Genomic DNA, 56,053 nt, shown 5'->3' on the forward strand with positions numbered 1-56,053 from the left:
TTGCAGGGAGGGGAGCAAGGACGCCAAACATCAGCCGATCGGCTTGGTCCGAATGTTCAGCTGACCCGCCAAACCGGCAACGCGATGCTTCTCGATCGCCTGATATTCGGGCGACTGGACCATCGCCATCATCGCGGCGCGGGACGGATATTGCGCCAAGGCGACCATGTCCCAGAGCTCGTCCACCTCGCCCAGCATCAGCTCGGTGACGGCGCCCGCATAGAGTTGCTTGCCGCCGACTGCGGCCAAGCACGCCTGGACGCCGGCGCCATAACGGGCATAGGCCTCGCGTCCCGACAGGCCGGCGTCGCTGCCGTCGGGGTAATCGGCGCGCTCCTTGAACTTGAGCAAATTGACCATCACGAACGGGCCGTCTTCGGTGCCGCCGAAGAACGCCGCCGCCTGTTCCGCCGGCGGGAATACCGCGTTGACGACGTTCATGCCGCGACGCCCGTATCAGCGCGGATCAGGTCGTCGATCAGGCCGCACAATTCCTCCGGCGCGTCCTCCTGAATGAAGTGCCCACCACCGGCGATAATCCGGTGCGGCTGCCCTCTGGCGCCCGGAATGCGATCGATGAAGGCTCGTTCCCCGCCCTTGGTAATGGCATCCTTGTCGCCGAACGCGGTCAGCACCGGGCGATCGAAATGTTCGAGCACCGTCCAGGCGGAGCGATTCTCCGCGACCGACGCATGATCGGGCGTGATAGGTACCAACGCCGGAAACTGGCGCGCGCCCTCCTTGTAGGTCTCATCGGGAAACGGCGCGTCATAGGCCGCGATCTCGGCGGCGGTCAGGTCGCGGGTGGTGCCGCCGTTGACGATGAAGCCGACCGGGAATTGCGGCACGTTCTGGCTGAATGCGAGCCAGGCATCGAACCCTTCGGACGATCCGGTCCCGACCGGCAGCCCCGTATTGGACACGACCAGCCGCGCGAAACGGTCGGGAAAGGCCGCGACCAGCCGCAGGCCGATCAGCCCGCCCCAATCCTGACAGAACAAGGTGATGTTGGTGAGGTCGAGCGCGGTGAGCCAGTCGCTCATCCAGGCGACATGGCGTTCAAAGGTGTAATCGCTTCGTGCCGCCGGCTTGTCCGACTTGCCGAAGCCGATCAGGTCTGGCGCGATCACCCGGTGCCCGCGCGCGACGAGGATGGGGACGAACTTGCGGTAGAGGTACGACCAGCTCGGCTCGCCGTGCATCAGGAGGATCGGCGCGGCGTCGCGCGGGCCTTCATCGACATAGTGAATGCGCAGCGCGGTCCCATCGGCATCGGTCACCGTCAGATAATGCGGCGCGAACGGATAATCGGCCAGCCCGGCGAAGCGCTCGTCCGGCGTTCGCAATACTTCCATCGCCATCTCCCCTCGCTGCACTTATTGGCACTATGCGTGCCATAATAGCCGCAAAGGGTCAACGCGTGCTCGAGAGGCGATTCAGTTCGCGCCGCCGCGCCCCACGCATTGGTGATCCTGCAGGTCCTCGCCCGATCCATCATATCCGCTGGCCGGATCCGCGCGCGCCGCGAGCAACACGAAGCCCCGGCCGTCCTTGAATGTCGCCCCGGCAAGGACGAGCGTCCAGGCACCCATCTCGGCGGGCGGCACTTTCAGTCCATCGGCCAGCGCGGCGAACGGATCGATCGGCACACGGTCGTCGCCGTCGATGCGCAGCGCATAATAGCCGTGACCGGCGAGCGTCATCGGCGCCGACCAGCGGCGCCCGATCGCGGCTAGCTGGCGATGAAGGTCATCGCGGACGTCGATCCGCAGACAATCGACATGGAGATGCAGAAGGTCCTGGCTGCGGCCGTAGATCGAATTGACCGCGATCCCGACATCGTCGCGCGTCAATGTCGTGCCGAGCCGCTGGTCGACCAGCCGGCGCACGCGCCAGGCGGGATCGAAATAGTTGGTCGCGCCCGGCGCTAGGAGCTGCGGATCCTCGATGCCGGTGATGAGCCGCGTCGGCATGACGAGATACTGGCTGACACCGACGCGGTCCTTGAGCACGGCATAACCCTTGTCGACACCACCGCCGATCGCGACTTCGGCGCAGGGATCGGGCTTGGCGTTCGCCTGCTGGTCGGGAACGCATTTGCCGTTGACGATGCCCCACAGCACTTGCCCATTGGCATGGACCGGCGGCGGCGGCAGGATCATCGCCGAGCGCGGCGCGCTCAACGGCGCGGCGCAACCGGCCAGCATCGAACTACCGGCAAGCGCAACCATCAAACTGAAAGCTCTCGCCAATGTCATCCGCTGTTCCCTCAAGTTCGATCGAGCCCTCGCCACTCTAAAGCCGGCCAGTCCGGGCAGCTAGTGGATCGGGCAGATTCGGCTGCGACACCGGCGATAGCAGTCTCGCGAGCCAAGCCGCAGAGCCGTCCGGCACAGTGCGCGGGCTCGCACGGTCGACGAGCCCGCGATATGTCGATGCATATGGATAATCCCGTCATCTCCCTGCCTGCGGGCACCGTTCGCGGCGTAAGCGACGGCGTCGTGGAGCGCTTCGTCGGCATTCCCTATGCCGCGCCTCCGGTCGGCGAACGCCGGTTCCTCGAGCCGCAACCGGCCGAGCGCTGGCAAGGCGAGCGCGACTGCACCGTGCCTGGGCCGAACGCACCGCAGCGCGTCCGCGACTTCCCTGGGCTCGACGTCCATGTCCTGGTCGGCAACGGCTGGATCGAGGGCGACGATTATCTGACGCTCAACGTCTGGCGTCCGATCGGCGCGGCCACCGAACTGCCGGTGATGGTGTTCATCCATGGCGGTGGCTTCGTCGTCGGCAGCAAGGATGCGCCGGTGCAGGACGGCAGCACCTTCGCGCGTGACGGCGTGATCTGCGTCGCGATCAACTATCGCATGGGGATCGACGGTTTCCTGCCGATCCCCGGCGTGCCGACCAATCTCGGCCTGCGCGACCAGATCGCGGCTTTGGCCTGGGTACGCGACAATATCGCGGCATTCGGCGGCAATCCCGCCAATGTCACCGTGTTCGGCGAAAGTGCGGGTGCAATGTCGATCGCCAACCTGATCGCCTCGCCGCTTGCCGAGGGCCTTTTCCGCCGCGCCATCATCGAAAGCGGCCATGGCGCGATGACGCGCGACATTCCGGTCGCGCGCCGACTGGTCGACAAGCTGGCCAAGCTGCTCGGCGTCAGCGCCGACAAAGCGGGGTTCGCCAGCGTTCCACCGGGCGAGCGGATGATCGACGCGCTCGAGAAAGTGAACATGCCGACCACCCGGATCGACTTGCGCGATGCCGCAGGAATGGAGCCGGTGTTCGGGATCAGCCGCTTCGTGCCCGTTCATGGCGATGATGTGTTGCCGCACCGCCCGCTCGATGCGCTAAAGGATGGCGCCGGTGCAGATGTCGATGTGCTGATCGGGACCAATGCCGAGGAGATGAACCTCTATCTGGTGCCGACCGGCGTGCGCGCCAAAGTGGGCAAGTTCCTTTCCTGGTTCGTGCTGCGGCGCTCGATTCCCAGGGCATGGGCGATCCTGAAGGCATACGGCATGGGCGCGGGCAAGCCACCGGGCCAGGCACTGACCGACGCGATGAACGATTTGGTGTTCCGCTGGCCGGCGCGGCGCTTTGCCGAGGAGCATCGCGGGCGGACCCATTTCTACGAATTCGACTGGCGATCGCCGATGTTCGGCGGTGAGCTGGGCGCGGCGCACGGCATGGAGCTCCCATTCGTGTTCGACACGCTGGCAACCGCGACCGGCAATCAGGGGCTGTGCGGCATCAACCCGCCGCAAGACCTGGCGACACGGATTCACGCGCTGTGGGTACGATATGCGACCGACGGTACCCTGCCCTGGCCCGAATTCGACCGCGAGACGCGCCAGGTCCATCGTCTATCGGCCGATGAGACGATCAGCGAACCGGTGATGCCGGCCGCCGCTTTCCTGCCCTGATTTTTCCGAGGAGTTTTCCGATGTATCTCGAGCGCCTACGCCTCGACGGCAAGGTCGCGTTCGTCACCGGCGGCGCCCAGGGAATCGGCTATTGCTGCGCCGAGGCGCTGGCTGAAGCCGGGGCGCGCGTGACGATCGGCGACCGCGATGCCGACGCAATCGGTAAAGCGATTGAGACGCTGGCAGCGAAGAGTTATGCGCTCGACGGCGTCGTGCTCGACGTGACGAAATCCGCCGACGTCACGCGCGTCGCCGATCAACTCGCGGCGCGCGCCGGACGCATCGACATCCTGGTCAATAATGCCGGGATCGCGCGTAGCGAGACGGCAGCCGAGGACGTCGCCGACGAGCATTGGCTCAACGTCCTCGACGTCAATCTCAACGGCACTTTCTGGTGCGCGCGCGCTTTTGGCCGGCACATGCTCGCGCAAGGATCGGGCAGCATCGTCAATGTCGGGTCGATGTCTGGCTTCATCGTCAACCGGCCGCAGCCGCAAAGTTATTACAATGCGTCCAAGGCGGCGGTGCACCAACTGACCAAAAGCCTTGCTGCCGAATGGGCGGATCGCGGCGTACGGGTCAATGCGGTCGCACCGACCTATATCGCGACCCCGCTCAATGCTTTCGCCGACCAGCAAGGCGAAATGTACAAGCGCTGGATCGACGGCACGCCGCAAAGCCGGCTCGGCGAACCCGAGGAAGTCGCCTCGGTCGTGCATTTCCTGGCTTCCGACGCGGCCAGCCTGATGACCGGCAGCATCGTGCTGGCGGACGGCGGCTATACGTGCTGGTGAGTCCCGAACGGCGAAGTGCGCGGTCCGATCGGCATAGAAACAGACCTTTCATATAGGTCAGCTGTCAGATAGGTCGGCTGGGGATAAGGGTACGTTGTGTATCCACCCCGAGGGGAGACCTGATGCGTTACAAGAACCTGCTTGCCGCCGGCGTGGCAGTCACCGCGATCGCGGCGATGCCGGCCTTTGCCCAGGATGCCGGCAAGGCGCCCAACGTCGCCGTGGCGGCGGCGGCTGACGATCAGACCGGCGACGCACCGGCCGCGACGGCCGGGCAGGACGATCCCAACGACATCATCATCACCGCGCGCCAGCGCAGCGAATCGCTGAAGAACGTGCCGATCGCGGTAACCGCGCTGACCGGGGAAGAGCTCAAGGATCGCCAGGTCAATACGGTCAAGGACATTGCTGCCTATACGCCGGGCCTGAACATCAACTCCGACTCGGTCGGACGCGCCTTCGTGTCGATCCGCGGCATCGGCACCACGCTGATCGATACCGTCCAGCCAGGCGTCGGCATCTTCATCGATGGAATCTATCAGCCCAATACCAGCTACCTCAACTCGCCGATCGTCGACGTCGCGCGGATCGAGGTGTTGCGCGGGCCGCAAGGCACCCTGTTCGGCAACAACACGCTGGGCGGCGCGATCAACGTCATCACGCGCCAGCCGGGCAATGACTGGGAAGGCCGGCTCGATGCCACCGCGGCGGGTCCCGACAGCTATTATTCGGTGTCAGGCAGCGTCAGCGGCCCGATCGCCCCGGACCTGCTCTCGTTCCGCATCGGCGCGTCGTACCACGTACAGGACGGCTTCCAATACAACACGCTGGCGCACGGCGACATGAACCCCCTCGACCAGCGTTCGATCGGCGGCACGCTGCGCTTCACGCCCGCTCCCTGGGCAGTGATCACTGCCAACGCCAATTACGACCGGGTTGAGGGCGGCAGCACCGCCTATGTCCATGTTGCGGGCCCGACCGACTATCGGCTCGACGGCGCGACCAACGTGCTCAATCGTACCGCGATCAAATATCAGGGCTACAATCTGAAGGGTGAATTCGACCTCGACGCGATCCACACCAAGATTACCGCGGTCGCGGCGTACAATCAGAAGGACCTGAGCGGCGTCAGCGACGGCGATTTCGGTCCGGTCGACCTGCTGCGCTCGAACGGGGGCTCGCGCCTGATCACCAAGACCGGCGAACTGCGCTTCGACACCAAGTGGAACGACAATATCTCCACGCTGATCGGCGTGTTCGCGGACCGCTACACCCAACGCGGCACGAACATCAGCCATCTCGATCTGAGCCCGTTGCTGGGCCTGCCGGCCGGCACGATCACCCGCCAGTCGACATCGAGCACTTTCGTCGAGAACAAGCAGCAGGCGGTGTTCGGCACCGTCTTCCTGACCTTCGGCAAGACCGACATCGCCATCGGCGGTCGCTATGACCATCAGAAGCTGACCGGTCGCCAGGTCGACATCGCCGCGGTAGGTGCACCCGCCGCCACCTACATTCCGCCGGTTTATTCGAAGGATCAGTTCCAACCGCGCGTGACCCTGACCGAACGCTGGACGCCCAATTTCATGACCTACGCCTCGGTCGCCAAGGGCATTCGCGGCGGTGGGCAGAACGGCCCCGGCACGCGTCCGCAGGACGCTCTGTACAAGGGCGACAGCGTCTGGACCTATGAAGTCGGCACCAAGGTTTCGAGCGGCGGACTGTCGATCAACGCCGACATCTTCTACAACGATTATCGCGACTTCATCGGCCAGAACTCGCTCGCGCCCAATTCGACCGGCGCCGGGTTCGTCGCGATCAATCTGAATACGGGCAAGGTCGAGAGCTATGGCGCGGAGGTCGAGGCGCATTGGCGAGTCACGCCCAACTGGCGGTTCGACGGCAGCTTTGCCTATGTCCATGCGCGGATCACCGACGACAGCCAGTATTTCGCCACCACCGGCCAGCATGTGTCGACCGATCGGATCATCTTCACGCCGGACTACAATTACAGCCTGAACACCACCTACACGCTGCCGATCGACAGCAAATCGCTGGTGTTCGACGCCGGCGTGGTCGGCAAGGGCAGCCGGATCGGGTCGACGCTCGACCCAGCGGTGGCGCCGCGCCTCGCGCCCTATTCGCTAGTCAACGGATCGATCACGATGAAGTTCGCCAGCGGCTTCTCGATCGGCGTGTTCGGCACCAATTTGTTCAACCAGAAATATATCGAGAGCTACATCGACAAGTCGGCGCTGGTGAAGGCCGGCCTGGCCGCGATCGCGTCGGACCTCGCGATTCAGGGCGACCGCCGCCGCTACGGCGTTCGCGCCAGCCTCAAGTTTTGAGGCGGAGATGACGGCGATCGCCGAAACGGTCAGCCGTGCGCCGGTCGACCCGAGCTTCATCCTTACCCTGGGGGGGAGGTTTGGTGATCGGGTGCAGACCGGCGAGGCGGTGCGCCGGCAGCATGGGACGAGCGAAGCGCATTTCGATCCCATGCTGCCCGACGCGGTGGTGTACGCACGGAGCACGGCCGACGTCGTCGACCTGGTCCGCCTGTGCACCACCGCGGGCGTCCCGATCGTGCCGTTCGGCGCCGGGACCTCGATCGAAGGCAATGCCTTGCCGATCCGCGGCGGGGTCAGCCTGGATCTGTCGGAGATGACCGAGATCGTCGCCGTCAACGCCGAGGATTTCGACTGCACGGTCCAGGCCGGCGTTCGACGCGAGGAACTCAACGCGCATCTGCGCGACACCGGTTTGTTCTTCCCGATCGATCCCGGCGCCAATGCGACGATCGGCGGCATGGCGTCGACGCGGGCGAGCGGCACCAATGCTGTCCGCTATGGCACGATGCGCGAGGCGGTGCTGGCGCTGACCGTCGTCACGCCGCAAGGCGACGTGATCCGCACCAGCCGTCGGGCGCGCAAATCGGCGGCCGGATATGATCTGACCCGGCTCTATGTCGGGTCCGAAGGCACGCTCGGCATCATCACCGAAGTGACGCTGAGGCTGCACCCGATCCCGGAGACGATCAGTTCGGCGGTGTGCGGGTTCGATACGCTGCAAGGCGCGGTCGATACCGTGGTGCAGGCGATCCAATTGGGCGTGCCGCTGGCGCGGGTCGAGATCCTCGACGACATGCAGATCCGCGCGGTCAATCTGTGGTCGAAGATGGACCTGCCCGAAGTCACTACCCTGTTCTTCGAATTCCACGGTTCTGCCCAAGGCGTCGCCGAACAGGTCGAGACGGTGAGCCAGCTGGCGCAGGCCAATGGCGGCGGCAATTTCCAATGGGCATCGACGGCGGAAGAACGCTCGAAGCTGTGGAAAGCGCGGCACGAGGCCTATTATGCCGCGGTCAATCTGCGCCCCGGCGCGATCGGCTGGGCAACCGATGTCTGCGTGCCGATCAGCCGGTTGCCCGAATGCATCACCGAGACCAAGGCCGATCTCGAGCAGGCCAGCCTGCCCGCTACCATCCTGGGACATGTCGGCGACGGCAATTTCCACGTGATCTTCTCGATCGATCCCGACGACCCCGCCGAGATGGCGGAAGTAGAAGCGATCAATGCCCGCCTGATCCAGCGCGCGCTGGCGATGGACGGCACCTGCACCGGCGAGCACGGCATCGGCATCGGCAAGCAGCGCTGGCTGGTCGAGGAACTCGGCGATGGCGCGGTCGAGGTCATGCGCATGATCAAGCGCGCGATGGATCCGCTCGACCTCTTCAATCCGGGCAAGATTTTCGCCCTTTGACGGCAACCTGATACGTCACGGAACGCTGTTCCCGAACCGTCAACAGGAGGAATCCATGTCCCGTTCCCTGCATCTGGTCGACCCCGCGCTGCGCCCCTTGCTGGAGGCATGGCCGACCTTTTCCCTGAGCGCGGAGACGCTGGTCCAGATGCGCGAGCGTGAGCAACTACTGCCGTTCGAGGTCGATCGCGACGGCACCAGCCTGGAGATCAGGACCGTGCCCGGTCCCGCGGGCGCTCCCGATATCGCGCTCCATATTTACAAGCCGGAAGGCCTCGCGGGGCCATTGCCGACAATCTATCACATCCATGGCGGCGGCTATGTCGGCGGCAGCGCGGCGCAGATGGAATTCCTGGTCCGTCCGCTGGTCAAGGCGCTGGGCTGCGCGCTGGTCTCGGTCGATTACCGGCTGGCGCCCGAGCACGTTTTCCCGGCCGCGATCGAGGATTGCTATGCCGGATTGCGCTGGACGGTGGACAATGCCGAGGCGCTGGGCCTCGACACCGCGCGCCTGGGCGTGATGGGCGAAAGCGCCGGCGGTGGACTAGCGGCGGCGCTCGCGTTGCTGGCGCGCGATCGCGGCGAATATAGCCTCGCCTTCCAGCATCTGACTTATCCGATGATCGACGATCGCACTGCCACGGCCAGCGATCCGCATCCCTATACGGGCGAGTTCATCTGGACGGCCGCCAGCAACCATTTCGGTTGGTCGTCGCTGCTCGGCCAAGCGCCGGGCGGGCCCGATGTGTCGCCTTATGCGGCGGCTGCGCGCGCCACCGACCTGAGCGGTCTGCCGCCGGCCTATATCATGACCGGGACGCTCGACCTCTTCCTCGAGGAGGATATCGATTATGCGCGCCGACTGATCCGCGCCGGGGTTCCGACCGAGCTCCATGTCTATCCCGGCGGGATGCACGGGTTCGACATCATGCCGGTCGGGGACGTCGCGACCGCTGCGCAGGCGGCGCGCCTAGCCGCGCTCAAGCGGGCGCTCGCCTGATGGCGACATTATCCCCAGCGGCACCGCACGCCCCGGCGCGAGGCTTCGCCAGCGCGCTCGGGCCGTTGCTGCTGCTCGCCTTGCTGATGGTGATCGGCTTCGCGGTGATGGGATCGTTCGGCGTGGTGCAGGAAGGCGCCAAGGCCGAACTGGGGTTGAGCGACAATATGCTCGGCATGATCCAGGGGCTCGGCGCCGCGGTGCCGTTGGTGCTCTTCTCGATCCCGATCGGGATCCTGGTGGATCGCTTCAATCGCGTGCGGCTGATGCTGATTCTCGCGGCGGTCTGGACCCTGGGCACCGCGCTGACCGCCTTCGCGCCCAATGTCGCGACCTTGGTCGTCGCGCGGATGCTGACGGGGATCGGCACCACCGGCGCGCTGACCGCGGCGCTGTCGCTGTCCGCGGATCTGTGCGCGCCGGATCAGCGCGGCCGCGCGCTGCTGATCGTCAATCTCGGCAAGGCGCTGGGCGTCGCCGCGGCCTTCGCGCTGACGGGCTGGTTGTTCGGCCGGTTCCTCGGTCATGCGCTTCCCGATCTGCTGGCCGGCGCACCACCCTGGCGCAGCACGCACGCCGCGCTCGCCTTGCTCAGCGCCGTTCTGCTCGTGCCGCTGCTGCTGATGCGCGAGCCCGCGCGGCAAGAGGTCGAGGCCGGGCCCGACGCGCCGTTCCGCACGGTGGTGCATGAATTATGGTCGCGGCGCGCGTTCCTGATCCCGCTGTTCGTCGGGCAGGTCGCGGTCGTGATGGCCGACGCCGCTGCCGGCATCTGGGCGTCACCGATCCTGTCGCGGATCTACGGATTGCAGCCGCAAGACTTCGGCGCCTGGATGGGGGCGATCCTGTTCGGCACCGGCGTAGTGGGCGCGATCCTCGGCGGGTTCGCTGCCGACCTCGGGCAGAAGAGCGGCCGGCGTGGCGGGCTGTTAATCGGCGCGGTCATCGCTGCAGCAGTCGGCATTCCGGCGGCATTGTTCTCGATCAGCCCGACGGTCCCGATCTTCGCGGTGGCGTTCGGCACGCTGGCCTTGTGCGGGACGATCACCGGGTTGATCACCTCAGTCGCCCTGACCGTGCTGATCCCCAACGAATTGCGCGGACTGTGCATCGGCGCGTTCATCGCGATTGCCGGACTGATCGGCTTCGGCCTCGCCCCCTCGCTCGTTGCCGGCGTCAGTACGATGCTGGGCGGCGAACATCATATCGGCCAGGCCCAGGCGATCGTCGGTGTGACCGTCAGCCTGTTGTCGTTTGTGGGATTCCTCGTCGCGATGCGCCGTGCCCCTCGTTCCGCGACCGAAGAACCTATCTGATAGCTATTGCATTAGCTGTCCGATAGGTTATGAAGGCTGGGACGATGAGTCGGGAAGAGGGTGTCGCCATGCAGATCAAACAGCGTGTCGAGGTGTCGCATGAAATGCTGTCGTTCGTCGGCTCCGGAATAGTACCGATGGGCGGCTGGCCGGAGGGATCGGTCGGGATGAGTTTTCGGCTCAACGACGCCAGCCTGGGCTTTCATGCGCAGCCGACCGGGGTCGAGATGATCGACAGCGACCTCGCGTTCGTGGTCACCGCCGAAGCCTGCCGCCGCATCTTCGGCTTCGTGCCGCTCGACGATGCGCGCTGGCATATGCCGACCGACCTGCGCGCGATCGTCATCGCCCTGGTCGATTGCCGCCTGCCCGGCCCGGCGCGCGACACGCTGCGGCTGGCCAAGAGCATCGAATTGCTGTGCGCGACCTTCGAAAAGCTCGCCGCCGACGATCTCGTCGCGGCCGACGCGACGGGGGAACTCAAGGAAGTGGATGCCCGCCGCATCGTCGCGGCGCGCCGGTTGATCGACGAGCGCTGGAACGAAAAGCTCACGCTCGATTCGATCGCGCGCGCCTGCGGCCTCAATCGCGCCAAGCTGACGCGCGGGTTCCGCAGCATGTTCGACATGACGGTGGCCGACGCGATCGCCGAGATGCGGCTCGGGGGCGCCAGCGAGATGCTGCGATCGACCGACTTGCCGGTGTCGTCGATCGGTTACCGCTGCGGCTATCTCAACAATGCCAGCTTCACCCGCGCTTTCTCGCGCCGCTACGGGGTTGCGCCTACGCGCTATCGTGCGCATCGTCTCGCCGCATGAGCGAGGGGGTTCGCGCCATCGAAGGCGGCTCGTTGGTCGATCGCGCGGTCCGCTGCGTGCGCGACCATATCCGCGACAACGACCTGAAGGTCGGCGACACGTTGCCCGGTGAGGGCGCGTTCGCCGAGCAATTGGGCGTCAGCCGCGCGGTGATGCGCGAGGCGTTCTCGACCCTGGCCGCGTTGCACCAGATCGATGTCGGCAACGGCCGCAAGGCGCGTGTCGCGGCGATCGACGGGTCGGTGCTGTCGACATCGCTCGACCATGCCGTCGCCACCGCGCAAGTCACGGTCAACGAAATCTGGGACGTCCGCCGCACGCTGGAATTGCGCACCGCCGAGCTAGCCGCGATCCGGCGCAGCGACGCCGAGGCGCGCGCGATCCTGGGTCATGCCGAGGCAATGGCGGCGCATGGCGGTGATCTCGACGAGCTCACTCGCCACGACATCGCCTTTCACCAGGCGATCGCCAAGGCGAGCGGCAACGTGCTGTTCTACAACATCATCCGTTCGTTCGAGTCGCTGATGACCGTGGCGGTGCCCACCGCCTGGCACACCCGCACCACCGCCGAGCAGCGGGCAACGGTGCTCGAACAGCATCACCGCCTGGCGGAAGCGATCGCCAACCGCGACGCGGCGGCGGCGGTGGCCGAGATGAACACGCATTTCGACACCTCGATCGCCGATTTGTTTGCACGCTATTCGGCAGCGATCTAGGGCAAGTCGCTCCACGATCCGGAGTCGCGCGCGATGATAGCCAGCCTGTTCGCCGTCCTGTTGCTGCAGACGGCGCCCGCCGCTGCCGCACCTGTCTGCACCGCCACCGTCGCGCCGCCGGCGGGACTCGAAGCGTGGAGCTCGGCGCCCGGCATGACCGCCGACGCGATCCCACCGGGCAAGAATATCGCGCTGACCCTGCGGCCAGTCGACGGTGTGACGTTTCCGCTGACGCCGGCCCGGCCGCCTGCCCCTGGCACCTTCGGCGGCGTCTATCACGTGACCGTGGCAACTGCCGGCACCTATCGCGTCGTGTTGCAGAACGGCGCGTGGATCGATCTAGTGCGCGACGGCAAGTCGTTGACTTCGGCCGGTCATATGGAAGGAGCGCCCTGTTCGGGCATCCGCAAGATCGTCGATTTCGACCTCCAGACCGGAACCTATAGTGTGCAATTGTCCGGCGCGAAGACCCCGCAAATGCGGATCCTGATCGCCGCGAAATAGCTTGTTGCGGCTTCGCAACTGATAAAATTTGCGACAAACCGGTGTTTGACACGCACCGATCGGGAAACCATCAGCCGCCCATGCCTTTCCCCCCCAACCGTCGGGTGGCGCGGTCCGCCCTCGCCACGATATCGATCGGCCTGTTCGCGCTGAGCGCGTGCGGCGCGCGCGACAACGCCGCCAAGGGCGGCCGGCACGGCCAGCAGGGCACTCCCGAAGTCGGCTATATCGTGATCCAGCCGGCCAGCGTGCCGATGGTCACGGAACTTGCCGCACGCACCAGTGCCTATCAGACATCGGAAGTCAGGCCGCAGGTATCGGGCATCATCCGCAAGCGGTTCTTCACCGAAGGGTCGTTCGTGAAGAAGGGCCAGCCGCTCTACCAGATCGACCCCAGTCTCTATCGCGCGGCGACCAATCAGGCTGCGGCTAATCTGGCAAGCGCACAGGCGAGCGCCGAAGCGGCGAAGGTCAAGGCCGACCGCTACGCTCCGTTGGCCAAGGAGCAAGCGGTCGCGGCGCAGGATTACACCGACGCCGCCGCCGCCGCCCGCCAGGCCAAAGCCGCGGTCGCCCAGAACCGCGCCGCGCTCGACACCGCGAAGATCAACCTGCGCTTCACCACCGTGCCCGCGCCGATCAGCGGCAAGATCGGCCGCTCGCTGTTCACCGAAGGCGCGCTGGTTGCCAACAACCAGACCGATCCGCTGGCGGTGATTTCGGCGCTCGATCCGATCTATGTCGATATCCAGCAAAGCTCCGCCGACCTGCTGCGCCTGCGTCGGGCACTCGCCGGCGGCGGCGCCGTGCCGACCAAGGCCGAAGTCCATCTGAAGCTCGAGGACGGCAGCGACTATGGCTATGTCGGCAGCGTCGAATTCTCCGAAGTCACGGTCGATCCCACCACCGGGACGGTGACGCTGCGCGCACGCTTCCCCAATCCGCAAGGGCTGCTGTTGCCCGGCATGTTCGTCCGCGCCGATTTCGCTCAGGCCAGCGATCCCAATGCATTCCTGATCCCCCAAACCGCGGTGACGCGCGACCCCAAGGGCAACGCCCAGGTCTATGTGCTGAGCGCCGACAACAAGGCGATCCCGCGCAATATCACCACGTCGCGCACTATCGGCGTCAATTGGGTGGTGACCGGCGGCCTGAAACAGGGCGACAAGGTGATCACCGAAGGCATCGGCAAGCTGAAGCCCAATCAGCCGGTCAAGCCGGTCCCCGCGGGGTCGCCGCAGAAGATCGGGGCGCCGCAAGGGGACAAGCGCACCGGCACGGGCGGCTGAGCCCATGTCGCGCATCTTCATCGACCGGCCGATCTTCGCCTGGGTCATCGCGATCATCATCATGCTGGTCGGCCTGGGCAGCATCTTCACGCTACCCGTCGAACAATTCCCCGACGTGGCGCCGCCGCAAGTCAATATCCGCGCGAGCTATCCGGGCGCGTCGGCGGTCACGCTGGAAAATAGCGTCACCCAGGTGATCGAGCAGCAACTGACCGGCATCGACGGCCTGCTCTATTTCAGCTCGAACTCGTCGTCGCGCGGCCAGGTGACGATCAGCGCGACGTTCCAGAAGGGTACCAATCCCGACATCGCGCAGGTCCAGGTCCAGAACAAGGTCCAGCAGGCGCTGAGCCGCCTGCCCCAACAGGTCCAGCAACAGGGCCTGACGGTAACCAAGTCGAACCCCGACTTCCTGCTGATCGCGGCGATCTACGACACCACCGACCAGAAGACGAACCTCGACGTCTCCGACTATCTGGTGTCCAACCTGCAGGACTCGATCGGGCGCATCCCCGGCGTCGGCGACACCAATGTGTTCGGCGCGCAATATGGCATGCGCATCTGGCTCAACCCCGACAAGCTGCAAAGCTACAGCCTGGTGCCGGCCGACGTCACGACGGCGATCACCGCGCAGAATGCCGAGGTCGCGGCAGGCGAGGTCGGCGGCGTGCCGAGCGGCCCCGATCAGATGCTGAACGCGACGGTCACCGCGCAGTCGCGCCTCTCGACCCCGGCGCAATTCGCCAACATCGTCGTCAAGACGCAGCCCGACGGGTCGACCGTTCGCCTGTCCGATGTCGCCAGGATCGAACTCGGTTCGGAAAGCTACGCGATCGTCAGCCGGGTCAACGGCCATCCTGGGGCGGGCATCGCGGTCAGCCTGGCGCCGGGCGCCGACGCACTGACCACCGCCGAGCTGGTCAAGAAAGAGATCGAGACCCAGTCGAAGAACTTCCCGCCCGGCTTCGCCTACGATTTCCCCAACGATTCGACGACCTTCATCAAGCTGTCGATCGACGACGTGGTGAAGACATTGTTCGAGGCGATCGTGCTGGTCGTCATCGTCATGTTCGTGTTCCTGCAAAGCTGGCGCGCGACCCTGATCCCGACGATCGCCGTGCCGGTCGTGCTGCTCGGAACATTCGGCGTGTTCGCCGTCGCGGGCTTCTCGATCAACACGCTGACTCTGTTCGGCCTGGTCCTCGCGATCGGCCTGCTGGTCGACGATGCGATCGTCGTGGTCGAGAATGTCGAACGCGTGATGGAAGAGAATCCGGGGATGTCCCCGCGCGACGCCACCATCCAGTCGATGAGCGAGATCCAGGTCGCGCTGGTCGCGATCGCGTTGGTCCTGTCGGCGGTGTTCCTGCCGATGGCGTTCTTCGGCGGATCGACCGGCGTGATCTATCGCCAATTCTCGCTGACGATCGTGTCGGCGATGGTGCTGTCGGTGGTCGTCGCGTTGATCCTGACCCCGGCGCTGACCACGACCTTGCTCAAGCGCAAGGAAGAAGAGCGACACGAGGGCTGGGTCTATCGCCATACGGAAAAGGCGCGCGACTGGTTCAACACCAATTTCGAGCGGATGGTGAACTGGTACACCGACCGGGTGAGCAGAGTGGTCGACCGCAAATGGCTGTTCCTGGCGATCTATGCCTGCGTCATCGCGATCCTGGTGATCCTGTTCGTGCGGCTGCCGACCGGCTTCCTGCCCACCGAGGATCAGGGTTTCGCGCAGATCCAGTTCAACCTGCCGGCGGGCGCGACGATCAACCGCACCCAAGCGGCGCAAAAGACGATCGAGAATTATTTCCTCAAGACCGAAGGCAAGAATACAGCCGCCATATTGAGCGTGTCCGGTACGGGCGGCGGCGGTGGTGGCGGCCAGAATGCCGGGCGTGGCTTCGTCGCGCTAAAGGACTGGAGCGAGCGGAAGGGCAGCGAGAACGGCGCCGATGCGATCACCAACCGTGCGACCAAGGCGCTTGGCGGGCTGCGCGATGTCGAATTCTACGCGACGGTCCCGGCCGCCGTGCGCGGTCTGGGCCAGTCGTCGGGATTCACCGTCGAGCTCGAGAATACCGGTGGCCTGACTCGCGATCAGTTCCGGGCAGCGCGCGACCAATTGCTGGCTGAGGCGCGCGCCGATCCGACGCTCGCCGCGGTGCGCCCGAGCGACCTGCCCGACCAGCCGACGCTCAAGGTCGACACCGACGCCCAGAAGCTGTCGGTGTTGGGGCTGACCCAGGCCAGCGTCAACGCGACGTTGTCGACGGCCTGGGGCGGCAGCTATGTCAACGACTTCAACGACCGCGGCCGCGTCAAGCGGGTCTATGTCCAGGGCGATGCGCCGTACCGCTCGTCGCCCGAGGACATCGCCAAATGGTACGTCCGCGGCTCGAACGGGCAGATGGTCCCGTTCTCTTCCTTCGCGACCATCTCCTGGTCGAACGCGCCGACCTCGCTGAGCCGCTTCAATGGCATTTCCTCGTACGAAATTTCCGGCCAGTCGGCGCCGGGCAAGAGCTCGGGCGACGCGATGAAGCGGATCGAGGAGATGGCCGCCAAGATACCGGGCACCTCGATCGAATGGAGCGGCGCGTCCTATCAGGAGCGTTTGTCCTCGGGCCAGGCGCCGATCCTCTATGGCCTGTCGCTGCTGGTCGTGTTCCTGTGCCTGGCGGCGCTCTATGAGAGCTGGACGATCCCGATCGCGGTGCTGCTGATCATTCCGCTCGGGCTGGTCGGATCGGTGTTCGCGGTGACGCTGCGCGGCTTGCAGAACGACGTCTATCTGCAGATCGGCTTGCTGACGACGATGGGCCTGGCGGCCAAGAACGCGATCCTGATGATCGAATTCGCGGAGCAAGCGGAGAAGTCCGGCAAGCGGGTGATCGAAGCCGCGCTGGAAGCCGCGCGCATTCGTCTCCGCCCGATCCTGATGACCAGTTTCGCCTTCATCTTCGGGGTTCTGCCGCTGGCGATCGCGACCGGGGCCGGCGCCAACAGCCGCGTCGCGATCGGCACCGCGGTGATCGGCGGCATGCTGACCGCGACGATCCTGGCGGTGTTCTACATCCCGTTGTTCTTCGTGCTGGTCCGCCGCACGACGCGCGACGCGTTGAAGCACCTCCACCACGAGCACCCGGCCCCGCCGCCGGCCGAACCGGAGGCCACGGCATGATCCGCAAGCTCACCGCCGTGACGATGATGGCGAGCCTGACCGCATGCTCGCTCGCGCCCAAATATGAGCGCCCCGCAGCGCCGGTGCCACAGAGCTGGCCGGTCGGCGACGCCTATCTGCGCACCAGCGAAGCGGCGCTGCCGACCGTGCGCTACCAGGACGTGTTCCGCGACCCGCGGCTGCAGACGCTGATCGTCCAGGCGCTGGCCAATAATCGCGACCTACGCGTCGCCGCCGCCAATATCGCCGCGGCGCGAGGCCAGTTCCGCATCCAGCGCGCCGAATTGTTTCCCGAGGTCGATGCCGGCGCCGGCGCCACCTTCCGCGGCGGCCAGGGCGCGACCGGCGCCAAGTCCAGCTTCGATGCCAATGTCGGCATCAACGCGTTCGAAGTCGACCTGTTCGGGCGCATCCGCTCGGAATCCGACCGCGCCCTCAACAGCTATTTCGCGACCGAGGCGGCGGCGCGCGCGACGCGGCTGACGCTGATCGGCGACATTGCCGATGCGTGGCTGACCTATGCCTCGGACAAGAGCCTGCTCAAGATCGCGCAGGATACCGCGGCCAGCGCCCAGATCAGCGTCGAGCTGACGCAGAAACGCCTGAACGGCGGGATCGCGCCGCGCACCGATCTGCGCCAGGCGCAACTGACCCTCGACACGGCCAGGGCCGACGTCGCCCAGCAGACCACCGCGCTGGCGCAGGATGTCAATGCTTTGCAATTGCTGGTCGGCGCGCCCGTCGATCCCGCTAATCTACCCAATTCGATCGACGAGGCGGGCGCGACCCTGGCCGAGATCCCCGCCGGCCTCGATTCGTCGATCCTGTTACGGCGGCCCGACGTGGTCGAGGCCGAATATCAGTTGCGCGCGGCCAATGCCGAGATCGGCGCGGCGCGCGCGGCGTTGTTCCCGAAGATCAGCCTGACTGGCCTGGCCGGCTTCGTCAGCAACGCGCTTGGCTCGCTATTCACCGGCGGAGCATTCAATTGGCAGGCCGGAGCTGCGGCGAGCTATCCGATCTTCCGCGCCGGCGCCGGCAAGGCCAATGTCGACGTGACCAAGGCGCAACGCGATGCCGCGCTGGCGACCTATGAAAAGACCATTCAGACCGCGTTCCGCGAAGTCGCCGACGCGCTGGCACGGCGCGGCACGATGACCGCCCAGCTCACCGCGACGCGCGACCTGCGCGATGCCGCGGCGGACAATTACAAGCTGTCGGACATGCGCTACCGCGGCGGGATCGATTCCTATCTCGACAGCCTCATCGCGCAGCGCTCTTATTATTCGGCGCAACAGACGCTGATCAACACCCAGCTCGTTCGGGCCGGCAACCTGGTCACGCTGTATCGCGCGTTGGGCGGGGACTCGCTCGTCGAGGCGACCAAGGACGGGCCCAAGGCGCCGGCGGGTTAACTTCGTCCGCATGCCCGTGACGTGCTGCGTCGGCCGCGGCGCTTCTCGCGTCCGCCTCCGGTATATACCCTAGGGCGCGTACCCAAATTTCGCCGCTCGGCCGGCGATCCTATGCCCAACCCTTCTCGATCCCTGATCTGGAGGGGGGCTAATCATAATGAATTCGAAACGGCTATGGCTGTGGCTGGGGGCGATCTTCGTCGCCTCCTTCGCGGTGCTCGGCTTTCTCGGCCGGGAAATCTACGTGCAGGCGCCGCCGGTGCCCAACCGGGTCGCGGTCGCGAACGGAGCCACCGTCTACACCCGCGACGACATCCAGTCGGGCCGCGAGGTCTGGCAGAGCCTGGGCGGCATGGAGCTCGGCTCGGTCTGGGGGCATGGCAGCTATGTCGCGCCCGACTGGAGCGCCGACTGGCTGCACCGCGAGGCGACCACGTTGCTCGATATCTGGGCGAAGCGCGACGCGGGCAAGGCGTTCGCCGACCTGACCGCCGAGCAGCAGGCCGCGCTCCAGGCGCGGCTCAAAACCGAGCTTCGCACCAACCGCTACGATCCCGCGACCGACACGATCACCGTGTCCGCGGAGCGGGCCCAGGCGATCGGTCTGGTCGCCGATCATTATGTCCGGCTGTTCAGTACCGACCCGGCGCTCCGTCCGCTGCGCACCCAATATGCTATTCCGGAACGGTCACTGAGCAGCGACAGCGACCGCGCCAAATTGGGCGCGTTCTTCTTCTGGACGTCCTGGGCCAGCGTGACCAACCGGCCGGGAGCGGCGATCAGCTATACCAACAATTGGCCGCATGACCCGCTGGTGGGCAATTTGCCCTCCGGGTCGCTCGGCATGTGGTCGATCGCGAGCGTGCTGTTCCTGATCGCCGGTATTGGCTGGCTGACCTGGCACCAAGCCCGGCGCGGGGAGGAAGATCATGTGGCGACCCCGGCCAGCGATCCGCTGCTGTCGATGACGCCGACGCCGTCGATGAAGGCGACCACCAAATATTTCGTCACCGTGGTCGGGCTGTTCCTGGCCCAGGTCCTGCTGGGAGCGATCACCGCGCATTACGCGGTCGAGGGTCAGGATTTCTATGGCATCCCTATCTCCGACGTCATTCCCTATTCGTTGACCCGGACTTGGCACACCCAACTTGGCATCTTCTGGATCGCCACTGCCTGGCTGGCGACGGGCCTTTATGTCGCGCCGATGCTGTCGGGGCACAAGCCCAAGTTCCAGCGCCTTGGTGTCAACGTGCTTTGGGTTGCGTTGCTGGTCGTGGTGATCGGATCGTTCGTCGGCGAGTGGCTGGGCGTTCAGCAGAAGCTGGGGCATGGCGCGGGTAATTTCTGGTTCGGGCACATGGGGCTCGAGTTCGTCGATCTCGGCCGCTTCTGGGCGATCCTGTTGTTCGCCGGGCTGATGATCTGGCTGACCCTTGTCGGCCGCGCCTTGTGGCCGGCGCTCAAGACGCCATCGGAAAGCCGTGGCCTTATCGGCATGGTGTTCGTGTCGACGATCTGCATCGGCCTGTTCTTTGGCGCCGCGCTGACCTGGGGTCGCCACAGCTCGCTCTCGATGATCGAATATTTCCGCTGGTGGGTCGTCCACCTGTGGGTCGAAGGCTTTTTCGAGGTGTTCGCCACGGCGGTGATCGCGCTGATCTTTGCCGGGCTAGGGCTGGTGCGGGCACGTGCGGCCAATGCCGCCGTGGTATTCTCGACCACCGTGTTCCTGACCGGCGGCATCCTCGGCACGCTGCACCACCTCTATTTCTCAGGCACGACCACGCCGGTCATCGCCTGGGGCGCCATGTTCTCGGCGCTGGAAGTGGTCCCGCTGGCATTGCTGGGGGTGGAGGCCTTCCACAATTATCGCATGACCAAGGCCGCACCATGGGTGCAGACCTATAAATGGCCGATCCTGTTCTTCGTCGCGGTGTCGTTCTGGAACCTCGTCGGCGCCGGCATATTGGGCTTTGCGATCAACCCGCCGATCTCGCTCTATTACGTCCAGGGCCTCAACCTCACCGCCAGCCACGGTCATGCCGCGCTGTTCGGGGTGTACGGGATGCTCGGCATCGGGCTGATGCTGTTCTGCCTGCGCACCGCCTATCGCGAAGCGGTCTGGTCGGACGCGATCCTGAAGCCGACCTTCTGGACGCTCAACATCGGGCTTGGCGCGATGGTGTTCCTCAGCCTGGTCCCGGCGGGCCTGTACCAGGCCTATCAGAGCGTCACCCACGGCTTCTGGTATGCGCGCTCGCCGGCGGTCGTCCACAGCAAGGTGATGGAGACGCTGGTCTGGATGCGGGTACCCGGCGACATCGTGTTCGGGTGCGGCGCGATCCTGCTTGCGCTGTTCCTCGCCCGGTTGCTGCTCCTTCGCAGCCCGACCGTGGTGCGGACCTACCCGACACCGGAACTGGTGCCCGCCGAATAGCCGGCACTGCCGCGGGGGATCGGGACGCATCGTCGGCCCTGTTCCCCGCTCCCTTTTCGACACGAGACTTTCGCCATGCGCCCCGAAAACGACCGCCATGATCGGCTGATGCGGCTGCCGCCGGTGCTCAGGGGCGGCTTTCGGCCGTTCTTCTTCCTTGGTGCGCTGTGGGCGATGATCGTCGTCGCGCTTTGGATGCTCGCCTTGGCCGGCACCATCACCCTGCCGACCTATCTCGATCCGCTCGCCTGGCATCGTCACGAAATGCTGTTCGGTTATTTGGGCGCGGTCATCGCCGGATTCCTGATGACCGCCATTCCCAATTGGACGGGTCGCTTGCCGATCGCAGGCGCGCGGTTGGCCGGACTCGCCGGTTTGTGGATCGCGGCGCGGCTCGCAATATTGCTCTCCGCCGTCATTGGCGCGCTGCCGGCGATTGCGCTGGACGTCGGATTTCTCGCCACACTCGCCTTCGTCGCGGCGCGCGAAGTACTCGCCGCCAAGAACCGCAATCTCCCGGTCGTGGTTGCGGTCGGATTGTTCGGCATCGCCGACGCGCTCGACCACGCCGAAGCGCTCGGTGCCGCGGTGCCGGCCGGCCTCGGCTGGCGATTGGGCTTCGCGGTCATCCTGATGCTGGTGTCGCTGATCGGCGGACGCATCATACCGTCATTCACGCGCAACTGGCTGAGCAAGCGCGGCGATGTGAAGGGCCTTCCCAGCCAGCCCGATCGCTTCGACATCGCCACGCTCGCGACGACCGCGGTGGCCCTGCTCGCCTGGACTGCGCTGCCCGATACCGCGGTAAGCGGCGGCCTGCTGATCGCCGCCGGCCTGCTGCAGATGGTCCGCCTGGCGCGCTGGTCGGGCTGGCGGACGTGGCGCGAATCTTTGGTGCTGATCCTGCACATCGCCTATGTCTGGCTGCCGCTCGGGCTGCTGCTGCTCGGCGCAAGCCGCTTCGTCTGGTGCATACCACGATCCTCGGCGGTGCACGCGCTGGCGGCGGGCGCCCTGGCGTCGATGACGCTGGCGGTGATGACCCGCGCGACCCTGGGCCATACCGGCCGCGAGCTACGGGCAGACGGGGCAACCCAAGCGATCTATCTGCTGGTCACGCTCGGCGCGGTCGTGCGGTTCGCCGCGCCGATGCTGCCGTTCGATTATATCGCCACGGTCGCGCTGGCCGGACTGCTCTGGGGCGGCGCCTTCCTGCTCTATCTTTTGAGCTATGGGCCCAAACTGCTCGGCCCGCGGCCCGACGGACGGCCCTGAGCGCCCGCAAAAGCAGGCTAAGCCAGCCGCGCGATCATCACCATCCGTACCAGTTCGGACAGCGTGCGCGCGCCCATTTTGGTCATGGCGTTCGCGCGATAAACCTCGACAGTCCGCGCGCTGATATCGAGGTCATAGGCGATCACCTTGTTGGCCTTCCCCTCGATCAATCCCTCCATCACCTCGCGCTCGCGTCCCGATAGACTGGCGAGGCGATGCTGGAACAAGTCGCGCTCGCGCTCCAATTCGCCCTTGCTCTGTAGCTCGGCGAGCGCCGCGCGCACCGCGATCAGGATCGCCTCGTCGCTGAACGGCTTTTCGATGAAGTCCGATACGCCGGCGTGCATTGCCTGGATCGCCATCGGCACATCGGCATGACCGGTAATGACGATCACCGGATCGGTAACGCCCATCGCCTTCAGCTTGGCAACGAGCTCCAGGCCGTTCATTTCCGGCATGCGCACATCGGTGATGATGCAGCCATGTTCCATCGTCGGCACGGCTTTCAGGAACTGCACGGCCGATTCGTACGTGCGGGTGGCGATTTCCGAACAGTCGAGCAGAAAGGCGAGCGACGAGCGGACGCCTTCGTCGTCGTCGATCACATGCACAACCGAGTCACCCGACATTGGCCAATTCCTCTTTTCCCACGCTCGGGATGGTGAAGCGGAACACCGCACCGCCACCGTCATTCGGTCCCGCCCAGATGCGGCCGCCATGCGCCTCCACGATCGTGCGACATATGGAAAGCCCCACCCCCATGCCAGTGCGCTTGGTCGTGACGAAGGGCTGGAACAGCTGATCGGCGACATCCGGGCGGATTCCCGGGCCGGTATCGGAGACCGTGACCAGCGCCATGTCGTCCCCGTCCGGCGTCACGCGCACAACAAGGTCACGGCGCTCGCTTTCGTTCATTGCGTCGATCGCGTTGCGGATCAGGTTCAGGATCACCTGCTGAACCTGCACCTTGTCGACCAGGACCAGGTCGACTGCGGGACTGAGGTCGAAACGGACGCGGATGCCGTGTTCCTTGGCGCCGACCAGCGCGAGCGCGCTCGATTCCTCGATCAGCTTGGGCAGGCTTTCGAGCCGGCGCTCGGTCTCTCCGCGCGAGACGAAATCGCGCAGGCGGCGGATGATCTCGCCGGCGCGCAACGCCTCGCTGGCGGCATGGTCGAGTGCCTCCATGACGCGATCCTGCGGTACTTCGTCGCGCTTCAGCAGCGTCTTGCTGCCCATCAGATAATTGCCGATCGCGCTCAGCGGCTGGTTGAGCTCGTGCGCCAGCGCGGACGCCATCTCGCCGAGCGCGGTCAGGCGTGAGACGTGGACCAGTTCCGTCTGCAGTTCCTGCAGGCGAGTCTCGGTCTGCTGGCGCTCGGTCAAATCACGGACGAAACCGGTGAAAAAGCGCCCCTCGGGAAGGCGTAATTCGCCGACCGAGAGTTCCATCGGAAAAGTCGATCCGTCCTTGCGCTCGCCGACGACGACGCGACCAAGCCCGATAATCCGCCGTTCTCCGGTGCGGTAATAGCGCTCGAGATAGCCGTCATGCGCTTCACGATAGGGCGACGGCATCAGCATACTGACATTGCGCCCGGCGACCTCTTCGGCTGTCCAGCCGAACTGGCGTTCGGCGGTGTCGCTGAAATCGCGGATCAATCCGCCCTCATCGATCACGATCATGGCGTCGGGCACCGTCTGCAGGATCGAGGTGAGGTGCCCCTCCCGCTGGGCAAGTTCGCGCAGCGTCGCCGCTTCGCCCGACCGCGCGCGTTCGAGCCAGGCGCCGCCTGCGGCGATGGCGGCGCCGACGACCAGGAATACCCCGGCCGCGACCCAATCGCCGACCAGTAGCTGCCCGGTGATCGCATCGCCGGCCACGCCGGCCGCCGCGCCGGCGATAGTCGCAACGACGGCGGTCCTGGCGCCACCGATCGCGGCGACCACCACGCCGGGCACGAAGAAAATGTAGGTCGCGCGTTTTTCGAGCAGCGGATCGAGCCCCAGCCGAGCCGCGAATCCCAATGCAATCACGCCGAGCGCGATCAGCATCGTCCTCACCGCGCTCGCACGCTCCACCAGCCGTACCGGCGCGCGAGGCTTGAGCGCCGACCGAAAAGCCTCGCCGGCGCCTCCGGTACGTCCCCTAGGATGAAGACCCAAATTCCCGCTCCCGCCGACGCGACCTAGATCGCGCCAAGTAACCCAAGGGGTCAAGTGCCCCGTCGGAAAGGAGATTCCCAGTGACCGCCCCCTTCGTCGATCTTTCCATCCATCACGCCCCGAAAGGCGCATCGGATCGCATAGCGCTCGGTTTTACCAAGACCTTGCGCTGGGTTGCTGACACGTTCTTCGCCGAGCGCTACGGCCATCGCGCGGTGGTGCTGGAAACGGTGGCCGCGGTGCCGGGAATGGTCGGCGCGACGATCAATCACCTGAAATGCCTACGCAGGATGTGCGACGATCGCGGCTGGATCAAGACGTTGATGGATGAAGCCGAGAACGAGCGGATGCACCTCATGACGTTCGTCGAGGTGTGCCAGCCGACCTGGTACGAGCGCGCGGTCATCATCGGCGTACAATGGCTGTTCTATCTCGCCTTTTTCGCCCTCTATCTGATCAGTTCCAAAACCGCGCACCGCGTCGTCGGCTATTTCGAGGAAGAGGCGGTGATCAGCTATACTCATTACCTCGCCGAGATCGATGAGGGCCGCTCCGAAAACGGCCCCGCGCCGCAAATCGCGAAGCGCTATTGGGGCCTCGCCGACGATGCTACGTTGCGCGACGTCGTGCTCGTGGTCCGCGCCGACGAAGCGCATCATCGCGACGTCAATCATGGCTATGCCAATGAGCTTGCCGGTGTGCCGCAAGGCGCGATCGCGCCCTGCCCGCCTCACCAGGCGATCGAACCATCCTGGAAGCAGGCGGCGTGAGGTGATCAGCGGCGGGCTTGGCCCGCCGCCGCTCGCGAGACCCGGCATGCCCCGCCCCGCCATCCTGCTGGTAGATGACGATCCGTCGGTCCGCTCGGCGATCGCCTTCGCGCTGGGAGTCGAGGGATTCGAGGTCGGTGCCTATGCCAGCGCGGAGGCATTGCTGTCCGCCGCACCACCGACCGGTCATGCCGGCATGGTGCTCGACTATCGCCTGCCCGGCATGGACGGGTTGCAACTGCTGGCGCGGTTGCGCGAACGCGGCGACCAGTCGGCGGCGATCCTGATCACCAGCAACCCTTCGCGTCGATTGCGCGATCTGGTAGCGCTGGCGGGAGCACAGTTGGTCGAAAAGCCCCTACTCTGCGACGCGCTGGTCGAGGCCTTGGACACAGTCGCCCCGCGCCGCGATCAAAGCTAAGAGAACGGAAGGTACGCGTCGGGTTCGCGCCCGCGCCTTTCCGTCGGGCCCGGCGAGGGCGCACAACGGGCAATAGTTATAGTCATTGTCGTCCGCGCCCGATGCGGCGGATAGCGACCCCCTGGGGCATCGCGTCGCCAATCATCTCATTCGCCGCGCGCTGTCCGACGCGCTCGCCGACCGTCCCTCGCTAACCTGGCATTGCCGCGCGAGAGTCGTCGGTCTAAAGGCGCGCCGCGAGGGCGCGTGTGTCGTGCTCGACGACGATCGGCGCGATCGACGCCGCCAAGAAGGTGCTGATCATCGACCATAGAGAGTATCTCCATGAGACTGCGACCGGACGGCTGACCGAGGCCGGCCGAGAACAACTGACGCGCATCGCGAACCTGGCCAAATATCTGTGACAAAGCCCTTCGCGCTCGGCGACATACGCAAAGGCGGATTGCTGGCGATCGCCGCCGCCGCCTTGTTCGGTGCTTCCACGCCCGCCGCCAAGGCGGTCGTGTCGGGTATCGATCCCCTGATGCTCGCAGGACTGCTGTATCTCGGATCGGGCATCGGCCTGACCATATTCCGCATCGCCAGCGGCCAGGCGGGCTGGATGTTCAAGCGAGCCGATTTGCCTTGGCTGGCGGCGGCAGTGGTGTTCGGCGGCATGGCCGGACCGGCGCTGCTGATGCTCGGGCTGACGACGGTGACCGGATCGGCGGCATCGTTGCTGTTGACGCTGGAAGGGGTTTTCACCGCGCTGATCGCGTGGATCGTCTTTCGCGAGCCGTTCAACCTCCGCATCGGTTTCGGGATGATATCGATCGTCGCCGGGGCCGCGCTGCTGTCGCTCGGCGGAGGATCGGGCCGGGCTGTGGTCGGCGGCGCGCTCGCGATCGGCGCGGCCTGCCTGTGCTGGGCGATCGACAACAATTGCACGTCGCGGATTTCGCACGCCGATGCACCCGCGCTGGCGGCGGTGAAAGGGCTGGTTGCCGGAATCGTGAACGTCAGCCTCGCCTTGGCGGCTGGGGCTGCCTTACCGCCCGCGGGCTCGATCGCGCTCTCAGGCCTGATCGGGCTATTCGGTTATGGAATCAGCCTGGTGCTGTTCGTGCTGGCATTGCGCCAGGTCGGCGCAGCACGGACCGGCGCCTATTTCTCGACCGCACCGTTCCTCGGCGCGGTCCTCAGCCTGGTCCTGTTGCGCGAAGCATGGAGCTGGTCGCTCCTTGGCGCCGGGCTGCTGATGGCGTTTGGCGTATGGCTGCACCTAACGGAAGAGCGCCCGGAAGAGGCAAGCCGCTAGCTCTGCCGAACAGAGGCTCCTTCCAAGCTGTCAGCCCGCCACCGGTAGGGCGGCCAATGCGGCTCCGATCTTCAGGCCAGCTCGACCGGCGTCACCTCGTAATCCGCCGCCTTCAGCGCAGCGACCAGCCGGTCGAGATGCGCGCGGTCGCGCGCTTCGCATTCGATGTCGGTGATCAGGCCCTTGGCGGGCAAGGTGGTGAACACGCGCTGGTGATAGACTTCGATGATGTTGACCCGCTGGTCGCTGAAGATCCGCACGACGTTGAACAACGCGCCCGGCTGGTCCTGCAGGCGGATGCGCAACCGCGCCAGCCGGCCCGACCGCGCGAGGTCGCGCAGCAGCACGTTGGCGAGCAGGCGCGTGTCGATATTGCCGCCGCACAGCACGATGCCGACGGTCTTGCCCTTGAACCGCTCGGGATGTTCGAGCAGCGCCGCGAGCCCTGCCGCGCCCGCGCCCTCGACCACCGATTTCTCGATCTGCAGCAACAGGCTGACCGCTTGCTCCAGGCTGCGTTCGCTGACCAGGACGATATCATCGACCAGCTCGCGAACCATCGCCGAGGTGATGCCGCCCGGTTCCTTGACCGCGATGCCCTCGGCCAGCGTGTCGCCGGCGCACGGATATTGGGTGCCGTTGATGCGGTTGTACATCGAGGGATAGAGCTCGGCCTCGACGCCGACCACTTCGATCGGATGATCCGCCGCCGCGGCGACCACCGCCATGCCGCTGATCAGGCCGCCGCCGCCGATCGGGGTCAGGAAGGTGTCGATCGCTGGCACGTCCTCCAGCATCTCGACCGCGACCGTGCCCTGGCCGGCGATGACGCGGGCATCGTCGAACGGGTGGACGAAGGTGAAGCCGCATTCCTGCTCGAGCTGGCGGGCATGGGCATAGGCCGCGTCGAACGTGTCGCCGTGGAGCACGACCTTGGCGCCATGCCCCTCGGTCTGCGTCACCTTCACGATCGGCGTGTTGGTCGGCATCACGATCGTCGCCGGAATGCCCAACCGGTGCGCGTGATAGGCGAGGCCCTGCGCATGATTGCCCGCCGACGCCGCGATCACACCCTTGGCGCGTGCCGCTTCATCGAGCTGGAGCAAGGTGTTGAGCGCGCCGCGTTCCTTGTAGGCGGCGGTGAACTGGAGATTCTCGAACTTGAGATAAACCGTCGCCCCGGTCAGCTCGCTCAGCGTCTTGCTGATGAAGGTCGGCGTGCGGACGATCGAATCGCGAATGCGTTCATGCGCGGCGCGGACGTCTTCGATGGTGACGGGGAGGACGGCGGTCGTTTCGGAGGGAGTCATGCCGGCTCGCCTAGACGATCTAGCGCGGCGGGGGAACACGGCTTATGCCCGCCGCAGCGCAGCGTTTTGAGCGCAAGAAACGGGAGTTGGCCGCGAATGATCCGTAAGCTGGTGGGGGCGGCCGTCGCGCTGTCGATGATCGCGACTCCTGCTCTGGCGGACGGGCTGATCGACAATGTCAACGGCATCACGATGGATGCCGATGGCCGGGTGATCCACTTCAGCGGCGTGCTGATCGGCGCAGACGGCAAGGTGAAGAAGCTGATGCAGTCGGGCGACAAGCGGCCCGACAAGCTCGACTGGCTGTCGAACCAGAAGGGGCGGACCCTGCTCCCGGGGTTCATCGATGCGCATGGCCATGTCGTCGACCTCGGCTTCCGCGCGCTCGAACTCGATTTGTCGGACACCAAATCGCTCGACGAGGCCAAGGCCAAGATCGCCGCTTATGCAGCCGCCAATCCCGAGAAAAAGTGGATCATCGGCGGCGGCTGGAACCAGGAGAAATGGGCGCTGGGCCGCTTTCCGACCGCAGCCGATCTCGATGCGGTGGTCGGCGATCGTCCGGTCTGGCTCGAGCGCGCCGACGGGCATGCCAGCTGGGCCAATAGCGCGGCGATCCGCGAAGCAGGCGTCACCGCCAAGACCGCGACGCCGCCGGGCGGCCGTATCGAAAAGATCGGCGTCCAGCCCGCCGGTGTGTTCGTCGATGCGGCGCAGCAATTGGTCGAAAAGGTCGTGCCTCAGCCTTTGCCCAAGGAACGCGACCTCGCGCTGGCGAAAGCGCAGGAGATCCTGCTCGCCTTCGGCATCACCGCGACGTCGGACATGGGCACGTCGATGGACGATTGGCTGGCGATGCGCCGCTCCGGCGACCGTGGCGCGCTGCGCGTGAGGATCATGAGTTACGGGCTCGGCGTCGACACCGCGGTCAGGATCGGCGGCAACGGCCCGACGCCATGGCTGTATGACGACCGCTTGCGCATGGCCGGGGTCAAGCTGTTCGCAGACGGCGCCCTCGGCTCGCGTGGTGCCTGGCTGCTCAAGCCCTATAGCGACGCGCCGGGGCAGTCGGGCGCGGGGTTCATGACCGACGACGTGCTGCAGAACTATATGAGCCGCGCGGCGATGGACGGCTTCCAGGTCGCGGTCCATGCGATCGGCGACCGCGCCAATCGCCAGGTGCTCGACGCGATCGAGGCGATGTCGAACACTTATAAGGGCGACCGCCGCTGGCGGATCGAACATGCCCAGATCATCGACCCGGCCGACCTGCCGCGCTTTGCCACCCTGAAGGTGATCGCATCGATGCAGCCGACTCACGCGACGTCGGACCGCGCGATGGCGGAGGCGCGGCTCGGCCCGGACCGGCTGGTGGGCGCCTATGCCTGGGCGACGATGCTCAGGAACGGCGTCCCCTTGGCATTCGGCTCGGATTATCCGGTCGAAAGCCCCGACCCCTGGGCGGGCTGGGCCGCCGCGTTCACCCGCCAGGATGCCAATGGCGAGCCGTTCGGCGGTTGGCGGCCCGAGGAAAAGGTGACGCGCGAACAAGCCTGGTGGGCGTTCACCCAGGGCGGGTCCTATGCCGGTTTCGCCGAGGACAAGTTCGGCCGCCTCGCGCCGGGCCAGCTGGCCGACTTCATCATCGTCGACCGCGATCCGATGCTGGCGAGCCCGAGCGACCTGCGCCAGACCAAAGTCGAGGAAACCTGGATCGGCGGTCGCAAGGTATACGTGCGAAAGCAGGGATGACCTTCTTCGCCATTCCCCGGGTTTAAAATTATCGGTTTGAACGCAGCCGCGCCAGCCACGCGCCGTTATCAGGTCGTCCGATCGTCCTGGTCATGCATTTGCACGGCGCGAGTGGCGAGAAGCGGTCGACATCGGCGTGGGTCGGCGCGCCGCTGCGGCAATCGGCTTGGCGTGAATGGTCGTTGGTGAACCGCCGCGCGACGGGGCCGTGATCGAAGCACATAGCCCCTCGACCGCGGCTCGCATCGGATCAGTCGGCCAGTGCGTCGGCCGGCCGGTTCTGGGCGCGGGCGCGTTCGACCCGTTCCTGGCGTTCGGCCATGGCTTCCCATGCCGCCGCGGCCCGCAGGCAGCGATCGCGGACATTGTCCAATGTCGCGGCGTCGGCATCCGCTTGCGCGGCGGCCGCATTCTCTCGAAAAGTATTTTGCGCCAAGGCGGTTCTCCGGCTTGGGGAAAGCGGCGGCGCGGGATCGCGCCGCCGTATGAACTTGGCGTCAGTCGGCGTTCTGCAGGTTGCAGGCCGCCATCTTGCCGTTCCGCGAAGCTTCCAGTTCGTACGATACGCGCTGGTTCTGCTCCAGCGTCGCCATGCCTGCGCGCTCGACCGCGCTGATGTGAACGAACGAATCCTCACCGCCGGAATCGGGGGAGATGAAGCCAAACCCCTTGGTGGCGTTGAAAAACTTGACGGTGCCAGTGATGGCCATGAATATTTCCTTCGATTTCGGTCTTCTGGATGAAGACTTGCCGCTCAAGGGGCAGGGAAAGAAGGAGTGGTGCCGCAGCGCCGAAAACCGTCGATATGCGACTCTAGCGAGAAAGATGTAGCGCGTCCCGCCCAAATTTGAAAGAGCGGCTGCGGAATAGCGCTGGAATATTGTCCTTTTTTCCGCCCGCGCGCGTTTTTTTAAACAGATAATTTTGGTTGGGTGCGGGCTGTTCGTCTCGGAAAAAGATGAGGGCCGCGGTGTCTTGCGACACCGCGGCCCCCGTCCCCCTTTAATCTTTGAGCTTCGGGTCAGGCGACCTGCGCCGCCTCGACCTCGTCGGTGTCGCGCAGCACATAGCCGCGGCCCCAGACGGTCTCGATGTAATTCTCGCCATCGGTCGCCAGGCTGAGCTTCTTGCGCAGCTTGCAGATGAACACGTCGATGATCTTGAGCTCGGGCTCGTCCATCCCGCCATAGAGATGGTTCAGGAACATTTCCTTGGTGAGCGTCGTGCCCTTGCGGAGCGACAGCAGCTCCAGCATCGCATATTCCTTGCCGGTCAGGTGGACGCGGGCGCCATCGACCTCGACGGTCTTGGCATCCAGATTCACCGCCAGCTTGCCGGTCTTGATGACCGACTGCGAATGCCCCTTCGAGCGGCGGACCACGGCGTGGATGCGCGCGGTCAGTTCTTCGCGGTGGAAAGGCTTGGTGACGTAATCGTCGGCGCCGAAGCCGAACGAGCGGACTTTCGAGTCCATCTCGCTGATACCCGACAGGATGAGCACCGGCGTCTGGACCCGCGCGGTGCGCAGTTTCTTGAGCACGTCATAGCCGTGCATGTCGGGCAGGTTCAGGTCGAGCAGGATGATATCGTAGTCATAGAGCTTGCCGAGGTCCAAGCCCTCCTCGCCAAGGTCCGTCGTATAGACGTTGAAGCCCTCGGTCGTCAGCATGAGCTCGATGGCCTTGGCCGTCGTCGGCTCGTCCTCGATCAGCAACACGCGCATCAGCGAAATCCCCTGTCCCTCGCGGCAAGCTGCCCCCGTCGGCCGCCCACACTCGACACATTCCATTAACCTAAGCACATCTGAAGGACAAAGGTTAATTCTTCGCTAACCGGCCTGACTCCGCGAGTCGCGGCGTGTCAACGTGAGTCGCAAGCCGCTTAATGCCGCGTTTGCGACGCGCATAATTCCTTAAATCGGGCAGCAAGGAACTCAATCAGGAGTTCTACGCGAGCCGGCCTCAACGCACTTGGCGGGGTGACGAGATGAAGCGCGATCGACGGACCTTTCCAGTCGGTGAGAATGGCTTCGAGCCGTCCTGCCGCTATCTCCTCATCGACGATGAAATCGGGCAGGCGCGCGATCCCCAGGCCTGCGTGGAGCAGCGGCAAATTGGCGTCGCCATTGTCGCTGGTGAAGCGCCCGTTGGGGCGTACCGCGACCTCCTCGCCCTCCGGACCGCGAAAGGTCCAGGTCGTGCTGGGAACATTGGCATAAGCGAAGATGTCATGCTCGCCGAGCTCGAGCGGATGTTTCGGCCGTCCGCGCCGGTCGAGATAGAGCGGGGAGGCGACGATGCGCGTCTCGACCGGCGCCAGCCGCCGCGCGCGCAGCGAACTGTCGGGCAGATCGGCGATACGCAGCGCGATGTCGAACCCCTCGGCGACGATGTCGACCTTCGCGTCGGACAGCCTCAGGTCGACATGAACTCCGGGATGCTCGACCATGAAATCGGCGACGACGGGCGCGACATGGCGGATGCCGAACGTCAGCGGCGCGGCGATGCGGATCAGCCCGACCGGCGCCGCGGCGGCATCGTGCGCGCTCTCCTCGGCGGCTTGCCCCTCGGCCAGGATACGCTGGGCATGCTCGCTGAGGCTTTCGCCGCTTTGCGTCAGCGTCAGCCGGCGCGACGTCCGGTGGAACAGTGAGGTGCCGAGCGACTGTTCGAGCCGGGTGATCGCCTTGGAAACTGTCGCCTTGGATACGCCCAGCGCATCCGCCGCGCCGCTGAACGAGCGGTGTTCCGCCACCGTTGCGAAGATAGCCCAGGCCTCGAAATCGGGTAGCTTCATGATTCCTCCCGGTGAACGGGATGGGTCTATAATGCGAAACGATTGGTTTCAATCGTTTCCATTTACGCGATGCCGATCATGCCTATCTTGGCGACAACGAATGGAGGTTTTCATGACCTACACCAATATTGCCACCCGTATCGAGCGGCGCGCTTTCGACAGCCTGGGCCGTGCCGATCACGGCTGGCTCAAGGCCCGTCATCATTTCAGTTTCGCCGACTATTATGATCCCAAACGGATGAGCTGGGGCTCGATCCGCGTGTGGAACGACGACGAGATCGGCCCCAATTCGGGCTTTCCGCCGCATCCGCATCGGGACATGGAAATCATCACCTATGTGCGCAAGGGCGCGATCACGCACCAGGACTCGATGGGCAATGTCGGCCGCACCGCAGCCGGCGACGTTCAGGTGATGAGCGCCGGCACAGGCGTCCGCCATGCCGAATATAATCTCGAACCCGAATCGACGACGCTCTTCCAGATCTGGATCGAGCCCAAGCGTCTCGGCGGCTCGCCGTCCTGGGGTGCCAAGCCGTTTCCCAAGGATGGCCGTTCGGGCAAGTTCGTGACGCTCGCCAGCGGGTTCGCCGAGGATGAAGGCGCCTTGCCGATCCGCGCCGACGCCCGGGTGATGGGCGCCACCGTCAAGGCGGGCAAGAGCATCAGCCACGCAGTGGCCGAGGGCCGGCACGCCTATCTCGTCCCCGCCACCGGCGCGGTCGAGATCGACGGCGAGCGTTACGAGGCGCGCGACGGCATAGCGATTTCGGGCGGTCAGACCATCGAGATCAAGGCGCTCGACGACGCCGAACTGGTGCTGGTCGACGCCGATTGATCCCCCCGAGCCGGCACGGCGTTCCTCCCAACGCGCCGGCCCAGCCCCCTCCCTGACCCCCGGGGAGGGGGCCTCCCATCAAACCACCGAAGGAGTTCCCCAATGACCAAGGTTCTCGTCCTGTATTATTCGTCCTACGGCCATATGGAGCAGATGGCCGATGCCGTCGCGGAAGGCGCGCGTAGCGCCGGTGCCGAAGTCGATATCCGCCGCGTTCCCGAGACCGCGCCTGCCGAAGTCGCCAAGGCCGCCGGGTTCAAGGCCGACATCTCGCATCCCGTGATCGAAGGGATCGACAAGCTGGCCGAATATGACGCGATCATCGTCGGTTCGCCCACCCGCTTCGGCCGCATGTCGAGCCAGATGGCCTCCTTCCTCGATCAGGCTGGTGGCCTGTGGATGCGCGGTGCGCTCAACGGCAAGGTCGGCGCGGCTTTCACCTCGACCGCGACCCAGCATGGCGGCCAGGAAGTAACCCTGTTCTCGATCATCACCAACCTGCTGCATTTCGGGTTGACGATCGTCGGGCTCGATTATGGTTTTGCCGGCCAGATGGGCGTCAAGGAAGTGCACGGCAATTCGCCATATGGTGCCAGCACGATCGCCGATGGCGACGGCAGCCGCCAGCCGAGCCAGAACGATCTCGACGGTGCCCGCTACCAGGGCCGTCGCGTCGCCGAAGTCGCGGCCAAACTCGCCGCCTGAACCGGCTGAGCACCTAGCCCGATCGCTCCGCCTCCCTTATGGTCGCAACCCGGCCATAGAGGAGGCGGACGATGCTCAGGGCGACGATTGCCGCGATCGCGATATTTGCCGTTGCGCCGGCGGGCGCGACCGACGCGCCGGCGACCGGCGCCAATGTTCGCAGCGTCACCTATCCCCAAGGTACCTATCGTCAGACCGGTCCGCGCGCTTGGGCCGAATTCGACAAATCGGGCAAGCAAACCAATGCCTTTGTCGAGGACGCGCGCGACGAATGGTCGGTGTTCCTGTTCGACCCGGCGCGCAACGTCCGTGTCCAGATCGACCTGTATCGCAAGAAGATCCGCTACACCGAGAATGGCGGATCCTATGCCGATCTCTATGACGTGACCGGAGCGGCGGCGGGTGTCGGCGCCGCGCCGGCCAATCCGCCAGCCCGGACGTTGCCGCCGCTTGCATCGTCCGACGGCTTCTGGAACAACAGCCCGGTCCGCTATGGCGTCGGCGCCGCCGGCGGCGACAAGGCTGGCGTGCTGCGTGGCGTGGAGGGTGGCGCGATCGCGAGCCAGGGCGACGCCAACCTTCGCTGTCCCGAAGCGGCGCGCGCCGTCAACGGTACCTGGAACGGCCAATGGCATCAGGCGCAAGGCGGCTTTCCCGGTCTCTGCCTGGTGCGGTTCGAGCATTAGGGCGGGCCTACCGACGTTCGGCTATGATGCGAAATCGGTCGAGCAGCTGAGCTCCCGCCACCGCTCCAACTCCTCCAGCCGCGCGCGGTCGCTTGCCTCGATCGCGTCGACCGCGTCCTTGCCGAGCGGCAGCCGCAGAGGTGGGTTTTCGGCGTTCACGACATCGAGCACAGCCTTCGCGCCGCGCCGCGGATCGCCGGGCTGGTTGCCGTCATAGGCGCGCTGCATCCGTGCCGCGGCGCCGACCACCGCGTCATATTCCGGCCGCCCCGCCTCGATCGTGGTCGAGGATCCGGCGAAATCGGTGCGAAAGCCACCGGGCTCGACGATCGTCACCCGCACCCCGATCAATGCCATCTCGCCGGCCAGCACTTCGGAGAATCCCTCGACTCCCCATTTCGCCGCCGAATAGGCCGAGCGCCCCGGCGCGCCGCGCCGTCCGCCGACCGAGGAAAATTGGACGATATGACCCTGACGGCGCTCCCGCATATGCGGGATGACGGCCTTGGTCATGATGATCGTGCCAAACAGGTTGGTTTCGATCTGGCGACGATAGGATGCGAGCGAAGTGTCCTCGACCGATCCGATATCGCCATAACCGGCATTGTTGATCAGCACGTCGAGCGCGCCGAATTCGGCGATGGCAGTTGCGACCGCATGTCGCGCCTGGGTTTCGTCGGTAACGTCCAGCGGCGCGGTCACCAGCCGGCCGGCGCGGCCGTCGCCCAGGCCGGCGAGCTGGGCGAGGTCGCGCGCGGTCGCCAGCAGGCTGTCGCCCGAGTCCAGGATCGCTTCGCATAAAGCACGGCCGAAACCGCGGGAACTACCGGTCACCAACCAGTTGCGTGTCATCGAATCACCTCTTCGAATCGGGGAACGCTCAAGCGGACAGCGCCGCCGCCTGCAGGACGGCGTCGGCGAAATCCTTGGGCGCTTCTTGCGGGAGATCGTGCCCGATGCCGCCCGAAACCAGACGGTGGGCATAGCGGCCGGTAAATTTCGCCGCATAGGCCGCCGGGTCAGGATGCGGTGCGCCGTTCGCGTCGCCTTCCATCGTGATCGTCGGAACCGCGATAGTCGGTCCCTGGGCGAGGCGACGCTCGAGATCGTCGAACCTCGCCTCGCCCTCTGCCAGTCCCAGCCGCCAGCGATAATTGTGGATGGTGATCGCGACATGGTCGGGATTGTCGAGCGACTTGGCCGAACGATCGAACGTCGCGTCGCCGAAATTCCATTTCGGCGACGCGGTGCGCCAGATCAGCTTCGCGAAATCGTGACGGTTGCGCTCATACCCCAGCCGGCCGCGCTCGGTGGCAAAATAGAATTGATACCACCAGGCGAGCTCCGCGGCGGGCGACAAGGGCGCCTCGTTCGCCTTCTGGCTGCCGATCAGATAGCCGCTCACGGACACCATCGCCTGACAGCGATCGGGCCATAGAGCCGCGACGATGTTCGCGGTGCGCGCGCCCCAATCGAACCCACCGATCACGGCACGCGGTATCTTGAGCGCGTCCATCAGCGCGATGACGTCGACCGCCAGCGCCGCTTGCTGCGCGTTGCGCGGGGTATCGGCCGAACGGAAGACGGTGCCGCCATAGCCGCGCAGGAACGGGACGATGACGCGATAGCCCGCGCGCGCCAACAGCGAGGCCACTTCCGCGAAGGCGTGGATGTCATAAGGCCAGCCGTGAAGCAGGATCACGGGCTTGCCGCTCCTCGGTCCGACATCGGCATATTCGATGCTGAGGTCGCCGGCGTCGATCCGCTGAAAGCTGGACCAGGGTGCGGCTGCCGATACGGTGGCGGCGCCCGCGAGCCGCGGCAGCGCGATCTGGCTGGCGACACCGGCGACGGCGGCGAAGCCGAGCAGAGTGCGGCGATCGGTGAGCGTGATGGACATCTGCTTTCTCCTTTTTATCGGGCACGATTAGATCGTATACGATATATCTACCAGTTTGCTGCATCATGTCAACTCTTCCGATTTAATCGCATGCGATCTATATCGGAGCCGCGACCTGCCGCTGTTGGAAGGATGAATGTGAAGGACGATGCGCCCGCCCCCGCCATGCCGAAACTGGCGGATTTCCTGTGTTTCGCGGTCTATTCGGCCAATCTCGCTTATGGTCGCGCCTATAAGCCGATCCTCGATGCGCTCGGCGTCACCTATACGCAGTGGATCGCGATCGTCGCCTTGTGGGAAGAGGATGGATTGACGGTCGGCGCGCTGGGCGAGCGGCTGTTCCTCGAATCGAACACGCTCACGCCGATCCTCAAGAAGCTCGAGGCGCTGGGCTATGTCGTGCGGCGGCGCGACCCCGCCGACGAGCGGCAGGTCATCGTTACCCTGACTCCTGCCGGGCGGGCATTGCGCGAGACGGGCGCGCAACGCACGCTGGTCCAGGCCGCGGGCCTGACACCCGACGACTTCCGCCGGTTGCAGCGCGATGTTACCCGGCTCCGCGACAATCTGCTCCGGAGCGTCGACCCTGCCGTCGTCGACTCCGAGCCCGCCTGATCCTGAAGGACCCGCTCATGACGCCCTTTCCCGCCGACATCTTCACCGAACCCACCGATGTCGACCCCGATACACTCGCCAATCTCGGCCCGTTGCGGCGGCTCGCCGGCGGTTGGGAAGCGCGCAAGGGCATCGACCTCAATCCCAAGGCGGAAGGCCCCGAACGCCGCGAATTCATCGAACGGATCGACTTCCAGCCGATCGATCCGCAAGCCAACGGCCCGCAGCTCTTCTACGGCCTGCGCTATCACATCCACATCACCACGGCCGAAGAGGACATCACCTTCCACGACCAGGTCGGCTATTGGTTATGGGAGCCCGCCACGGGGCTGGTGATGCAGACGCTGGCGATCCCGCGCGGTCAGGTCGCGCTCGCCGCCGGCCACGCCACCGCCGATGCCGACACGATTACGGTCGATGCCGAGCGCGGCCAGACCCAATATGGCATCTGCTCGACCGCCTTCCTCGAATATGCCTTCCGTACCGACCATTACCGCATCACGATCACGTTCAACGCCGACGGGTCGTGGAGCTATGTCACCGACACGACCCTTGCGGTTCACGGACAGGACAAGCCGTTCGCGCATCGCGATCAGAACACCTTGGTGCGAATCAGCGATCCCGCCCCCAATCCCTGGGCGCAGATCATCGCGGCACGCAAAGCGCAAGGTGCGCACGATGCCACTCCGGCAGCAACGGCCGAATAGAGGATCCGATCGACTATCACCGGACGATCCCCGCTAGGTTCAGCGCAATGCCGATCGCCGACGCGGCGCCGAGTGTGGCAAACATGCCGGTCCTAAAGCGGAACACCGCCAGGATCGCGAGCGCGGCTAGCGCCCCTGCCCAGGGATCGACGCTCGCTACCACCGGCGCCGCGAAATGGATCGGTCCGGCGATTACCGGTACGGTGGAGCGAAAGATCGTGTGAATCGCGAACCAGATCGCGAGATTCAGGATCACGCCGACCACTGCCGCGGTGATCGCCGAGAGCGCGCCCGACAAGGCGACATTGCCACGCAACCGCTCGATGAAGGGCGCGCCGAGGAATATCCACAGGAAACAGGGGATGAACGTCACCCAGGTCGCAAGCAAACCACCGAGCGTGCCGGCGAGTAAAGGCGGGAGCGTTCCGGGGTGGCGATAGGCGCCGATGAAACCGACGAACTGGAGCACCATGATCAGCGGGCCGGGCGTCGTCTCCGCCATGCCCAGCCCGTCGAGCATCTCCTTCGCGGTCAGCCAGTGATAGCCTTCAACCGCTTGCTGCGCGACATAAGCGAGCGCCGCATACGCGCCGCCGAAAGTGACGACCGCCATCGTCGAAAAGAATGCCGCGATCTTCGTGAAGACGTCGCTCGGCCCGAGGAGCAGGAGCAACGCGGCGACCGGCGCCAGCCACAATATTAGCCAGAGCGACGCTTGCCGCACCGCCTGGCCAAATGTCGGGTTCGCATGGGCCGGCAGTTCCTCGCCGAGCAACGTATCCGCGTCGGACACGATCGTTCCCTTGCTCGCACCATGGCCGCCGCCGACTATAAAGGCGGCGATGCCGGCGCGGCTGGCACAATAGCCGATCAGCCCCGCGCCGAGCACGATCAGCGGGAACGGCGCGTTGAGGAAGAAGATCAGGATGAAGGCGCTGCCCGCCAATGTCCGCATCGCATTGTTCTTGAGCGCGCGGCCGCCGATCCGCACCACCGCCTGCAGCACGACCGCGAGCACCGCCGATTTCAGGCCGAAGAACAGTCCGACGACCAGCCCGACATGGCCGTACAGCACGTAGATCCAGCTCAGCGCCATGATCGCCACCACCCCCGGCAGCACGAACAGGCCGCCGGCGATGATCCCGCCCCTTGTCCGGTGCATCAGCCAGCCGATATAGGTGGCGAGCTGTTGCGCCTCCGGGCCGGGCAGCAGCATGCAATAATTAAGCGCATGCAGGAATCGGTGCTCGCCGATCCAGCGTTTCTCCTCGACCAGGATGCGATGCATCACCGCAATTTGTCCAGCGGGCCCGCCGAAGGACAATGCGGCGATGCGCAGCCAAACCCAGAAAGCCTCGCCGAGCGACACCGGCTGCGGGCGGGTTACGGGCGCCTCGGCGCCGGACGTTGTCGTGGTCATGCCGGAGCCTCGCCGCGTGAGACCATGGCCATGAGCAATGTCGCCGAACGCTTGTCAATGCCGGGGGTCGGAACGGCTGCGCGGACCCGCTGCTCGATGGCAGTTGCCCGATGTCGGTTCCGGCGGGGCGATGAAGAAGATCAGGTCGCCAGGCCGCCGCGCATCATGTTGGCGGCGGTTCGGAATACGGCGTCCGCCGACAGGCCCGGTTCTTCATAGAGCATCGCATCCGCGCCAAAGCCGAGTTCGACGGTGAGGCGAACATACAGCCACAAATCCTCGCGATTCATTTGGGGAAGGTGCGGCGCATAGGCCTCGACCAGCTTACCCGTCACATAACGGTGCGACTCGATGCGGACATGGGCAAGCCGGGGCGAGCCGTGGAGCGCTCGCAGAATCCAGATCGCTCCCGGCTCGGCGCGCGTGACCGCCGCATTCTCCCGCATCAGCTCCTCGATATTATCCTGCAGGTCGTCGAGGCCTTTGCCGGCATGGCGCGCGATCCAGGCCTCGAGCACGGCGTTCTGGCGCTCCATCAATCGCAGCCCCAGCGCCTCCAGAACCGAATATTTGTCCTTGAAGTAGCGATAGAGAGCGGGAGGCGTAAGGCCCGCTCGTGTGCAGATCAGGTTGGTCGATATGCGATCGATTCCGACTTCGGCCAGCAATTCGCCGGCGACGTCGAGCAGCAGTTCATAGGTTTGCTGCGCGCGCTCCTGTTTCGGGGACGCGCGGTTATTGCTGAGATTCGCGATCACGTCAGGCCTTGGTTGGCGGCAGCGCGGTTGCCCGCGCACCCGAAAGTATCATGGCGCCTATAACCGTGCCTTCCGGGCCGAACCAGAGCGTCGGCATCGCCGTCACCGTGGCCGGACGGACAGGCTCATCCCGCCGCCGGCCCGGTTCCGTCATCCTCGGTGCACGCGCCTTTCAGGGTCAGGATATAATGGTAGATCAACTTGACGCCTTCCACATGTTCGATGTCGCGGCCGAGCTCCGGCATCATCACGCCGGGATCGGTGCTGGCGAGGCGATAGGGCAGGATCGAGCGTTCGGGGTGGCCGGGAACGACGTCGAACGGCCGGTCCCCGGTACCGCGCCCGGCTGCGACCGGGGGTTTGCACATGCCGAGAAGGCGGGCGTCGACCGTCGGCGCGTCGAGCCAAAGACCGGAGGTGCGCGCCGCGCCGGTCGGGTTGTGGCAATGGCTGCAATTGATATCGAGATAGGCGCGTGCGCGATCGACCACGTCGACCTTGGCGTCCTGCCAGTTGGCGTTGCGCGGCACGCCGCTGGCGGGCACGCCGGTCAGATAGCCCATCGTAACCAGCCGCTTCAGCTGGTTGATCTCGCCGCCTTCCCCGGGGAAATCCCGGTTGAGATTGCGCGCCTTGAGGCCGATCGGTTCGATCGCTCGCGTGCGGAAGTCCTGGGCATGGCAACCCGCACACTGATTCTGGTTCGGCACGGAATAATCGAACGATACCTTCTTCCCGCCCTCATCGAGCGTCAGCGCGATATCGGCGCCAGTCCGCGCCAGCGTCGCGTCTCGGCCATCGGTACCCCACACGTACGGCAGCGCGACCCAGCCGGACGCGCGCCGGACCAGCAATCGCGTCTCGATCAGGCGGACATGGCGAAGGTCGAGGCCCGATACGCCGGTCTGATAGGTCGCCGGAGTCATCTTGACGACATCATTGCTGGTCTGGGGGTCGGTTACCCCTGCCGACGCGGTGTAATAGAAGGTCTTGGTGACGATCGTCCCCACGGGAAAATCGAAGGCGGTGTTCGGCCGATAGGCGGCATGAACCCCCTTGGGCATCCAGATCGTCCGCCATTTCTGGGCATAATCGCTGAACAATGGCGTCTGCAGCTCATACGTCACCATCCCCTCGTGCGGGGCGATGCGGCCATCGGCCATTGTGAACAGGCCCCAAGCCGACAGCTTTTCCGGATTGTCCTCGGCATGGAAGGTGACGGCCTGCGGCACATGGCCGCAGGCCGCGAGCAGCAGCGCCGCGCAGAGGGAAGCGACCAGGCGAACGATCATGACTTGGCGCCGCTATCCTTCGTCATCGCCTCAGGCAGCACGATCGCCGGCAGGCGAGTCGGCGGCGCGCAATTGCGCCCTGTATCGATCCGTGCACCGGCGAATTTGGACGGACCATCGGCATTGAGCGTCTTCGCCGCGCCATTCTGGACGCAGATGCCCGGATCCTTGAGCTTCGGATTGGTGAAACCGTCCCACAAGATATCGGGCAACCGACCGCCATTCACCGCCTTGAGCGGGACCAGCGTCGGGTTGCCGGGATCCTCGCCGCCGCCCGAAAAGCGGTTGCCGGTGACGTAGATGTTCTCGGGATAAGGGTCATACGCCGCCGCGATGCCTTTCTTGGTGTCGAAGCCGGTCGAATAATAGCTCGAGATGAGGACGTTGGCGGTCTTGTTATCCTTGATGTCGTTGTCGAAAATCTCGACCTGATCGTTGGAATTGACGATCACCCCGGATCCCGCCGGGACCGAGCTGACCGCGCTGCCCTTCGCACCGAAATTGGCGTGATTGTTGGCGAAGACCTGATTTTTGAAGACGCGGGTCTTGCTGCCCGGCACCGGCAGATTGGGCATGTTGAAGACCAATATGCCGCCGGCATTGCCCGTCGCCGTGTTGCCATAGACGTCGGCGTTGTTCGAATTCTCGATCTCGATTCCGGCGACGTTGCCCTCGGCACGATTGTCGCGGACGATGATATTGTTCGATTGCCCGACATAGATGCCGGCGTCGGATGCTCCCTTCACCACGCTGCCTTCGATCAGCACGTTGGTGACCTGCACCGGATAGAGGCCATAGGCGCCGTTCGACGTCTTGCTGCCGCCGGTCCATTCGGCGCGAACACGGCGGATCACGGTGTTCTTGACGCCGTTGACCTTCAGCGCGTCGCCCTTGGTGTCCTCGAACGCCAGATCCTCGATCGTGAAGTCGTTGCCGGTGACCAGCATGCCCTCGGCGCCCGAACTCTGCTTCGCGAAGGACAGGATGGTCTTGCCCATGCCCGCGCCGCGCACCGTCACTCCGTCGACCGTAAGGCTAAGGCTGCGGCTCAGCGCATATTTGCCGGCCGGAATCTCGATCACGCTACCGGGTTTGGCGTCGAGCAGCTTCTGTTGCAGGTTCTTCTCGAAATCGGGATCGACGGTGAAGCCCTGCTGGTCGACTTTCGGTCCACAGCCGCTGACGAGCGCGAGCATCGCGGCGCAGCCGACAAGCGCAATTCCTTTGGTCATCTTTCTCTCCCCGTTCGATCAGAATTTGAGTCCGAGCTCGATTCCGTAAAAGCCGGGCTGGTCGCGCCGGACATAGGGCGTGTGGAACGTGTCGGCAGTTATCGTATTCAATGTGCGCAGATATTTCTCGTTGAGCAGGTTCTCGGCGAACAAGGCGATCGAATAACGCTCGCCGGGCGAGCGCCAGCCGATCTTGGCATTGACGATGTTGCGCGGCGCCCACAGCCGGTCGATCTTCGACAAGTCGACGCCCGCGCCACCGGCCGCGGCGGGAATGGCGATGAACGCATTGATCGCCCGAGCCGCATCGTTGAGCCGTTGGCGCGACGTATAGCTGTAGCTGGCATCGCCGAAGATCGTGCCGTTGCCGGTATCGTGCTTGTAATGCAGGCCCAGGATGCCGCGAAACACCGGCTCGCCGGTCGGCTGGCCGGAAATGTCGATGCCCTGTTCGGTCCGTTTCACCCATTTCGAGTCGATCAGTCCGGCGGTGCCGGTCATCGAGAAGTCGCGCGAGATCACGAATTGCGTGTCGAGATCGAGGCCATATGCCTCGGAGTCTCCCGACAGCGTGATATATTGCGGAACCGCGCCCCCGGTATTCTCCAGGCTGAGCGCTTGGCGGTTGCTGTACTTGAAATAATAGCCCGAGAGGTTGAACCGCACATGGCGGTCGAACAACTCGGACTTGATGCCGCCCTCGAAATTCCAAACCTTTTCCGGCTCGAAGAAGGAATTGACCTGGACCGAGTTGAACCCGCCCGCCTTGTAGCCGCGCGAGGCCGAAGCATAGAGGTGGACATCGGGGGTCGCATCATATTGCACGACGAAGCGCGGCGAGACGTCGCTGAACGATGCCCGCCGCGTGAACTGAACCCCTTCCAACGCGCCTTCGTCGAAGATCAGACCGTTCGGACCGATCGTCGCGCCAAAGAAATCGGACGCACTGAACAGGACGTCGTCGGGAAAGGCCGGCACACCGAGGATGGCGTTGTAGAGCGCGCCGGGCGCCTTGATCGCATCGAGCCCGGGCGCGGAATACGGGCCGTTGAACCAGCTGAATTTCTTCAAATCGTGCGTGTAGCGAATGCCGGCCGTCAGGCTCAGTTTCGGCGTCACCTTGAAGGTCGCATCGCCGAACACCGCATAGCTATCGTTCGCGGCGCGGTTGCTCATCGTCTCCTGAAAGGTGTTGCCGAATACCGGCAGGCCGACGCTGTCGAGGATCGAGAAGATCGGGAACTGGCCGCCCGTCGCGTCGCTGATCAACCGGTTCACGGAGTCGGTCAGCGCCGTCACGATGCTCTGCTGGCGACCGCGTTCGTGATAATAGCTTGCCCCGGCGATCGCGCTGATCCGGTCGCTTTCATAGCCCAGCCGTATTTCCTGATAGAGGCTGGAATTCCGCTCGGCATTCTCGGTGTCGAGATAGCGGGTGGGATCGTTGGTGCCGTCCTCATCCTCGCGATTGTGCGTCTCGAAATGCTTGAACGAGCTGATGCTGGTCAGGGTGAACGCACCCATATGCTGCGTCGCGGTCAATGAAACCCCGTTCAGGATGCGGGTTTCCTTGTTGCCGATCACGTCGTTTGCGAATGGGCCGAACGGATCCTTGCTCAGGGCAAAGGCGCTGATGCCGATCGCAGCCGGCCCATCCTTGTTGGTGTCGTCATGATCGTAAGCGAGGACGAAATCGGTGTTGGCGCTCGGCGCCCAGCGCAGCGCGATCCGCCCCGAGGTGCTGTTTTCGCGCTCGCGATCGTCATGGGTGACCGCGTCCTTCAGATAACCGTTGCGGCGGTTGATCACGCCGTCGACGCGCAAATACAAAGTGTCGGTGATCGGCACATTGCCCATCACGTCGAGCTTGGTCTTGGCGTAATTGCCGAACTGCGCCGTGGCGGTCATTTCCGGTTCGGGCGACGGTTTGTTGGTGATGATCGAAATCGCGCCGGCGGAGGTGTTGCGGCCGAACAGCGTCCCCTGCGGCCCCTTCAGCACCTCGACCCGGTTGATGTCGTTGAAGAAGATCAGCGACGATCCCGACCGGCCCGAATAGATGCCGTCGATGAAGATGCCGACCGACGGGTCGGTGCCGATCCCGAAATCGTCTGTCGAGACGCCGCGAATGGTGAAGCTGGGCTGGGTCACCGACGTATCGTTGATCGTCAGGCCCGGTGTAAAATTGTCGAGATCGCCTATCGATTCGGCGCTGAGCGCCTTGATGTTGGCGGCACTGAAAGCAGCCACGCTGATCGGCACGGTTTGCAGCGATTGTTCGCGGCGCTGCGCGGTGATGATGATGTCGCCCAACTGGCCCGAATTGTCGGCCGCTGCGGCCGGGGGCGTCTGCGCCTGAGCGGGATCCGGCTGAGGCGCGGGGGCGGTTTGCGCGCCCGCCGCCATCGACCACAACATTGCTGTTCCCGCCAGCAGACCTCTTTCGATCACGCTCTTCATGGCCCTCTCCTCCCATTATTTTTCAGGGATTGAAGGTCATAACAAAATGCTAGTCAAGGCTATATTATGAAACCCTACGGTCTGTGCTTGAGGAAGCCCAGTATCGGCACTCCGTCCACTCAGGCGCGGCGAATCTTCTTCGCCAAGTTCTGCAGGCCCATTCGCTCGACGCTAGCCTTGGCCAGTGCCATCGTGCCGTCGAACCCCGCCAGCGCGGCGATCAGCAGGCGGTTCGCGAGCGTCGGACGCAACAGCAGCACGTCGCAGCAATCGACACCGCCGGTAGCGAACTGGCGCTTGTGCTGGCCATCGCCCTCGGTGAAGTCGAAGCGGCGGCAGGCTGGGTCGGCGAACAGGTCGCGCAACGCCTCAACCTGGAGCACGGCGCCGACCGAGAGATCGCCGAACCGCGGATCGTGGCCGACAAATTCGTAGATGACGGTGCCGTCATGGACCGGGCAGTAAAGATAGGCAGCCGGCTCGCCACCAACGTACAATAGCCAGGCGCGGACATTGCCCTCCGCCGCCATGACATACATGCGCTGGAGGAAATCGGGCGCATCGGGCAAGCCGGCGCCCATCAGCTTTTCCTGATAAGTGGCGAGCGCGAGGCGGCGCGCGACCTCATGGAACTCGCGCAGTTCGGCGGGGGTCGCGTAGCGGCGGACATCGAGCGCACCGCCGGACGCGGCGGCGACCTTCTTCGCCTTGCGCTTGATGCCCGATCGCGTGTTCGACGACAGACGATCGAGATAGGCCTGGAACGTGGTCATCAGGTCGGCATAACGGCGGGTGTAGCGCTGGCGGGTAAAGGCGATCGCCGGACTGGCCGCATAGACGAGCGCGTGACGGTGATGCTCGGCGAGCGAGGTCACCAGATAGCCGTCCGCAGTCGGGTCGAGCGGCGGCAGATCGGGCCGGTCGCCGTCGAGCGCGTCGTCGAGGCTGAGCGGCACGCGAACGAGGTCCCGGCGGATCGCGCCGAGCGTGCGCGCGCCGATCTGGAATTTCAGCGGCAGCGGGCGCGCGCCGGACGTGATCGGCGTCACGCCGCGCGTTCCTCGACCAGGTTCGACCAGAGCTGTTCCGCCTGGCGCCAGCGCGTGCGCAACATGTTGGGAGCGAGCGGCGTCGCTTGCCCGGCGCTGGCGAACTCCGGCAGGTCGCGGAACCAGGTGGTCGAGAGCGTCGACCGCGCATCGGCAAGCATCGCGCATAATCCTGCGAACCGCGCGACATGAACGCCGTTCGGACGCGTGCCGCCACGATTGGCGAGCTCGAAGCCATGGCTAACGATGGTCACGGCTTCATGCTCCTGGGCAACCGCATGGTCGAGCGCGGCGCGCATTTCGCCCTGAGACAGTGCGCAGATCTGGAAATGGCGCAGATTGCCCGGCACGTCCTCGATCACCGTCACCGGCACCTCGGTCACGCCATTATGCGCGACGGGCGCGATCTGGCGCTGCGGCAGGCCGATCTGGCTGGGCCAGGGCGCGTCAGCGCCATTATGGCTGCTGTCGTAACGGAAGCCGAGTTCCGCCAAGGCGACGAGCGTGTCATCGTTGGCGGCATAACTGCCGGCGCGGAACGCGACCGGTTCGGGCGCGCCGCAGGCCTTGAGCAGGTCGCCCGCGCCGGCGATCAGCGCGCGCTGTTCGTCGAGATTATAGTCGATCAGCTCAAACCGGCCCGAACTCTCACCGGCATCGTCCGCCTTCGCGCCCGCCCAATTGGGGTGCATGTGAAGTTGCACCTCCTGTCCTGCGGCGAGGATGGTTTCGACCACCGGGCGGATCGCATCGAGCCCGAACACCATGGTCGGCATCGGATCGACGAAGAAGGTGCCCTTGAGACCGTGCCGACCAAGCATGTCGAGCTGATAGCGGATGCCGACACCGGCCGGATCTAGCGAGCGCTCGATCTGAGTCGCCAGGTCGCACCCCGCGGCGTGGTGGCGCCACATCAGCTCGGTATCGATGGTGAGGAATACGGCTGTCACGCCGCTGGGGGATAGCGGCAGACGGTGAAGATTTTGCCAATTCGCGGGAGGTAAGCCGCTACTAGCCCCTCCCCTTCAGGGGAGGGGTTGGGGTGGGGCCTCTCCTCAGGCGATTAGCTTGCGGCACTGCCCCACCCCCAACCCCTCCCCTGAAAGGGAGGGGCTAAGAAGGAGCGCGATCAAGCGTGCTCGACCACCGAAAGCCGGACGTCGAGATTGCCTCGGGTCGCTTCCGAATAAGGGCAGACGATGTGCGCGGCATCGACCAGTTCTTGCGCGGTCGCAGTGTCGATACCCGGCAGGTCGACCGCGAGCGCCACGTCGAGTCCGAAGCCGCGGCCATCGTCGCGCTTGCCGATCCCGACGCTGGCGGTGACCGTCGCGTCGTCGGCGACGCGGATCTTGCGCTGTCCGGCGACGAAGCGGATCGCGCCGAGGAAGCAGGCGGCATAGCCGACGCCGAACAATTGCTCGGGATTGGTGCCGCCACCGGCGCCACCGAGTTCCTTGGCGGTCTGCAGCTCGACGTCGAGCAAACCGTCTTCGCTGCGGCCATGGCCGGTGCGGCCGCCGGTTACCGTAGCGCTGGTGCGATAGAGAATGTCCATGAGTGCTGCTCCTATATATATCGCGATAAGTGTTGTCGCGATCTGCGAAATAGGCTTGGCTGCGCTCTTGTCAAGAGAAAACTTATCGCGATATATGTTGGAGACGGATTTAGGCGACGGACCCGACCAATGGATGTGATGAAGCTCGACGATCAGCTCTGCTACGCGCTCTATTCCGCGAGCATGGCGGTGCAGCGTGCCTACAAGCCGTTGCTCGACCAGATGGGCATCACCTACCCGCAATTCCTGGTGCTCAACCTGTTATGGCATAACGGGCGGCAGAATGTGGGCGGACTGGCCGAGAAGCTCGCGCTCGAATCGAGCACGCTGACTCCGTTGCTCAAGCGGCTGGAGGCGGCTGGACTGGTAACGCGGACGCGCAATCCCAAGAACGAACGCGAAGTGCTGATCGAGACGACGCCGAAGGGAGAGGCACTGAGGTCGGAAGCGGGATGCCTGGCCGAGCGCCTGGTCGAGACGTCCGGAGCGCCGGTCGCCGGGATCATCGACCTGAACAAGCGCGTGAAGGAATTTCGCGACCGGGTCTATGCCGGGCTGTGAAGCTCCGCGCGGCGCCGCTCCGAGCGCGCGGCCATGAGCGACCGGATACGATCCGCGCCTTCGCTGCTGATGGGATTGTAGACGATCATTCCCAGATCGGGGCGTCCGTCGACCGCGAAGATCGAGAATTCCAGTTCGATCGGCCCGATCTCGGGGTGTCGCAGGCGCTTCACCCCCTCCGCATGGCCGACCACGTCATTGGCGCGCCATAACGCCGCAAAATGCGGGCTGGTGTGCGAAAGCTCATCGACGAGTTGCGCGATCTCTGCACCCGCGCCGGCCCGCATCGCCTCAGCGCGGAACGATGCGACCACTGAGCGCGCGACGTTCAGCCAATCCTCCTGCGCTGCCTGCACGCGCGCATCGGAGAACATCATGCGCAGGATATTGCGTCGATCCGGGGGGAGCCGTGCATAATCGGTCAGCAATGCCGCCGCTGCCTCGTTCCAGGCCACCACGTCCCAGATCGCGGTTTTGACCAGAGCAGGGCTGGGCGACAAGGCGTCGAGCACGCGCTGCAACCGCGGCGTCACCCCCTCGGCACCGCGATAGCGCGCCTCGGGTGGGCGACCGAGGCCCAGGATGAAGAGATGCTCGCGCTCCGGCTCAGTCAGCATCAATCCGGCGGCAATGCGGTTGAGCACGTCGGCGGACGGCGCCCCTCCCCTGCCCTGTTCGAGCCAGGTGTACCAGGTCGGGCTGATATTGGCGCGTTGCGCGACTTCCTCGCGGCGCAGGCCGGGCGTGCGGCGGCGGCCTCCGCCCAAGCCGAACGCCGCCGGATCGAGCCGGGTACGGCGGTCGCGCAGGAAAGTCCCAAGCGGATTGGCGGGTTCGGCTGGCATCTGATCAGAGGCGATCCTGTTGGTACTTATACCATGATAATATCACTACTTTTACAGGATGACGAATAGCCCGACATGACGGTTCGAACAATATCGAAAGGCTGTTCATGCGTGTCTTCCTCACCGGCGCCACCGGCTTCATCGGCTCCCGTATCGTTCCCGAACTGCTCGCGGCGGGGCACGAGGTTCTCGGCCTGACGCGATCCGACGCCGGCGCGCGCGCCCTCGAAGCTGCCGGCGCGCAGGTCCATCGCGGCGATCTGGAACATCCCGAGACTCTCCGTGCCGGCGCGGATCAGGCGGATGCGGTAATCCACACCGCGTTCGACCACGATTTCTCCAAATTCCTGGCGAATTGCGAGAAGGACCGCCGCGCCATCGAGGCTATGGGCGATGTGCTCAAGGGGTCCGACCGCCCGCTGCTGATCACTTCGGGGACGGGCATCGGCAATCCCGAATCGGGCGGACCCGCGACCGAGGATGTGCTCAATAGGAACCATCCCAACCCGCGCGCCGCGTCGGAACTGGCGGGGCAAATATTGCTCGACGCTGGCGTGAACCTGGTCTCGATGCGCCTGCCGCAGGTCCACGACACCGTCAAACAGGGTCTGGTCTCGCCCTTCATCGAACTTTCGAAGGCGAAGGGTGCGGTCGCCTATATCGGCGATGGCCTCAACCGCTGGCCCGCGGCGCATGTGCTCGACGTCGCGAAATTGTACGTCCTCGCAGTCGAGCGGTCGGCGCCCGGCGCGCGCTATCACGCCGTAGCCGAAGAGGGCATCCCGGTCCGCGATATCGCCGAGGTGGTTGGCGCGGGCCTGAACCTGCCTGTCGTTTCGCTGACGCCCGAACAAGCACCGGCGCATTTCGGCTGGCTGGCGATGTTCGCGGGGCTCGATCTCCCCGCGTCCAGCGCGAAGACCCGCGAATTGCTGGGCTGGCAGCCGACCGGGCCCGGGCTGCTCGAGGACCTGAAGGCGATGGATTATTCGCTGGTAGGAATGGGCGGCTGAAGCGACACTCATCCAACGCTCCGCGTAGGCGGCAACCCTGATTCTCCCCTCCCGTTTACGGGAGGGGCCGGGGGAGGGCATGTCGCATTGAAGCGATGAACAAGCCCTCCCCCTAACCCCTCCCGTAAACGGGAGGGGAACGCAGAGATTACCGCGAATGGTAGAAGTCGTAGACCTGCTGTGCGACCGCGGCGGAGACGCCGGGCGCCTTCTTCAGGTCGTCTAGGCTTGCGCCCCGCACCGACCGGGCGGTGCCGAAGTGCATCAATAGCGCTTTCTTGCGCGCCGGGCCGATCCCCGGAACCTCGTCGAGCGGTGACGCGCCGATCGCCTTGGCGCGTTTCTGGCGGTGCGCGCCGATCGCGAAGCGGTGGACCTCGTCGCGCAGGCGTTGAAGATAGAACAGCACCGGCGAGTTGACCGGCAAGGTCAGCTCGCGGCCGTCCATCAAGTGAAAGACCTCGCGCCCCTCGCGGCCGTGATGCGGCCCCTTGGCGACGCCGACCAGGCAGACATCCTCGATCCCCATTTCCTCGAGCACGCCCTTGACCGCGTTCAATTGCCCGCGACCGCCGTCGATCAGCACCAGGTCGGGCCAGTCGCCGGCATCCCGATCGGGATCCTCCGCTTGGGCGCGGGCGAAGCGGCGGGCGAACACTTCGCGCATCATCGCGAAATCGTCGTCGGTCGCCGCCTGCTTGATGTTGAACTTGCGATACTGGCCTTTGCGGAAGCCCTCCGGCCCGGCGACGACCATCGCGCCGAGCGCGTTGGTGCCCTGGATATGGCTGTTGTCGTAGATCTCGATGCGGTTGGGCGGCTCGGCCAGCTCGAACAGGTCGGCGACTTCGCGCAGCAATTTCGCCTGGGTGGTCGATTCCGCCAGCCGCCGGTCGAGCGCCTCGACCGCGTTTCGCTTGGCCTGTTCCATCAGGCGGCGGCGATCGCCGCGCTGCGGCACCGACAACGCGACCTTATAGCCCGCGCGCTCCGCCAGGGCCTCGCTCAACAGCGCACCCTCGGCCAGCTCGCGATCGAGCAGAACGTTCCGCGCCGGCGGCACTTCCTCGTAGAATTGGGTAAGGAAGCTGGTCAGCACCTCATCCTCGGGCACCTCGTTGGTATGCGCGGGGAAGAAGCTGCGATGCCCCCAATTCTGCCCGCCGCGGATGAAGAACGCCTGGATGCCCATCACCCCGTCGCGACACGCGAGCGCGAAGACGTCGGCGTCCCCTACCCCCTCGGCGTTGATCGCCTGCGTCCCCTGGATGAACGTCAGCGCCTTCAGCCGGTCGCGCAGCACCGCGGCGAGCTCGAAGTCCATCGCCTCGGCCGCTTCGGTCATTTGCGCGCCCAGCTTGGTCTGCACCTTGGTCGACTTGCCCGCCAGGAAGTCCTTCGCGTCGCCAACCAGCTCGGCATATTCCTCGACCCCGATCCGCCCAACGCACGGCGCCGAGCAGCGCTTGATCTGATAGAGCAAGCACGGCCGGTCGCGGGTCTTGAAGAAGCCGTCGGTGCACGACCGCAGCAAGAACAGTTTCTGCAGCGCGTTGAGCGTGTTATTGACCGAGCCGGCGCTGGCGAACGGACCGTAATAATTGCCCTTGGCGCGCCGCGCGCCGCGATGCTTCTGAATGCGCGGGAAGTCGTGGTCGGCGCGCAGCAGGATGAACGGGAAGCTTTTGTCGTCGCGCAGCAGGACATTGTAGGCCGGGCGGAAACGCTTGATCAGCTGTGCCTCGAGCAACAGCGCTTCTGCCTCGTTATTGGTCGTGACAATCGTCATCGACCGGGTCTGCGCGACCATCCGCTGGAGGCGCTTGGGCAGGCGATCGACCTGGGTATAATTGGTGACGCGGTTCTTGAGCGCGCGCGCCTTGCCGACATAGAGCACGTCGCCGCGCGCATCCTGCATGCGATAGACGCCGGGCCGCGCCGGCAAGGTCTTCAGCACGTTGCGGATCGCCGCCACGCCCGCGGCAAGGTCGGGCGCCTCACCGCCGCCGCGGACGGTGTAGGTGGCTTTGTCTTCGTTGAATCGGGTCGGCGAGTTAGGATCGGACACGCTGATCAGTTAGGCGCTGGAGGGACGGTCAACAATGCTTAAGAGCTGCCAGTTAGGCTGATGGTGCCATGCAAATCCCATCGATATTCCTGCCGACCATGACACGACGCGAGCTGATTGCGGCAGCAAGCATCGGCGCCATAAGCACAGGACTGACCGGATGCGACGTGCTCATCGGTTGGCATTACCGGTTCCGGCTGACCGGATGGGTCGAGTGTGATGGCGAGGTCGTCCAGGGATCTAGTGTCATCGAGATCGCCCGTATGCGCGGCTATGATAGCGTCGGCGGCAAGGTTCATGGAGAAGCCGTCGCGATCGATATTCCGGGCCGGGCAACGTTGTTCCTGCTGCTCCGAGACGCGGGCAGCCCGGATTGGGCCATCTGGATGCCGCATCACGCCTTTGCGTCACAGCTCAATGCCGCTGCCACCGGCGACGGCAAGGTGCTGGACCGCCTTTCACACAGCGCGGGAACGATCGCGACGCTGGCGCCGGCCTACTATCCGACGATGGCGCGATTCCGCGATATCAACGATCCGGCAACCATCGAGCGGGTCGATCCCGCCGATTTAGCCGCTAGTTTCGGTCCGGGCGCTAGGTTCAAAGGCATCACCGTTGAACTGACCAACGACCGGGTGACGACGGGAATTGGTCGACGTTTGCCTTGGTTAGACAAGACCCTTGGCGGCATGGCGAGGGACAATCGAGCCAACTTGGCTGACGAGCCCCCGTTCGGCGCGATGATTGCCGCACAGGACTTCAGGCGCAACCGCTAACCGCCGGACCGGTGTCCGGCGGCTCGCTGTCTTACTTGATCGCGGCGAGGTCGGTTGCGACCTTCTTGAGCACGTCGTCGGTGATCTTGCCGCCCGACATCGGCGCGACTTGGTTGAGGCTCATCGACTTGAAGCTCTCATACATCGGATGCTGCGAGACGTCGCCGCCCAGGTCCGCGGTGAGCACTTCCTTGCCCTTGGCATCGGCCTCGATCGTCTCGATCGGGGTGTCGAGCGTGAACTTGCTGGTGACGGCAGGCGCGGCGCCGGTTACGGGCCCGACGCTGGCGCCAGTGACTGGTGCCGCGGCGGGAGCCGGCGCGGTCTGGCCGGTGAGCAGAGCGATAGCGATCAGCGACATCATGTTTTCATTCTCCCCTAAAGAGCGCGGTCTGTGTGGCCGCGATTGGCGTCGGAATTATGGCAGGCCGACCAGCCATCAGGCGCGATGCTGATCCCAGCGATCGAATTCATAGGCGATCGACCCTTCGACCAGCCGTTCCCACAGGTCGCCCACGACCTCGGGCGGCACACCCGCGGTTTCGGCGGCGGCTTTGGCGTTGGCGATGACTTGCGCCTTGCGGGCTTCGTCACGGACGGTACCGCGATCCTGCTTGATCCGCGCGGCAGCGGTCATGAAGCGGAACCGGACCGCCAGCAGGTCGACGATCTGACGGTCGACCGCATCGACGCCGGCGCGGACGTCGATCATGGTCTGGCAGTCTTCGGGGAGGATCATGACGCCGTCCCTAGCCCGCTAAAACGGGCGGGGAAAGCTCAGTTGAGGCGCGACAGGCCGGCGATGGTCTTGTCGACCAGCTTGGCGTCGGCGGCGGCGCCATGGGTGTCCGCGATGATCGACGCGGCGGCGCGGGTCGCGACATCGGCGGCCTTGGCGCGAACCTCGGCAACCGCGGCGCGCTCGGCGGCACCGATCTTGTCCTCGGCCATCTTGCCGCGCCGCGCGACCAATTCGGTCGCGTCGGTTTGCGCCTTGGCGACCAAAGCGGCCGCTTCCTGTTCGGCATGCGCAACGATCGCCGCGGCATCGGACGCCGACGAGGCATCGCGCTTCTTGGCCTCGGCAAGCAGGGCCTCGGCCTCGGCACGCAACGCGGCGGCTTCGTCGAGTTGCTGGCGGATCGTCGCGATCTTGCCGTCGAGGATGCGGCCGATCAATGCCGGCACCTTCTGCCAGATCATGATGCCGATCACGCACAGCATCGCCAGCGCCACCCATGCCGGCGGGGTCAAGCCCAATGCCGACGCCTCGTGGTGCAGTTCGGTGGTGCCGGTTTCCTTGGCCAGCGTGGTCGCCTGGAGATTAGCCATTGGCCAGTTCCGCCTTCACTCGTGCCGCCACCGTCGCGCGATCGGGCGTGACGCCCGACAGCTTGGCGACGATCGCCTCGACCGCATCCACCGTCGCATCCTCGATCCCGGCAAGGGCGGTCGCCTTGGCGGTATTGATGCGCGCGGTGGCGTCGGCCAGGGCCTTTTCCTGGTCGGCATTGCCCGCCTTGATCGCCTGTTCGGTCGATGCGGTGGCTTTCGCCTTCGCCTCGCCGACCAGCTTCAGGGCCTGGCTGCGCGCGCCGTCGAGGCTGGCGGTATAGCCTTCCTCGGCCGCGCGTGCTGCGTTGCGCGCTCCCTCCGCCGCGGCGATGTCTGCCGAGATGCGAGCGTTACGATCGTCGATCGTCCGCTCGATCTTCGGCACCATCGCCCGGCCGATCCCGAAATAGACCGCCGCGAACACGATCGCGAGCCAGAATAGCTGCGACGCGTAGATGGAGGCTGCTTGGGATATCTGAGGCATCGGAAGCGCTCGTTCTGCTGCTTACTTGACGACGAACAGGATCAGGATCGCGACGACGAACGCGATCAGACCCAGAAGCTCGGCGGCGGCGAAGCCGATGAACAGGCGGCCCTGCTGGCCGTCGGCGGCCGACGGGTTACGCAGCGCGCCTTCGAGGAACGAGCCGAACACGTTGCCCACGCCGAGCGCGGCCGCGCCGACGCCGATCGCCGCGAGGCCGGCACCGATGTACATCAAACCATGATCAGTCATTTTAAACTCCCAGAATAATTCACAGCATTGAAAACAGCGACTTAGTGCAGGTGCACCGCGTCATGGAGGTAAAGCGAGGTGAGCAGCGCGAACACATAGGCCTGGATCGCGCAGACCAGCAGCTCAAGCGCCGAAACGCCGAGGATCATCAGGAAGCTGCCGATCCAGACGACGAAGCCGATCGGGCTGCCGCTGAGGCCGGCATTCAGACCCTGGACCGCGAAGCTGCCGAACACTTCGAGCAGGATGTGCCCCGCGGTCATCGCGACGAACAGTCGCAGACCCAGCGAGAACGGACGCACCAAGAACGAGATCAACTCGACCGGAACGATCACCGGCAGCAGCACCAGCGGCGCACCGTGCGGCACGAACAGCGAGAAGAATTTCAGGCCGTGCTTCCAGAAACCGACCGCCAGCACGATGCCGAACGAGAAGAAGGCCAGCACCGCGGTCACCGTGATGTGGCTGGTGACGGCGAAGGTGTGGAGGTGCGGGATGATCGCCAGCGGCAGCACGCCGACCAGATTGGCGAACAGGATGAAGAAGAAAAGCGA

55 protein-coding genes (1 of these 55 cut by a window edge) are annotated in these 56,053 nt (G+C 65.1%); 27 read left to right on the top strand and 28 right to left on the bottom strand.

Annotated elements, in window-relative coordinates; all coding sequences use genetic code 11:
* Positions 1-30: 30 nt before the first annotated feature.
* The 3 genes from SPR01S_RS06045 to SPR01S_RS06055 form a co-directional block, all read right to left on the bottom strand.
* Positions 31-441 (bottom strand): DUF1330 domain-containing protein, encoded by a 411-nt coding sequence (locus SPR01S_RS06045; RefSeq protein ID WP_066586464.1) that lies wholly within the window; start codon positions 439-441, stop codon positions 31-33.
* Positions 438-1,355, bottom strand: a complete 918-nt coding sequence (locus SPR01S_RS06050; RefSeq protein ID WP_066586677.1) for a haloalkane dehalogenase — start codon at positions 1,353-1,355, stop codon at positions 438-440. The genes SPR01S_RS06045 and SPR01S_RS06050 overlap by 4 nt, the downstream gene beginning before the upstream one ends.
* Before the next feature lie 81 nt (positions 1,356-1,436).
* Complete coding sequence (locus tag SPR01S_RS06055; protein ID WP_084250989.1) at positions 1,437-2,258, bottom strand: CDP-diacylglycerol diphosphatase; 822 nt, start codon at positions 2,256-2,258, stop codon at positions 1,437-1,439.
* Between the two features lie 171 nt (positions 2,259-2,429).
* Between SPR01S_RS06055 and SPR01S_RS06060 the strand changes: the two genes are divergently transcribed.
* From SPR01S_RS06060 to SPR01S_RS06125, 14 genes are all read left to right on the top strand, one after another.
* Positions 2,430-3,926 carry a carboxylesterase/lipase family protein gene (locus tag SPR01S_RS06060; RefSeq protein ID WP_218016715.1) on the top strand — a complete coding sequence of 499 codons (1,497 nt, stop codon included), beginning with the start codon at positions 2,430-2,432 and terminating at the stop codon, positions 3,924-3,926.
* Positions 3,927-3,946: 20 nt separating this feature from the next.
* Positions 3,947-4,720, top strand: coding sequence for an SDR family NAD(P)-dependent oxidoreductase (locus SPR01S_RS06065; protein WP_066586472.1), 774 nt, complete (start codon positions 3,947-3,949; stop codon positions 4,718-4,720).
* Positions 4,721-4,842: 122 nt separating this feature from the next.
* Positions 4,843-7,068 carry a TonB-dependent receptor gene (locus tag SPR01S_RS06070; protein WP_066586474.1) on the top strand — a complete coding sequence of 742 codons (2,226 nt, stop codon included), beginning with the start codon at positions 4,843-4,845 and terminating at the stop codon, positions 7,066-7,068.
* A gap of 7 nt (positions 7,069-7,075) precedes the next feature.
* On the top strand, positions 7,076-8,482 hold the full coding sequence (locus SPR01S_RS06075) for an FAD-binding oxidoreductase (protein ID WP_066586477.1): 1,407 nt from the start codon (positions 7,076-7,078) through the stop codon (positions 8,480-8,482).
* 55 nt (positions 8,483-8,537) lie between these two features.
* The gene (locus tag SPR01S_RS06080) at positions 8,538-9,482 is read left to right on the top strand and encodes an alpha/beta hydrolase (protein ID WP_066586480.1); all 945 of its coding nucleotides are present in this window, start codon (positions 8,538-8,540) and stop codon (positions 9,480-9,482) included.
* Positions 9,482-10,798, top strand: coding sequence for an MFS transporter (locus tag SPR01S_RS06085; RefSeq protein WP_066586483.1), 1,317 nt, complete (start codon positions 9,482-9,484; stop codon positions 10,796-10,798). Before SPR01S_RS06080 ends, SPR01S_RS06085 begins: the two co-directional genes overlap by 1 nt.
* 44 nt (positions 10,799-10,842) lie before the next feature.
* Positions 10,843-11,616, top strand: coding sequence for a helix-turn-helix domain-containing protein (locus SPR01S_RS06090; RefSeq protein WP_245661891.1), 774 nt, complete (start codon positions 10,843-10,845; stop codon positions 11,614-11,616).
* Entirely contained in the window at positions 11,613-12,332 is a 720-nt protein-coding gene (locus SPR01S_RS06095) for a FadR/GntR family transcriptional regulator (protein ID WP_066586485.1), read from the top strand. Before SPR01S_RS06090 ends, SPR01S_RS06095 begins: the two co-directional genes overlap by 4 nt.
* A gap of 33 nt (positions 12,333-12,365) precedes the next feature.
* Positions 12,366-12,836, top strand: a complete 471-nt coding sequence (locus tag SPR01S_RS06100) for a hypothetical protein (RefSeq protein ID WP_066586488.1) — start codon at positions 12,366-12,368, stop codon at positions 12,834-12,836.
* 80 nt (positions 12,837-12,916) lie between these two features.
* Positions 12,917-14,125 (top strand): efflux RND transporter periplasmic adaptor subunit, encoded by a 1,209-nt coding sequence (locus SPR01S_RS06105; protein WP_066586490.1) that lies wholly within the window; start codon positions 12,917-12,919, stop codon positions 14,123-14,125.
* A 4-nt stretch (positions 14,126-14,129) separates the two neighbouring features.
* Positions 14,130-17,309 (top strand): efflux RND transporter permease subunit, encoded by a 3,180-nt coding sequence (locus tag SPR01S_RS06110; RefSeq protein WP_066586492.1) that lies wholly within the window; start codon positions 14,130-14,132, stop codon positions 17,307-17,309.
* Positions 17,306-18,724 carry an efflux transporter outer membrane subunit gene (locus SPR01S_RS06115; RefSeq protein WP_066586494.1) on the top strand — a complete coding sequence of 473 codons (1,419 nt, stop codon included), beginning with the start codon at positions 17,306-17,308 and terminating at the stop codon, positions 18,722-18,724. The genes SPR01S_RS06110 and SPR01S_RS06115 overlap by 4 nt, the downstream gene beginning before the upstream one ends.
* Positions 18,725-18,881: 157 nt before the next feature.
* Complete coding sequence (locus tag SPR01S_RS06120) at positions 18,882-21,161, top strand: nitric-oxide reductase large subunit (protein ID WP_066586497.1); 2,280 nt, start codon at positions 18,882-18,884, stop codon at positions 21,159-21,161.
* 75 nt (positions 21,162-21,236) lie between these two features.
* Positions 21,237-22,436, top strand: coding sequence for an NnrS family protein (locus SPR01S_RS06125; RefSeq protein ID WP_218016716.1), 1,200 nt, complete (start codon positions 21,237-21,239; stop codon positions 22,434-22,436).
* A gap of 17 nt (positions 22,437-22,453) precedes the next feature.
* On the opposite strand, the gene fixJ is transcribed toward SPR01S_RS06125, so the two are convergent.
* Entirely contained in the window at positions 22,454-23,065 is a 612-nt protein-coding gene (gene fixJ, locus SPR01S_RS06130) for a response regulator FixJ (RefSeq protein ID WP_066586499.1), read from the bottom strand.
* Positions 23,055-24,602 carry a sensor histidine kinase gene (locus SPR01S_RS06135; protein ID WP_439646725.1) on the bottom strand — a complete coding sequence of 516 codons (1,548 nt, stop codon included), beginning with the start codon at positions 24,600-24,602 and terminating at the stop codon, positions 23,055-23,057. The genes fixJ and SPR01S_RS06135 overlap by 11 nt, the downstream gene beginning before the upstream one ends.
* A gap of 80 nt (positions 24,603-24,682) precedes the next feature.
* On the opposite strand from SPR01S_RS06135, the gene SPR01S_RS06140 reads away from it, so the two are divergent.
* The 4 genes from SPR01S_RS06140 (at position 24,683) to SPR01S_RS06150 (ending at position 27,090) form a co-directional block, all read left to right on the top strand.
* Entirely contained in the window at positions 24,683-25,372 is a 690-nt protein-coding gene (locus SPR01S_RS06140; protein ID WP_066586505.1) for an alternative oxidase, read from the top strand.
* Between the two features lie 46 nt (positions 25,373-25,418).
* Complete coding sequence (locus tag SPR01S_RS21155; RefSeq protein WP_169803383.1) at positions 25,419-25,793, top strand: response regulator; 375 nt, start codon at positions 25,419-25,421, stop codon at positions 25,791-25,793.
* A gap of 248 nt (positions 25,794-26,041) precedes the next feature.
* Positions 26,042-26,197 (top strand): metal-sensitive transcriptional regulator, encoded by a 156-nt coding sequence (locus SPR01S_RS21470; RefSeq protein ID WP_157081991.1) that lies wholly within the window; start codon positions 26,042-26,044, stop codon positions 26,195-26,197.
* Positions 26,194-27,090, top strand: coding sequence for a DMT family transporter (locus SPR01S_RS06150; RefSeq protein ID WP_066586511.1), 897 nt, complete (start codon positions 26,194-26,196; stop codon positions 27,088-27,090). Before SPR01S_RS21470 ends, SPR01S_RS06150 begins: the two co-directional genes overlap by 4 nt.
* 71 nt (positions 27,091-27,161) lie before the next feature.
* On the opposite strand, the gene SPR01S_RS06155 is transcribed toward SPR01S_RS06150, so the two are convergent.
* Complete coding sequence (locus SPR01S_RS06155) at positions 27,162-28,400, bottom strand: threonine ammonia-lyase (protein WP_066586513.1); 1,239 nt, start codon at positions 28,398-28,400, stop codon at positions 27,162-27,164.
* A 96-nt stretch (positions 28,401-28,496) separates the two neighbouring features.
* Between SPR01S_RS06155 and SPR01S_RS06160 the strand changes: the two genes are divergently transcribed.
* Entirely contained in the window at positions 28,497-30,152 is a 1,656-nt protein-coding gene (locus tag SPR01S_RS06160) for an amidohydrolase (protein WP_066586515.1), read from the top strand.
* Between the two features lie 250 nt (positions 30,153-30,402).
* Here the strand turns inward: SPR01S_RS06160 and SPR01S_RS06170 are convergent, their stop codons facing one another.
* The 4 genes from SPR01S_RS06170 to SPR01S_RS06185 all read right to left on the bottom strand — a co-directional run bounded on the left by SPR01S_RS06170 (position 30,403) and on the right by SPR01S_RS06185 (position 32,948).
* Positions 30,403-30,588, bottom strand: a complete 186-nt coding sequence (locus SPR01S_RS06170; protein ID WP_066586526.1) for a hypothetical protein — start codon at positions 30,586-30,588, stop codon at positions 30,403-30,405.
* A gap of 61 nt (positions 30,589-30,649) precedes the next feature.
* The gene (locus SPR01S_RS06175; RefSeq protein WP_066586529.1) at positions 30,650-30,862 is read right to left on the bottom strand and encodes a cold-shock protein; all 213 of its coding nucleotides are present in this window, start codon (positions 30,860-30,862) and stop codon (positions 30,650-30,652) included.
* A gap of 311 nt (positions 30,863-31,173) precedes the next feature.
* Positions 31,174-31,875 (bottom strand): response regulator transcription factor CtrA, encoded by a 702-nt coding sequence (ctrA, locus tag SPR01S_RS06180; protein ID WP_066586538.1) that lies wholly within the window; start codon positions 31,873-31,875, stop codon positions 31,174-31,176.
* Between the two features lie 158 nt (positions 31,876-32,033).
* Positions 32,034-32,948: a LysR family transcriptional regulator gene (locus tag SPR01S_RS06185; protein WP_066586540.1), complete on the bottom strand. Its 915-nt coding sequence runs from the start codon at positions 32,946-32,948 to the stop codon at positions 32,034-32,036.
* 112 nt (positions 32,949-33,060) lie between these two features.
* On the opposite strand from SPR01S_RS06185, the gene SPR01S_RS06190 reads away from it, so the two are divergent.
* From SPR01S_RS06190 to SPR01S_RS06200, 3 genes are all read left to right on the top strand, one after another.
* A complete protein-coding gene (locus tag SPR01S_RS06190; RefSeq protein ID WP_066586693.1) occupies positions 33,061-33,783 on the top strand; it encodes a pirin family protein in 723 nt (240 codons plus the stop codon).
* A gap of 102 nt (positions 33,784-33,885) precedes the next feature.
* Entirely contained in the window at positions 33,886-34,488 is a 603-nt protein-coding gene (gene wrbA / locus SPR01S_RS06195) for an NAD(P)H:quinone oxidoreductase (RefSeq protein ID WP_066586544.1), read from the top strand.
* A gap of 71 nt (positions 34,489-34,559) precedes the next feature.
* A complete protein-coding gene (locus SPR01S_RS06200; protein WP_066586557.1) occupies positions 34,560-35,174 on the top strand; it encodes a hypothetical protein in 615 nt (204 codons plus the stop codon).
* Positions 35,175-35,195: 21 nt separating this feature from the next.
* On the opposite strand, the gene SPR01S_RS06205 is transcribed toward SPR01S_RS06200, so the two are convergent.
* On the bottom strand, positions 35,196-36,026 hold the full coding sequence (locus tag SPR01S_RS06205; RefSeq protein WP_066586560.1) for an oxidoreductase: 831 nt from the start codon (positions 36,024-36,026) through the stop codon (positions 35,196-35,198).
* Between the two features lie 28 nt (positions 36,027-36,054).
* Positions 36,055-37,074, bottom strand: coding sequence for an alpha/beta fold hydrolase (locus SPR01S_RS06210; protein WP_066586566.1), 1,020 nt, complete (start codon positions 37,072-37,074; stop codon positions 36,055-36,057).
* 132 nt (positions 37,075-37,206) lie between these two features.
* Between SPR01S_RS06210 and SPR01S_RS06215 the strand changes: the two genes are divergently transcribed.
* Together SPR01S_RS06215 and SPR01S_RS06220 are read left to right on the top strand one after the other, a co-directional pair.
* The gene (locus tag SPR01S_RS06215) at positions 37,207-37,689 is read left to right on the top strand and encodes a MarR family winged helix-turn-helix transcriptional regulator (RefSeq protein WP_066586568.1); all 483 of its coding nucleotides are present in this window, start codon (positions 37,207-37,209) and stop codon (positions 37,687-37,689) included.
* A gap of 17 nt (positions 37,690-37,706) precedes the next feature.
* Positions 37,707-38,396, top strand: coding sequence for an FABP family protein (locus SPR01S_RS06220; protein ID WP_066586570.1), 690 nt, complete (start codon positions 37,707-37,709; stop codon positions 38,394-38,396).
* A 16-nt stretch (positions 38,397-38,412) separates the two neighbouring features.
* On the opposite strand, the gene chrA is transcribed toward SPR01S_RS06220, so the two are convergent.
* The 8 genes from chrA to SPR01S_RS06260 all read right to left on the bottom strand — a co-directional run bounded on the left by chrA (position 38,413) and on the right by SPR01S_RS06260 (position 48,165).
* Entirely contained in the window at positions 38,413-39,816 is a 1,404-nt protein-coding gene (gene chrA / locus SPR01S_RS06225; RefSeq protein WP_066586572.1) for a chromate efflux transporter, read from the bottom strand.
* Positions 39,817-39,956: 140 nt separating this feature from the next.
* Positions 39,957-40,574 carry a TetR/AcrR family transcriptional regulator gene (locus SPR01S_RS06230; protein ID WP_066586575.1) on the bottom strand — a complete coding sequence of 206 codons (618 nt, stop codon included), beginning with the start codon at positions 40,572-40,574 and terminating at the stop codon, positions 39,957-39,959.
* Between the two features lie 125 nt (positions 40,575-40,699).
* On the bottom strand, positions 40,700-41,866 hold the full coding sequence (locus tag SPR01S_RS06235) for an SO2930 family diheme c-type cytochrome (RefSeq protein ID WP_066586578.1): 1,167 nt from the start codon (positions 41,864-41,866) through the stop codon (positions 40,700-40,702).
* Positions 41,863-43,098 (bottom strand): parallel beta-helix domain-containing protein, encoded by a 1,236-nt coding sequence (locus SPR01S_RS06240; protein WP_066586580.1) that lies wholly within the window; start codon positions 43,096-43,098, stop codon positions 41,863-41,865. The genes SPR01S_RS06235 and SPR01S_RS06240 overlap by 4 nt, the downstream gene beginning before the upstream one ends.
* Before the next feature lie 18 nt (positions 43,099-43,116).
* A complete protein-coding gene (locus SPR01S_RS06245; RefSeq protein WP_084250991.1) occupies positions 43,117-45,558 on the bottom strand; it encodes a TonB-dependent receptor in 2,442 nt (813 codons plus the stop codon).
* Between the two features lie 119 nt (positions 45,559-45,677).
* Positions 45,678-46,607 (bottom strand): GNAT family N-acetyltransferase, encoded by a 930-nt coding sequence (locus SPR01S_RS06250; protein ID WP_084250992.1) that lies wholly within the window; start codon positions 46,605-46,607, stop codon positions 45,678-45,680.
* Positions 46,604-47,557, bottom strand: coding sequence for a polysaccharide deacetylase family protein (locus SPR01S_RS06255; protein WP_245661892.1), 954 nt, complete (start codon positions 47,555-47,557; stop codon positions 46,604-46,606). Before SPR01S_RS06255 ends, SPR01S_RS06250 begins: the two co-directional genes overlap by 4 nt.
* Positions 47,558-47,736: 179 nt before the next feature.
* Positions 47,737-48,165 carry an organic hydroperoxide resistance protein gene (locus SPR01S_RS06260; protein ID WP_066586592.1) on the bottom strand — a complete coding sequence of 143 codons (429 nt, stop codon included), beginning with the start codon at positions 48,163-48,165 and terminating at the stop codon, positions 47,737-47,739.
* A gap of 129 nt (positions 48,166-48,294) precedes the next feature.
* Between SPR01S_RS06260 and SPR01S_RS06265 the strand changes: the two genes are divergently transcribed.
* A complete protein-coding gene (locus tag SPR01S_RS06265) occupies positions 48,295-48,726 on the top strand; it encodes a MarR family winged helix-turn-helix transcriptional regulator (RefSeq protein WP_066586594.1) in 432 nt (143 codons plus the stop codon).
* On the opposite strand, the gene SPR01S_RS06270 is transcribed toward SPR01S_RS06265, so the two are convergent.
* A complete protein-coding gene (locus SPR01S_RS06270) occupies positions 48,711-49,571 on the bottom strand; it encodes a helix-turn-helix transcriptional regulator (protein ID WP_066586596.1) in 861 nt (286 codons plus the stop codon). The genes SPR01S_RS06265 and SPR01S_RS06270 overlap by 16 nt on opposite strands.
* Before the next feature lie 107 nt (positions 49,572-49,678).
* Between SPR01S_RS06270 and SPR01S_RS06275 the strand changes: the two genes are divergently transcribed.
* On the top strand, positions 49,679-50,584 hold the full coding sequence (locus SPR01S_RS06275; RefSeq protein WP_066586598.1) for an SDR family oxidoreductase: 906 nt from the start codon (positions 49,679-49,681) through the stop codon (positions 50,582-50,584).
* A gap of 148 nt (positions 50,585-50,732) precedes the next feature.
* Here SPR01S_RS06275 and uvrC read toward each other — a convergent pair whose 3' ends face one another.
* A complete protein-coding gene (gene uvrC, locus SPR01S_RS06280) occupies positions 50,733-52,652 on the bottom strand; it encodes an excinuclease ABC subunit UvrC (RefSeq protein WP_066586601.1) in 1,920 nt (639 codons plus the stop codon).
* 68 nt (positions 52,653-52,720) lie between these two features.
* On the opposite strand from uvrC, the gene SPR01S_RS06285 reads away from it, so the two are divergent.
* Entirely contained in the window at positions 52,721-53,428 is a 708-nt protein-coding gene (locus tag SPR01S_RS06285) for a hypothetical protein (RefSeq protein WP_066586604.1), read from the top strand.
* Positions 53,429-53,459: 31 nt separating this feature from the next.
* On the opposite strand, the gene SPR01S_RS06290 is transcribed toward SPR01S_RS06285, so the two are convergent.
* From SPR01S_RS06290 to SPR01S_RS06315, 6 genes are all read right to left on the bottom strand, one after another.
* Positions 53,460-53,789: a hypothetical protein gene (locus tag SPR01S_RS06290; protein ID WP_245661893.1), complete on the bottom strand. Its 330-nt coding sequence runs from the start codon at positions 53,787-53,789 to the stop codon at positions 53,460-53,462.
* Between the two features lie 78 nt (positions 53,790-53,867).
* Positions 53,868-54,167: a chorismate mutase gene (locus SPR01S_RS06295; RefSeq protein WP_066586607.1), complete on the bottom strand. Its 300-nt coding sequence runs from the start codon at positions 54,165-54,167 to the stop codon at positions 53,868-53,870.
* A 38-nt stretch (positions 54,168-54,205) separates the two neighbouring features.
* Positions 54,206-54,760, bottom strand: a complete 555-nt coding sequence (locus tag SPR01S_RS06300) for a F0F1 ATP synthase subunit B family protein (RefSeq protein ID WP_066586611.1) — start codon at positions 54,758-54,760, stop codon at positions 54,206-54,208.
* Entirely contained in the window at positions 54,753-55,247 is a 495-nt protein-coding gene (locus tag SPR01S_RS06305; RefSeq protein WP_066586614.1) for a F0F1 ATP synthase subunit B family protein, read from the bottom strand. The genes SPR01S_RS06300 and SPR01S_RS06305 overlap by 8 nt, the downstream gene beginning before the upstream one ends.
* Before the next feature lie 21 nt (positions 55,248-55,268).
* A complete protein-coding gene (locus tag SPR01S_RS06310; RefSeq protein WP_066586696.1) occupies positions 55,269-55,481 on the bottom strand; it encodes a F0F1 ATP synthase subunit C in 213 nt (70 codons plus the stop codon).
* A gap of 59 nt (positions 55,482-55,540) precedes the next feature.
* On the bottom strand, positions 55,541-56,053 hold the 3' portion of the coding sequence (locus tag SPR01S_RS06315; protein WP_084250996.1) for a F0F1 ATP synthase subunit A. It continues 273 nt past the right edge of the window; only the last 513 of its 786 coding nucleotides appear in the window; the start codon falls outside the window, past its right edge; the stop codon is at positions 55,541-55,543.

Origin of the sequence: Sphingomonas pruni NBRC 15498, from assembly GCF_001598455.1 — a bacterium.
Lineage (GTDB): Bacteria > Pseudomonadota > Alphaproteobacteria > Sphingomonadales > Sphingomonadaceae > Sphingomonas > Sphingomonas pruni.

Coding starts and splice junctions, on each gene's coding strand:
- SPR01S_RS06300 (WP_066586611.1), bottom strand. CDS start 54,760: ATGGCTAATCTCCAGGCGACCACGCTGGCCAAGGAAACCGGCACCACC.
- SPR01S_RS06295 (WP_066586607.1), bottom strand. CDS start 54,167: ATGATCCTCCCCGAAGACTGCCAGACCATGATCGACGTCCGCGCCGGC.
- SPR01S_RS06095 (WP_066586485.1), top strand. CDS start 11,613: ATGAGCGAGGGGGTTCGCGCCATCGAAGGCGGCTCGTTGGTCGATCGC.
- SPR01S_RS06175 (WP_066586529.1), bottom strand. CDS start 30,862: ATGGCCATCACTGGCACCGTCAAGTTTTTCAACGCCACCAAGGGGTTT.
- SPR01S_RS06275 (WP_066586598.1), top strand. CDS start 49,679: ATGCGTGTCTTCCTCACCGGCGCCACCGGCTTCATCGGCTCCCGTATC.
- SPR01S_RS06065 (WP_066586472.1), top strand. CDS start 3,947: ATGTATCTCGAGCGCCTACGCCTCGACGGCAAGGTCGCGTTCGTCACC.
- SPR01S_RS06160 (WP_066586515.1), top strand. CDS start 28,497: ATGATCCGTAAGCTGGTGGGGGCGGCCGTCGCGCTGTCGATGATCGCG.
- SPR01S_RS06240 (WP_066586580.1), bottom strand. CDS start 43,098: ATGACCAAAGGAATTGCGCTTGTCGGCTGCGCCGCGATGCTCGCGCTC.
- SPR01S_RS06105 (WP_066586490.1), top strand. CDS start 12,917: ATGCCTTTCCCCCCCAACCGTCGGGTGGCGCGGTCCGCCCTCGCCACG.
- chrA (WP_066586572.1), bottom strand. CDS start 39,816: ATGACCACGACAACGTCCGGCGCCGAGGCGCCCGTAACCCGCCCGCAG.
- SPR01S_RS06055 (WP_084250989.1), bottom strand. CDS start 2,258: ATGACATTGGCGAGAGCTTTCAGTTTGATGGTTGCGCTTGCCGGTAGT.
- SPR01S_RS06080 (WP_066586480.1), top strand. CDS start 8,538: ATGTCCCGTTCCCTGCATCTGGTCGACCCCGCGCTGCGCCCCTTGCTG.
- SPR01S_RS06245 (WP_084250991.1), bottom strand. CDS start 45,558: ATGAAGAGCGTGATCGAAAGAGGTCTGCTGGCGGGAACAGCAATGTTG.
- SPR01S_RS06285 (WP_066586604.1), top strand. CDS start 52,721: ATGCAAATCCCATCGATATTCCTGCCGACCATGACACGACGCGAGCTG.
- fixJ (WP_066586499.1), bottom strand. CDS start 23,065: ATGTCGGGTGACTCGGTTGTGCATGTGATCGACGACGACGAAGGCGTC.
- SPR01S_RS06090 (WP_245661891.1), top strand. CDS start 10,843: ATGAGTCGGGAAGAGGGTGTCGCCATGCAGATCAAACAGCGTGTCGAG.
- SPR01S_RS06200 (WP_066586557.1), top strand. CDS start 34,560: ATGCTCAGGGCGACGATTGCCGCGATCGCGATATTTGCCGTTGCGCCG.
- SPR01S_RS06125 (WP_218016716.1), top strand. CDS start 21,237: ATGCGCCCCGAAAACGACCGCCATGATCGGCTGATGCGGCTGCCGCCG.
- SPR01S_RS06060 (WP_218016715.1), top strand. CDS start 2,430: ATGTCGATGCATATGGATAATCCCGTCATCTCCCTGCCTGCGGGCACC.
- SPR01S_RS06110 (WP_066586492.1), top strand. CDS start 14,130: ATGTCGCGCATCTTCATCGACCGGCCGATCTTCGCCTGGGTCATCGCG.
- SPR01S_RS06235 (WP_066586578.1), bottom strand. CDS start 41,866: ATGATCGTTCGCCTGGTCGCTTCCCTCTGCGCGGCGCTGCTGCTCGCG.
- SPR01S_RS06115 (WP_066586494.1), top strand. CDS start 17,306: ATGATCCGCAAGCTCACCGCCGTGACGATGATGGCGAGCCTGACCGCA.
- SPR01S_RS06305 (WP_066586614.1), bottom strand. CDS start 55,247: ATGCCTCAGATATCCCAAGCAGCCTCCATCTACGCGTCGCAGCTATTC.
- SPR01S_RS21155 (WP_169803383.1), top strand. CDS start 25,419: ATGCCCCGCCCCGCCATCCTGCTGGTAGATGACGATCCGTCGGTCCGC.
- SPR01S_RS06075 (WP_066586477.1), top strand. CDS start 7,076: ATGACGGCGATCGCCGAAACGGTCAGCCGTGCGCCGGTCGACCCGAGC.
- SPR01S_RS06085 (WP_066586483.1), top strand. CDS start 9,482: ATGGCGACATTATCCCCAGCGGCACCGCACGCCCCGGCGCGAGGCTTC.
- SPR01S_RS06190 (WP_066586693.1), top strand. CDS start 33,061: ATGACCTACACCAATATTGCCACCCGTATCGAGCGGCGCGCTTTCGAC.
- SPR01S_RS06220 (WP_066586570.1), top strand. CDS start 37,707: ATGACGCCCTTTCCCGCCGACATCTTCACCGAACCCACCGATGTCGAC.
- SPR01S_RS06290 (WP_245661893.1), bottom strand. CDS start 53,789: ATGTCGCTGATCGCTATCGCTCTGCTCACCGGCCAGACCGCGCCGGCT.
- SPR01S_RS06120 (WP_066586497.1), top strand. CDS start 18,882: ATGAATTCGAAACGGCTATGGCTGTGGCTGGGGGCGATCTTCGTCGCC.
- SPR01S_RS06215 (WP_066586568.1), top strand. CDS start 37,207: ATGAATGTGAAGGACGATGCGCCCGCCCCCGCCATGCCGAAACTGGCG.
- SPR01S_RS06045 (WP_066586464.1), bottom strand. CDS start 441: ATGAACGTCGTCAACGCGGTATTCCCGCCGGCGGAACAGGCGGCGGCG.
- SPR01S_RS06185 (WP_066586540.1), bottom strand. CDS start 32,948: ATGAAGCTACCCGATTTCGAGGCCTGGGCTATCTTCGCAACGGTGGCG.
- SPR01S_RS06265 (WP_066586594.1), top strand. CDS start 48,295: ATGGATGTGATGAAGCTCGACGATCAGCTCTGCTACGCGCTCTATTCC.
- wrbA (WP_066586544.1), top strand. CDS start 33,886: ATGACCAAGGTTCTCGTCCTGTATTATTCGTCCTACGGCCATATGGAG.
- ctrA (WP_066586538.1), bottom strand. CDS start 31,875: ATGCGCGTGTTGCTGATCGAGGACGAGCCGACGACGGCCAAGGCCATC.
- SPR01S_RS06050 (WP_066586677.1), bottom strand. CDS start 1,355: ATGGAAGTATTGCGAACGCCGGACGAGCGCTTCGCCGGGCTGGCCGAT.
- SPR01S_RS06270 (WP_066586596.1), bottom strand. CDS start 49,571: ATGCCAGCCGAACCCGCCAATCCGCTTGGGACTTTCCTGCGCGACCGC.
- SPR01S_RS06260 (WP_066586592.1), bottom strand. CDS start 48,165: ATGGACATTCTCTATCGCACCAGCGCTACGGTAACCGGCGGCCGCACC.
- SPR01S_RS06210 (WP_066586566.1), bottom strand. CDS start 37,074: ATGTCCATCACGCTCACCGATCGCCGCACTCTGCTCGGCTTCGCCGCC.
- SPR01S_RS06100 (WP_066586488.1), top strand. CDS start 12,366: ATGATAGCCAGCCTGTTCGCCGTCCTGTTGCTGCAGACGGCGCCCGCC.
- SPR01S_RS06310 (WP_066586696.1), bottom strand. CDS start 55,481: ATGTACATCGGTGCCGGCCTCGCGGCGATCGGCGTCGGCGCGGCCGCG.
- SPR01S_RS06205 (WP_066586560.1), bottom strand. CDS start 36,026: ATGACACGCAACTGGTTGGTGACCGGTAGTTCCCGCGGTTTCGGCCGT.
- SPR01S_RS06070 (WP_066586474.1), top strand. CDS start 4,843: ATGCGTTACAAGAACCTGCTTGCCGCCGGCGTGGCAGTCACCGCGATC.
- SPR01S_RS06155 (WP_066586513.1), bottom strand. CDS start 28,400: ATGACTCCCTCCGAAACGACCGCCGTCCTCCCCGTCACCATCGAAGAC.